This is a genomic window from Staphylococcus devriesei (genome assembly GCF_002902625.1).
Taxonomy (GTDB): Bacteria; Bacillota; Bacilli; order Staphylococcales; family Staphylococcaceae; genus Staphylococcus; species Staphylococcus devriesei.
This window is the reverse complement of the sequence record NZ_PPRG01000029.1, coordinates 1-57,671: the sequence shown is the minus strand read 5'-3', so window position 1 is coordinate 57,671 and position 57,671 is coordinate 1. Positions and strand designations below refer to the sequence as shown.

Annotated in this window: 46 protein-coding genes and 1 pseudogene (1 of these 47 running past the window's edge); 3 read left to right on the top strand and 44 right to left on the bottom strand. The window is 33.5% G+C overall.

Going from position 1 to position 57,671, the window contains the following annotated elements:
- Both CD147_RS04745 and CD147_RS04740 read right to left on the bottom strand, forming a co-directional pair.
- Positions 1–1,491 carry the 5' portion of a 2-oxoacid:acceptor oxidoreductase subunit alpha gene (locus tag CD147_RS04745; protein WP_103166295.1) on the bottom strand. The gene continues 270 nt to the left of window position 1, outside the view, so only the first 1,491 of its 1,761 coding nucleotides appear in the window; its start codon is at positions 1,489–1,491; the stop codon falls past the left edge of the window.
- 136 nt (positions 1,492–1,627) lie between these two features.
- Positions 1,628–2,422 carry a TIGR00282 family metallophosphoesterase gene (locus tag CD147_RS04740; RefSeq protein WP_103166294.1) on the bottom strand — a complete coding sequence of 265 codons (795 nt, stop codon included), beginning with the start codon at positions 2,420–2,422 and terminating at the stop codon, positions 1,628–1,630.
- Positions 2,423–2,581: 159 nt separating this feature from the next.
- Between CD147_RS04740 and CD147_RS04735 the strand changes: the two genes are divergently transcribed.
- The gene (locus CD147_RS04735; RefSeq protein ID WP_103166293.1) at positions 2,582–2,797 is read left to right on the top strand and encodes a hypothetical protein; all 216 of its coding nucleotides are present in this window, start codon (positions 2,582–2,584) and stop codon (positions 2,795–2,797) included.
- Positions 2,798–2,968: 171 nt separating this feature from the next.
- Here CD147_RS04735 and rny read toward each other — a convergent pair whose 3' ends face one another.
- The 42 genes and pseudogenes from rny to ylqF form a co-directional block, all read right to left on the bottom strand.
- Positions 2,969–4,528 (bottom strand): ribonuclease Y, encoded by a 1,560-nt coding sequence (gene rny / locus CD147_RS04730; RefSeq protein ID WP_103166292.1) that lies wholly within the window; start codon positions 4,526–4,528, stop codon positions 2,969–2,971.
- Between the two features lie 308 nt (positions 4,529–4,836).
- Positions 4,837–5,883: a recombinase RecA gene (recA, locus tag CD147_RS04725; RefSeq protein ID WP_103166291.1), complete on the bottom strand. Its 1,047-nt coding sequence runs from the start codon at positions 5,881–5,883 to the stop codon at positions 4,837–4,839.
- A gap of 168 nt (positions 5,884–6,051) precedes the next feature.
- Positions 6,052–7,194 (bottom strand): annotated as a pseudogene (locus tag CD147_RS04720) (CinA family nicotinamide mononucleotide deamidase-related protein).
- A gap of 137 nt (positions 7,195–7,331) precedes the next feature.
- Positions 7,332–7,907, bottom strand: a complete 576-nt coding sequence (gene pgsA / locus CD147_RS04715; RefSeq protein WP_103166290.1) for a CDP-diacylglycerol--glycerol-3-phosphate 3-phosphatidyltransferase — start codon at positions 7,905–7,907, stop codon at positions 7,332–7,334.
- Between the two features lie 34 nt (positions 7,908–7,941).
- Positions 7,942–8,334: a helix-turn-helix domain-containing protein gene (locus CD147_RS04710; protein WP_103166289.1), complete on the bottom strand. Its 393-nt coding sequence runs from the start codon at positions 8,332–8,334 to the stop codon at positions 7,942–7,944.
- A gap of 21 nt (positions 8,335–8,355) precedes the next feature.
- Positions 8,356–9,186, bottom strand: a complete 831-nt coding sequence (locus tag CD147_RS04705; protein WP_103166288.1) for a YmfK family protein — start codon at positions 9,184–9,186, stop codon at positions 8,356–8,358.
- A 126-nt stretch (positions 9,187–9,312) separates the two neighbouring features.
- Positions 9,313–10,017 carry an elongation factor P 5-aminopentanone reductase gene (gene ymfI, locus CD147_RS04700; protein ID WP_103166287.1) on the bottom strand — a complete coding sequence of 235 codons (705 nt, stop codon included), beginning with the start codon at positions 10,015–10,017 and terminating at the stop codon, positions 9,313–9,315.
- Positions 10,017–11,306 carry an EF-P 5-aminopentanol modification-associated protein YfmH gene (gene yfmH, locus CD147_RS04695; RefSeq protein WP_103166286.1) on the bottom strand — a complete coding sequence of 430 codons (1,290 nt, stop codon included), beginning with the start codon at positions 11,304–11,306 and terminating at the stop codon, positions 10,017–10,019. The genes ymfI and yfmH overlap by 1 nt, the downstream gene beginning before the upstream one ends.
- A complete protein-coding gene (gene yfmF, locus CD147_RS04690) occupies positions 11,303–12,571 on the bottom strand; it encodes an EF-P 5-aminopentanol modification-associated protein YfmF (protein ID WP_174694354.1) in 1,269 nt (422 codons plus the stop codon). Before yfmF ends, yfmH begins: the two co-directional genes overlap by 4 nt.
- 24 nt (positions 12,572–12,595) lie before the next feature.
- Positions 12,596–13,312 carry a GntR family transcriptional regulator gene (locus tag CD147_RS04685; protein ID WP_103166285.1) on the bottom strand — a complete coding sequence of 239 codons (717 nt, stop codon included), beginning with the start codon at positions 13,310–13,312 and terminating at the stop codon, positions 12,596–12,598.
- A gap of 2 nt (positions 13,313–13,314) precedes the next feature.
- Positions 13,315–15,750 (bottom strand): DNA translocase FtsK, encoded by a 2,436-nt coding sequence (locus tag CD147_RS04680; protein ID WP_103166284.1) that lies wholly within the window; start codon positions 15,748–15,750, stop codon positions 13,315–13,317.
- A gap of 210 nt (positions 15,751–15,960) precedes the next feature.
- Entirely contained in the window at positions 15,961–17,634 is a 1,674-nt protein-coding gene (gene rnjB, locus CD147_RS04675) for a ribonuclease J2 (protein WP_103166283.1), read from the bottom strand.
- 349 nt (positions 17,635–17,983) lie between these two features.
- A complete protein-coding gene (pnp, locus tag CD147_RS04670) occupies positions 17,984–20,080 on the bottom strand; it encodes a polyribonucleotide nucleotidyltransferase (RefSeq protein WP_103166282.1) in 2,097 nt (698 codons plus the stop codon).
- A gap of 134 nt (positions 20,081–20,214) precedes the next feature.
- The gene (gene rpsO / locus CD147_RS04665) at positions 20,215–20,484 is read right to left on the bottom strand and encodes a 30S ribosomal protein S15 (RefSeq protein ID WP_103166281.1); all 270 of its coding nucleotides are present in this window, start codon (positions 20,482–20,484) and stop codon (positions 20,215–20,217) included.
- Positions 20,485–20,597: 113 nt separating this feature from the next.
- Complete coding sequence (gene ribF / locus CD147_RS04660; protein ID WP_103166280.1) at positions 20,598–21,569, bottom strand: riboflavin biosynthesis protein RibF; 972 nt, start codon at positions 21,567–21,569, stop codon at positions 20,598–20,600.
- A gap of 14 nt (positions 21,570–21,583) precedes the next feature.
- A complete protein-coding gene (gene truB, locus CD147_RS04655) occupies positions 21,584–22,501 on the bottom strand; it encodes a tRNA pseudouridine(55) synthase TruB (RefSeq protein ID WP_103166279.1) in 918 nt (305 codons plus the stop codon).
- A 250-nt stretch (positions 22,502–22,751) separates the two neighbouring features.
- Positions 22,752–23,102 (bottom strand): 30S ribosome-binding factor RbfA, encoded by a 351-nt coding sequence (rbfA, locus tag CD147_RS04650; RefSeq protein WP_103166278.1) that lies wholly within the window; start codon positions 23,100–23,102, stop codon positions 22,752–22,754.
- A gap of 287 nt (positions 23,103–23,389) precedes the next feature.
- Positions 23,390–25,537: a translation initiation factor IF-2 gene (infB, locus tag CD147_RS04645; RefSeq protein ID WP_103166277.1), complete on the bottom strand. Its 2,148-nt coding sequence runs from the start codon at positions 25,535–25,537 to the stop codon at positions 23,390–23,392.
- A gap of 4 nt (positions 25,538–25,541) precedes the next feature.
- Positions 25,542–25,859, bottom strand: coding sequence for a YlxQ family RNA-binding protein (locus tag CD147_RS04640; protein ID WP_103166276.1), 318 nt, complete (start codon positions 25,857–25,859; stop codon positions 25,542–25,544).
- A complete protein-coding gene (gene rnpM, locus CD147_RS04635) occupies positions 25,856–26,140 on the bottom strand; it encodes an RNase P modulator RnpM (RefSeq protein ID WP_103166275.1) in 285 nt (94 codons plus the stop codon). Before rnpM ends, CD147_RS04640 begins: the two co-directional genes overlap by 4 nt.
- 23 nt (positions 26,141–26,163) lie before the next feature.
- Positions 26,164–27,402 (bottom strand): transcription termination factor NusA, encoded by a 1,239-nt coding sequence (gene nusA / locus CD147_RS04630; protein WP_103166274.1) that lies wholly within the window; start codon positions 27,400–27,402, stop codon positions 26,164–26,166.
- A 19-nt stretch (positions 27,403–27,421) separates the two neighbouring features.
- On the bottom strand, positions 27,422–27,889 hold the full coding sequence (gene rimP / locus CD147_RS04625) for a ribosome maturation factor RimP (RefSeq protein ID WP_103166273.1): 468 nt from the start codon (positions 27,887–27,889) through the stop codon (positions 27,422–27,424).
- Positions 27,890–28,052: 163 nt separating this feature from the next.
- Positions 28,053–32,363, bottom strand: a complete 4,311-nt coding sequence (locus tag CD147_RS04620; protein ID WP_103166318.1) for a PolC-type DNA polymerase III — start codon at positions 32,361–32,363, stop codon at positions 28,053–28,055.
- Between the two features lie 313 nt (positions 32,364–32,676).
- Positions 32,677–34,377, bottom strand: a complete 1,701-nt coding sequence (locus tag CD147_RS04615) for a proline--tRNA ligase (protein ID WP_103166272.1) — start codon at positions 34,375–34,377, stop codon at positions 32,677–32,679.
- A gap of 18 nt (positions 34,378–34,395) precedes the next feature.
- On the bottom strand, positions 34,396–35,682 hold the full coding sequence (gene rseP / locus CD147_RS04610; protein ID WP_103166271.1) for an RIP metalloprotease RseP: 1,287 nt from the start codon (positions 35,680–35,682) through the stop codon (positions 34,396–34,398).
- 217 nt (positions 35,683–35,899) lie between these two features.
- A complete protein-coding gene (locus tag CD147_RS04605; protein WP_103166270.1) occupies positions 35,900–36,682 on the bottom strand; it encodes a phosphatidate cytidylyltransferase in 783 nt (260 codons plus the stop codon).
- A 3-nt stretch (positions 36,683–36,685) separates the two neighbouring features.
- Positions 36,686–37,456 (bottom strand): isoprenyl transferase, encoded by a 771-nt coding sequence (locus tag CD147_RS04600; protein ID WP_103166269.1) that lies wholly within the window; start codon positions 37,454–37,456, stop codon positions 36,686–36,688.
- Between the two features lie 359 nt (positions 37,457–37,815).
- Positions 37,816–38,370: a ribosome recycling factor gene (frr, locus tag CD147_RS04595; protein WP_103166268.1), complete on the bottom strand. Its 555-nt coding sequence runs from the start codon at positions 38,368–38,370 to the stop codon at positions 37,816–37,818.
- 16 nt (positions 38,371–38,386) lie between these two features.
- Positions 38,387–39,109 carry a UMP kinase gene (gene pyrH / locus CD147_RS04590; protein WP_103166267.1) on the bottom strand — a complete coding sequence of 241 codons (723 nt, stop codon included), beginning with the start codon at positions 39,107–39,109 and terminating at the stop codon, positions 38,387–38,389.
- Between the two features lie 135 nt (positions 39,110–39,244).
- Complete coding sequence (gene tsf, locus CD147_RS04585) at positions 39,245–40,123, bottom strand: translation elongation factor Ts (protein WP_103166266.1); 879 nt, start codon at positions 40,121–40,123, stop codon at positions 39,245–39,247.
- A 263-nt stretch (positions 40,124–40,386) separates the two neighbouring features.
- Positions 40,387–41,175 (bottom strand): 30S ribosomal protein S2, encoded by a 789-nt coding sequence (gene rpsB, locus CD147_RS04580; protein WP_103166265.1) that lies wholly within the window; start codon positions 41,173–41,175, stop codon positions 40,387–40,389.
- 261 nt (positions 41,176–41,436) lie between these two features.
- A complete protein-coding gene (codY, locus tag CD147_RS04575) occupies positions 41,437–42,210 on the bottom strand; it encodes a GTP-sensing pleiotropic transcriptional regulator CodY (protein WP_103166264.1) in 774 nt (257 codons plus the stop codon).
- 21 nt (positions 42,211–42,231) lie between these two features.
- Complete coding sequence (gene hslU / locus CD147_RS04570; RefSeq protein WP_103166263.1) at positions 42,232–43,638, bottom strand: ATP-dependent protease ATPase subunit HslU; 1,407 nt, start codon at positions 43,636–43,638, stop codon at positions 42,232–42,234.
- A gap of 59 nt (positions 43,639–43,697) precedes the next feature.
- Positions 43,698–44,243, bottom strand: a complete 546-nt coding sequence (gene hslV, locus CD147_RS04565) for an ATP-dependent protease subunit HslV (RefSeq protein WP_103166262.1) — start codon at positions 44,241–44,243, stop codon at positions 43,698–43,700.
- Positions 44,244–45,137 (bottom strand): tyrosine recombinase XerC, encoded by an 894-nt coding sequence (gene xerC / locus CD147_RS04560; RefSeq protein WP_103166261.1) that lies wholly within the window; start codon positions 45,135–45,137, stop codon positions 44,244–44,246. It abuts the gene before it with no gap.
- A 142-nt stretch (positions 45,138–45,279) separates the two neighbouring features.
- Entirely contained in the window at positions 45,280–46,587 is a 1,308-nt protein-coding gene (trmFO, locus tag CD147_RS04555) for an FADH(2)-oxidizing methylenetetrahydrofolate--tRNA-(uracil(54)-C(5))-methyltransferase TrmFO (protein ID WP_103166260.1), read from the bottom strand.
- Positions 46,588–46,612: 25 nt separating this feature from the next.
- Complete coding sequence (topA, locus tag CD147_RS04550) at positions 46,613–48,682, bottom strand: type I DNA topoisomerase (RefSeq protein ID WP_103166259.1); 2,070 nt, start codon at positions 48,680–48,682, stop codon at positions 46,613–46,615.
- A 198-nt stretch (positions 48,683–48,880) separates the two neighbouring features.
- Positions 48,881–49,744 carry a DNA-processing protein DprA gene (gene dprA, locus CD147_RS04545; protein ID WP_103166258.1) on the bottom strand — a complete coding sequence of 288 codons (864 nt, stop codon included), beginning with the start codon at positions 49,742–49,744 and terminating at the stop codon, positions 48,881–48,883.
- A 288-nt stretch (positions 49,745–50,032) separates the two neighbouring features.
- On the bottom strand, positions 50,033–50,938 hold the full coding sequence (gene sucD / locus CD147_RS04540) for a succinate--CoA ligase subunit alpha (protein WP_103166257.1): 906 nt from the start codon (positions 50,936–50,938) through the stop codon (positions 50,033–50,035).
- 21 nt (positions 50,939–50,959) lie between these two features.
- Complete coding sequence (gene sucC / locus CD147_RS04535) at positions 50,960–52,126, bottom strand: ADP-forming succinate--CoA ligase subunit beta (RefSeq protein ID WP_103166256.1); 1,167 nt, start codon at positions 52,124–52,126, stop codon at positions 50,960–50,962.
- 111 nt (positions 52,127–52,237) lie between these two features.
- Positions 52,238–53,005 (bottom strand): ribonuclease HII, encoded by a 768-nt coding sequence (locus tag CD147_RS04530; protein ID WP_103166255.1) that lies wholly within the window; start codon positions 53,003–53,005, stop codon positions 52,238–52,240.
- Complete coding sequence (ylqF, locus tag CD147_RS04525) at positions 52,989–53,873, bottom strand: ribosome biogenesis GTPase YlqF (RefSeq protein ID WP_103166254.1); 885 nt, start codon at positions 53,871–53,873, stop codon at positions 52,989–52,991. Before ylqF ends, CD147_RS04530 begins: the two co-directional genes overlap by 17 nt.
- A 242-nt stretch (positions 53,874–54,115) precedes the next feature.
- Between ylqF and CD147_RS04520 the strand changes: the two genes are divergently transcribed.
- The gene (locus tag CD147_RS04520; RefSeq protein ID WP_103166253.1) at positions 54,116–56,716 is read left to right on the top strand and encodes a YfhO family protein; all 2,601 of its coding nucleotides are present in this window, start codon (positions 54,116–54,118) and stop codon (positions 56,714–56,716) included.
- Positions 56,709–57,671: YfhO family protein (locus CD147_RS04515; protein ID WP_169926897.1), on the top strand; the 963-nt coding region annotated here is incomplete at its 3' end. The genes CD147_RS04520 and CD147_RS04515, both read left to right, overlap by 8 nt.

The window sequence follows — 57,671 nt, the reverse complement described above, 5'->3', positions numbered from 1 at the left end:
TAACCTTGCAGTACCTTCTTGAATGGCACCTTTACTTGATATGAATCCGATAAACAAGATATCCGCTTCTTCATGTGGCTCATTAAGTTCTACAGGCTTTTCGATCAATAAGTTTGCTATTTTACGCATACGTTTTTCCATTTGTTGACGTCTGTTTTCTGCTGCTTCACTTGTTTTACCTTCTTCATTATGTTCTACACCAGTTACATGATGAATACCGCCTTTAACGCCTGGAATTGGTCTAGGTGATACTCCAGATCCAGTTAAAGCGTAACGTCTAAAGTATTGTTTATCGTCTTCTTCTCGTTCGATATCCGATTGTAGTAACTCTCCACGACTGATATTGATTTTACTGTAGTCTATACGTTTCACTGTTTGTTTACCTAACGAAAGTTGTAAATCGCTCAATACAATAACTGGACATTGATACTCTTCGGCTAAATTAAAGGCCTCCATAGTTAGATAAAATGCATCTTCTGCATCAGTAGGCGCCACGACAATTTTAGGAATATCTCCATGTGTACCATAAATCATCTGCATTAAATCAGATTGTTCTTGTTTAGTAGGTAATCCTGTAGACGGGCCTCCACGTTGCGTATTAATAATTACTAGAGGTGTTTCTGTCATACCAGAAAGGCCAATAGCTTCCATCATTAGTGATAAACCTGGGCCCGCACTTGCTGTAAATGCTCTGACACCTGCATAGTTCGCACCAATTGCCATATTAGCAGCCGCAATTTCATCTTCAGTTTGAACTACTGTACCTCCGACTTTAGGAACATTTGCAATCATATATTCCATAATTTCTGAAGCTGGAGTAATTGGATATGCTGCCATAAATCTTGATCCAGCTGAGATAGCGCCTAATCCAATAGCATCATTACCAATCATGTATAAATGGGGCTCTTCATCATTAGCTTCTAGTTCAAAATCGCCTTCTACAGTGTTCAACTGTTCTTTCATTAATTGATAACCTTGGTTTAATGCTTCTATATTCATTTCAACCACTTTTTCACCTTTTTTAGAGAACATATTAGTAATAAGTTCTTCAAACGTAGTTGTGTTTAAGTCCATAATTGCACATGTAGCTCCGACTGCCACCATGTTTTTCATTAATGCTGTTCCTAACTCTTTTGCAGTACTAGTAAACGGTAATTCAATTAACTGAGCTCGGCAATCTTCTGGTTTATTTGGTTTTGCTTTAGCATCGGCAATAATAATGCTATCTTCACGCATTTCATGATGATTGAGTTCTATTGTTTCTTGGTCGAAAGCGACTAAAATATCTAAATCATCACTAATTGCATGAACTGGTGAAGTAGATACTCTAATTTTATTGTTCGTATGTCCGCCTTTTATACGGCTAGAAAAGTGTCTATACCCGTATAGATAATAGCCTTTACGGTTCATTGCGGTCGCAAAAATTTCACCCGTTGACTCTATACCTTCACCTTGTTGGCCGCCCACTTTCCACGATATTTGTGATTTCATACCATATGCCTCCTATGGAAATAATTCATATTAAATAATAACAAAAATAACCACCGTCTTACTATGTCAACAGTGGCATTTAAATAAATTCATACTAATGGACTATGATGTACATAGCTTTTCAATATGTTAAAAGTTATTTATTAAATGGATGATCATCATTAATTAAAATTCTTTCGATATGCTTTGTCTTTCCTTCTTTATCTAAATCAATAATAACACCTGATAGCACACTTCTACCATCATTTGGTATTACATGTCGTTGAGGCAAGCTTGTAATGAACCTTTCAATAACCTCATCACGATTAATACCTAGTATCCCATCATAGTATCCTGTCATACCGACATCAGTTATATATCCAGTACCATTTGGCAAGACGCGTTCATCTGACGTTTGGATATGAGTATGTGTTCCTACCATAACACTAGCTCTTCCATCTAAATACCAACCCATAGCATTTTTTTCTGATGTTGTTTCAGCGTGAAAGTCTACAAAGATATAATCTGTTTCTTTTTGAGCTTCTTCAATCAATTGGTCCGCTTTTTTAAATGGATCATCAATGTCTTGCATAAATGAACGACCTTGCAAATTAATAATAGCTAACTTGATATCATTAATTTGTATAAAACGCATGCCTACTCCAGGTGCTTCACTTGGAAAATTAGCAGGACGTACCATTCTTTTAGCATCATCGATAAATTCATAAATTTCACGTTGACCATAAGTATGATTGCCCATCGTCATAAAGTCTACGCCATCTCTTAATAATTGTTTATATATTTTTTCAGTTAATCCTTTCCCATGAGCTGCATTTTCAGCATTTACTATGCTTACTGTTGGCTTATAAGCCTGTTTTATTTTAGGTAAATATTCAGCAATGGCTTCCCTGCCAATTTTGCCCACAATATCACCGATAAATAGTATTCTCATTTAATGTTCATCCTCTCATAAAATCAGTTTAATTCATAAGTCACTAGAATAAAAGAGACGATTTATACTCTTTTGAAAATTCTATTTCACTTTACTTTAGCATGTTCACAACATATGTTAAGATAAATTTATAAAAATAATAGGAGTTGTAAAAATCTAATGTCAATTAATATTGAACCAGAAAAATTTGCAGAATTAGTAGTAAAATCTAATCCTTCTAAGTCAGAAGACGCAGAAGATATTGCTAAAGAAAGCTTAGAATTATATATCAATGCTTATCGTTTAGCAGAAAGATATTCAAATATTGCTACAAGTTGTTATGACACGGCAGAAATTATTTCTGAATTAAGAAAAACTGATTTACAACTCAAATAATTTAACAACGATTAAAGAGATTGGAACGATGTACGTTCTAATCTCTTTTTTCATCTTTTCGTATTTAACATATTGAACAACCCAATTATATAGAACTGTAAGTTTTCATAATTGTAAACTACTAACAAATTAAAGAGCCTGGACACTTAGTTAAAATGTCCAGGCTAATAATTATTTCGCATACTCTACTGCTCTTGTCTCTCTAACAACTGTCACTTTAATGTGACCAGGATATTGTAATTCTTCTTCGATTTGATTCTTAATGTCTCTCGCCATTCTGTATGATTTCAAGTCATCTATTTCTTCTGGAGAAACAATGACTCTAATTTCTCTTCCCGCTTGAATAGCAAATGCTTTTTCAACACCTTCATAACTTTCAGAAAGTGTTTCAAGTCTTTCTAATCTGCGTATATAATTCTCAAGCGTTTCTTTACGAGCACCAGGTCTGGCTGCAGATAATGCATCTGCTGAAGCAACCAAAATAGAAATAATAGATGTTGGTTCAACGTCGCCGTGATGTGAATGAATAGCATTAATAACAGTATCATTTTCAGCATATTTTTTAGCTAATTCAACGCCAATTTCAACGTGACTTCCTTCTACTTCATGATCGATAGCTTTACCCACATCGTGAAGTAATCCTGCGCGTTTAGCTAAACTTACATCTTCACCTAATTCAGCTGCTAACATTCCAGATAAATGCGCAACTTCGATAGAATGTTTAAGAACGTTTTGGCCATAGCTAGTTCGATAATTAAGACGACCTAAGACTTTAACTAAATCTGGATGCATATTATGAACATTAATTTCAAATGTAGCTTGTTCACCAGCATCTCTAATAATATCGTCAACTTCTTTTCTAGCTTTATCTACCATTTCTTCAATACGACCGGGATGAATACGGCCATCAGAGACTAAATTAACCAAAGCAGTTCTTGCGATTTCACGTCTGATTGGATCAAAACCAGATAAAATAACCGCTTCTGGTGTATCATCAATGATTAAGTCGATACCTGTTAACGTTTCTAAAGTACGAATATTTCTACCTTCTCTACCAATAATTCGACCTTTCATCTCATCATTTGGTAAGTTAACTACTGAGACAGTAGATTCTGTTGTATGATCAGCAGCTAATCTTTGAACAGTGGTAGCTAATAATTCTTTTGCTGTTTTATCAACTTTCTCTTTTGCCTCTTTTTCTTTCTCTTTAACAAGTACTGCAATATCTTGTGACAGTTCTTCTTCAACCCTCTGAAGTTGTTCATTGACAGCTTCTTCTTGAGTGAGACCGGAGATGCGTTCTAATTCTTGTTCATGCTTCATTATTAATGATTGAACACTACTCTCTTTTGCATCTACTTGTTGTTGTCTTTCTTCAAGTTTAGATTCTTTTTGTTCTAAAATCTCATCTTTTTTATCTAAAAGATCAGATTTTCGATCTAAGTTTTCCTCTCTTTGAAGAAGTCGGGCTTCTTGTCTTTGAAGCTCGCCACGTCTTTCACGTAGCTCTGATTCAGCTTGTTCTCTTATTGTTTGGTTTTCTTCTTTTGCCTCTAATAATTTTTCTTTTTTGATATTTTCAGCTTCTTTTTGACCTTGCTTAATAATATCATCAGCAGTTTGTCTAGCTTGTAGTTGCTTTTGATGTAATATATTTCGGGCTACAATATACCCTACAACAACCCCTAGAATAATCCCCAGCAAAATGAGTAGGAGGTTTAATAAATTCACATAAACACCTCCTTTTTCTAGGTATTTGCTTTGTATATCAAAATCTATTTGATTTTATAAATTGTATAATAATTATACATATCAATTGTACGTTTATTATCTTGGTAGTGTCAAGATATGAAATTCCACTGCAAATTCGAATTACATATATTATGAAAGCTAGATTTCATAATAAAATAAAGTGGATGAAATAATACATACTTCACCCACTTCAATTTATTAAAATAGCAGTTCTTTCAATAAAATTTACTAAAAGTAAAAGCTATAAACCTAAGACTATAACTAATAGGCTATTATTCTCTTAAAAGTTATTTATCATCAAATAAAGTTTCAGATGGTTCTTCCTCTTTTTCTTCAATGTCACCATCAAAGATACCAAGTTTTTCACGTAATTTACGATCGATTTCATCTTTAATTTGTGGGTTTTCTTTAAGGTAAGTTTTAACATTTTCTTTACCTTGACCCATTCTTTCACCATTATATGAATACCAAGCGCCAGATTTATCTACAATTTCATTTTCAACACCTAAATCAATCAATTCGCCTTCTTTAGAAATGCCTTGACCATACATAATGTCAACTTCAGCTACTCTAAATGGCGGGGCAACTTTATTTTTAACGACTTTAATTTTAGTTCTATTACCTACAATTTCTTGTCCTTGTTTTAATTGTTCAGCACGACGAACTTCTAGACGAACGGAGCTATAGAATTTTAATGCTCTACCACCTGGAGTAGTTTCAGGGTTACCGAACATAACGCCGACTTTTTCACGAACTTGGTTAATAAAGATAGCAGTTGTGTTTGATTTTGAAATAGCACCTGAAAGTTTACGTAACGCCTGTGACATTAAACGAGCTTGTAAACCGACATGTGTATCGCCCATTTCCCCTTCTATCTCTGCTTTAGGAGTTAATGCGGCAACTGAGTCTACAACTACGATATCAACCGCACCACTTCTTACGAATGCTTCTGCAATTTCTAAACCTTGTTCACCGTGGTCAGGTTGAGATAAATATAGGTTATTAATATCTACACCTAACGCTTCAGCATAGACAGGGTCTAGTGCGTGTTCGGCATCAATAAATGCTGCTACGCCTCCGTTTTTTTGTACCTCTGCGATAGCATGTAATGCTACTGTTGTTTTACCAGAACTTTCTGGCCCATATATTTCAATGATTCTTCCTTTAGGGTAGCCACCTACTCCAAGTGCATTATCTAAAGTAACTGAACCACTTGATACACTTGATACACGGCGACCTTTATTATCACCGAGTTTCATTACGGCACCTTTACCGAAAGATTTTTCCATATTTTTTATTACTGTATCTAGAGCTTTTTGACGATCATTATCCAAAGCGAAACCTCCTAATGAGATAGTTATCATTATTATCTTAGTTAATACTATACATTTATTTTAACCTAATTACAAGTATTTTGCGAATATTTGTTCGCTTAAATAAGATTAAATTCTTCAAAATCGAACAAATGTACTAGAGAAATAACAATAAATTAAATTGGTAATTTATTTTACCCAATTAAGTAATTTAATAAGTGCATAATTTTGACTTCTGTTTTGTAACATATTTCTATTTAGGGACATTTTAAATGAATCTATTTTAAATTCATCGTGGCTTACTATTCCTAAATACACTTGTGCTTCATCGTGTATTAAAGCTATACCCATATCTGTTTTATATAAATCTTTTACATAGTTCGCTGCCTTTTTAACTTTTTCTTCATTATTAGACATGTCGCTAATAAAGATATCAGAGTCTGGTAGATGACCTTTGAGTAATTCGTCTTCATCATGTGTTTTCAGGCGTGTATATAAAGCCCCATTTGTCACACCATCATACACACTAAATGTCTTATTTATTGCATTCATTACAGATTGTTCAATAACTATGTCGTCAGAACCATAATAGTAAGTGCCAATTCTATTTAAAACCTTTTCCTTGATAGGTTGAATTAACGTTTTACATTCATCAACAGAATCTGCATTAGCTGTTAATCTAATATATACTTCGTGCGTACCTGCTAGAGGTGCGATTGTTGGATTAGTTTGATTATCAATTAAATCCATCAATTAAGTTTCAACTTTAGATTCTCCAATTCCAGCAAATCTTAACTGTTCTGAGAAGATAACTTTATCATCATCCATTAAATATGGTAGTAACTCATTTTTAGCCATTGGTTGCATTTCGCGCGGAGGTCCAGGCAATAAAATTATTTTTTTATCATTTTGTTCATACAACATACCTGGAGCCATGCCATAATTATTTTTTAAAACTTTAGCACCTTCAATTACTAAAGCTTGTTGTTTATTATTTGGTGTCATTTCTTGCCCTTGTTCTTTAAAATAATTTTTAATATATTGCAAAGCATCATCATCAGTAACAAGTTGTTTACCTAATACGTTAGCGACTGTGTGTTTTGTTAGATCATCCTTCGTTGGACCTAATCCTCCTGTTAGAACTAGTGTATCAAATCGCTTTAAACCTTCTTTAATAACATATTCTAATCTTTTGGGATTGTCTCCAATAACAGTATGTTCAACTACACTCTTCCCTATACTATTAAATAATTTAGATAAATATTGTCCGTTTGTATTAGCAATTTGGCCCAATAATAATTCTGAGCCTACCGCAATAATTGAAATATTCATGACCGTTTCTCTCCTAATTTTCTTTATATTTTATAAATTAAAGTTCAAAAAAACCAAGAATTGAAGAGACTGAGACATTAATAATTTATGCTCTAGGACATTGTCCACTCTCATTCATTCTTGGTTATTTCACTAAATTATTGTTTAAAAACATTTCTGCCTTTATAAAAATATTCGATACCAGATAAAATGGTAAAGAAGACACCAATATAAAGTAATACTTGTCCTAATGGGAAACCAATCCAATTAGCAAATAAGTCACCTAGTAAAATCCAAATAATTGCAACCATAGTTACAGCTGTTTTAATTTTACCAAGTTGGCCTGCAGCACTTACAAATCCCTGTTCAATTTGTAATAAACGTAAACCAGTAACTGCAAATTCGCGCGCTATAATTATAATAACTACTACTGAATTAGTTAGATCCATTTGAATCATAACTATTAATGCGCTTGAAACAAGTAGTTTATCAGCTAATGGGTCTAAAAATTTACCCATATTTGTAACTAATTGCCATTTTCTAGCTAAGTATCCATCTACAAAGTCGCTTAAAGATGCAACAATAAAGATGATTGCAGCGATAAGTTGTTCGATGCGTATTTCATAACCACCTAAAATCGATACACTGCCAAATCCAAAGTTTACTAGAGCAAATAAAATAAAAACTGGAATAAGAATTACTCTAAAAACTGTAATCTGATTTGGAATATTCATGTTAAAGCCTCATTTCTAAATTTATCTTTACAAATTATAATATTAACATAGCTAAGAGCCAAAGAATAAAAGTAATTACAATTATTCCCCCAATTAACACGACTAATTGTAGAGGTTCCTTATTCTTAGTACGGTATGTAGGGGCATCATCGTTTTGATAACGCATTAAAAGCGTGTCTAATTGATTTTGACTATTTGGAATTTCTTCGCCATGCACATTGATTAATTGTTCAGCGTTCATATTTACAACGCTCGCGTAACGTCTGATAAATCCCTCTGCATAATCAACCTTAGCTAATTCATTGAATCGATTTTCTTCAATTTTTTTTAGCGTTGCTCGTTTAATTTGAGTTCGTTCTTCCAACTCTGCTAACGTCATTCCAAGTCTCTCTCTTCTTCCTTTTAAAGTCTCACCAATAGTTCTCACTTTTAAAAGCCTCCACAATTACTATTCGAAAAATCCAAACCCTCCGCCAAATGTATCTTCACCGAAGTTTAAATTATTTTTACTTTTAACTGTCTGTTGTTTCATTTGATCATATTCAATTGTTTGATTTTCGTTTTCACGTAATTCAATTATATAATCAAAATCATCCATACTATAGTCTCCAGATTCAACAAATAAATCAGGATGTTCTACCACCTTAATTGAAGGTAACGTCATTACTTCTCTGACCAACTCTTGATGTTTATGATTTGCTTCTCTAGCTGTTACAGCACCATCAATAATATACACATGGTTCGAATCATATTCACCCTTAATAAGGGAGCTACGTACCGTTTGCTTAATTAAGGTTGAGCTAATAAAGAGCCATCGCTTATGAGCACAGACGCTTCCTGCTACTATGGATTCCGTCTTGCCTACACGTGGCATACCTCTGATTCCAATAAGTTTATGTCCCTCTTCTTTGAAAAGTTCTGCAAGAAAATCGACTAATAAACCTAAATCTTCACGTTCAAAACGGAATGTCTTTTTATCATCAGCATCTTGTTCTATATAACGCCCATGACGTACGGCTAGTCGATCACGTAATTCAGGCACTCTTAACTTAGTAATTTCAATTTCATTAAGTTCTTTTATAATATTCTCAAAACGATTTACTTTTTCAAGGCTATCAGTTTTAATTAATAAACCACGACGTCCTTGATCTACACCATTAATCGTTACAATGCTTATTCCTAACATACCAAGTAAACTTGAAATATCACCTAATAAACCTGCACGATTAACTGTTATTTCATATTCAAGATACCATTCTTTCTTTTCAGCAACAGTCATTTACATCCGCCCCTTGTTTAAATGCCAACTGTAACAACAGTATTTTAAAATAATAATCATATTATATCATTTATTTTTGAAATACTAATCATAAATTTAAGAATATAACTGTAACGTTTTTGAATTTTAAAGATACCAAGCTCCGTTGACTTTTTGGACCGTACCCGTGATACTCTTAGCTAGCGGATGCCATAAATATGCACAAGTATGAGCAACTTCATCAGGGGTAACCATTCGTTGCTGAGGCAATTCATTTAAAATTGCTTCTTGTTCTTCTTCGCTAAATTCGCAGGCCATTCTCCCTGAAACGAATCCAGGAGCCACCGCATTAACCGTCACACTTGTCATTGCTAATTCCTGACTAAGTGCTTTAACAAAGCCAATTTGGGCACTCTTCATCGTAGAGTAGATGGTTTCCATACTTGCTCCAGTTTCACCCCAAATCGATGAAATAACGATAATCCGGCCATCTACACTTTGTCTTAAAGTGTCAATGAAATAACGGCTACATCTAATCAATTGCTTCACATGTATATTATAACTTCTATCAATATCATTATCTGACATATCTTGTAACATACCGTATATAGCTGTCCCACTACTATAAACAAGGCAATCAAGATTTTTAATATGACCAAACGCTTCTTCTAAATTTATATTTTGTGTTAAATCGAGCTGGATAAAGTGAACCGCTTCATTTTTATACTTTTCTTTCAATATGTTTACGTCTGATTGGTAATATTGAATAATAACTTCAAAATCATCTTGTAAAAGTCGTTCTACAATAGCTGAACCAATACTCCCTGATCCACCTAATACTAATGCTTTCATTATTTTTTAATCTCCAAACGACTATCAACTATATTATCTAAATTTAAATATTGCTTTGTCGTTTCATTTATACTTTCTAAAGTAATATTTTCAATAATATCTAACATCTCGAAGACACTTACCCCTTCGAAGTATAATTTAGCGTATTGATTAGCAATATATTCTGGTGAATTTAAACTTGAGATAAATTCGCCGATAAATTGTTTTTTCAATAAATTAAAAGCTTCTTCGTCTTGTAGATTACCTCTATATTTTAGAAGTTCACTCAATAAGACGTCTTTTAATTTATCAGGTTGTTGTGTTGCACTTGTAATTATTGAAAAACTATATGTAGGTTCGAGCACAAATTGATAGCCAAACGATTCATCTATTAAATCTTCAGTTAGTAACATTTGATAAAAATCAGTTTCTTCTCCAAAGACTAATTCATAAAATAGTGTCATCTCTAAATCACGTTGTACATATCGTTGTGGTGTTTCGACATATGGCTTATTCTTAAACCCAAGCATTAATCTTGGTGACTGCAATTTCATTTCTTCTTTCACAAACGGTGTAACGACTTCAAGTGGTTCATCCACGCTACCTCTTTGGATATTTGGTTGATTTGTTTTATCACGTTGTGCTTCATGAGCTTCCACAAGACTACAAATATGTTCTGGATCAACATCTCCTACGACAAAAAGAACCATATTTGAAGGATGATAAAATGTTTCATAACATGTATATAAATCATCTTTAGTTATGTCATAAATACTTTCTACGCTTCCAGCTATATCCACTTTAATTGGATGATTATGATACATCGCGCGCAGTGTATTGAACATAATTTTATATCCTGGTTGTTCTTGATACATCTTGATTTCTTCAGCTATAATGCCTTTTTCTTTATCTACAGTTTCTTTTGAAAAGTAAGGTGTCTCAACCATATTTAATAAGCGAATAATATTACTATCAACATTGTCAGTGGCACTAAATAAATAACTTGTACGATCAAAGCTTGTAAACGCATTGACTTGAGCATTATCATTAGCAAATGCTGTAAATAAGTCTTCGTCTCCATCTTTTTCAAATAATTTATGTTCTAGAAAATGTGCTACCCCATCAGGCACTGTAATCATTTGGTCTTCATTATGAGGTTTGAATGTACTATCAAGTGAACCGAATTGAGTGGTATAAGTGACAAACGTTTTTTGGAATCCTTTCTTAGGGATAATGAATAGACGTAAGCCATTTTGGAGTTCGTGTTCGTATACTTTCTCATCAATTAATTCATAAACGTGCCTTTTCATTCAGATTGGCCTCCTTTCGTTAATACGTAAATTGTATCGAGTCGAGCTTTATTAGCCATTGTAATTACATCTTCTTTAGTAACATTGCGAATCTCATTAATATAGTCATCATCGGCTTGCGCTTGCTCTAAAAGTAATTGATTTTGCATCACTTCAATTATACTTTTCGGGCGGTCATCAATTTCTTGTCGTTGAGAGATAATTATCTTTTTCGCTAATTCCAACTTACTATCCTCAAATTCTCCCTGCTTAAACTTATCAAATTCTTGTAAAATAGTATCTTTTGCAACTTCATATTTATCCGATGACACTCCACTTAATACAAATAAATAGCCATTTTTACCATCTAATTGTGAATGGATAGAATAAGCTAAGCTTTGTTTTTCTCGTACTTCATTAAATAATACTGAAGATGGGTCGCCACCAAACATGGTATTAAGCACAACTAAAGCATAATAATCATCTGCCCCGAAACGTGTTGGAAAACGGTAACCTAAGTTTAATTTAGCTTGATCTACTTCATCTTCTTCAACAATAAATCGCGGTTCAGTTTGATCATCATCTAGTCTTGGTATATCAGTACGTTGAAGTTCAAACGGTTGAATATTAAACTTAGATTCAATTAACTGTTTAACTTCTTCTTTATCTACATTACCTACCACATATACTGAACAATTATCATTAGTTAACATTGATTTATATGTATCGTACAAGTTTTCAGCTGTAACTAGAGGTATATTTTCAATTTGGCCTGTTGCTAAATAGCGATAAGGTTCATCTTTAAACATATATTTAAGTAAATTTAAAAATGAATATTGCGCTTTATTATCTATCATTGCTTCAATTTTTTTAGTTAATAATGATTTTTCTTGATTCACAAATGTTGTATTGAACGCTCTATTGTCTACAAGTGGGTTAGTGATGACTTCATGGAGTAGATTTAAGCCTTTTTCAAATAAAGGTGAAGAGTCTTTGAGATAACGTTCGTTGACTATTTCAAGTGAAATCGTTATAACGTGTTGATCTTTGAATTTCGAAACAAAACTATTGATATAAGCACCATACAATTCAGAAAGTTGCTTACTCAACGCTTTATCTGTAGGCCACTGTTTCGTTCCACGGATTAATAATTTACTTAGTAATGAGCGTGCTGTAATAGTTTCATAATTTAAAGGTGCCATAAATTTAAATGTAATCATTGTTGTTTTAAATTTCTCAGTTGGTAGTATATCGATATGTATTTGTCTATTATTTTGTGTCACGATTCTTACTCACTCCTTATTAAGTTGTTAAATTTTAGTACGAGTTAATTTGAATTTAACCAGACTACTTTTTACATAATTTAAAGAATATAAAATAGGTTTACCCGTTTCATCAAAATGTACAACCTTTAGTAACATTAATCCTTCATGTGGTGAAGCATTCAAAATATCAGAAATATGTGGCTCATAGCTAATAGCCTCTACTTCAGTTTCTGCCGAAGTGACTTTGTGTCCCGTATTAAGTTCGATAGCATTAAGCATAGAGCCATCACTAGTTTGATAATCTGTACATGTTAAGTTTTCCTCAGCGATCTTATCTAAACAATACATAACTGGTTGATGATTCGCTGTACGCAATCTTTCGATAATCGTAATAGGTTGTTTATCTTTTATACCCAATCTCTTCGCATCTAAAATCGAGGCTGGTTGTTGTTCTAAACTTAAATATTCAGTTCCGGAGTGATAACCAGCTTGTTTTATCATATCGCTAATACTAAATAATTTATTTAATGGATAGAAGAAAGGGTGTAATTTCTTTACGCTTGGCCCTTCTTCAAAGTTATCAGTTAGCACTTGTTCAGTAATAAGCTGACCAATCGCATCATAGACGTCGTCTGTTTTCACATTAACCTCCCTAGCAATCGCTAAATTGCTAGGAAGTTTATCTCCAGGTTTTAAAGAATTATCTTTTATCTGATTGAAAATATACTCTTTCACTCTAAAAACTGAGTTTAATTCTGCCATTTTTACACCTCTTCTTCTATATCAATTAAAACTTGTCTTGGTTTACTTCCCTTTTGTGGACCAATCACTTGGTTACGTTCTAAATCATCCATTAATCTTGATGCTCTATTATAACCGATTCTAAATTGTCTTTGTAAAAGTGAGGTACTCGCTTTTTGTTGTTCTATGACAAATAAATATACTTCCTCATATAGGGAATCTTCACTTTTCATTTCAGACTTATCAGTAGGTGCATCAGATTCCATTTCTTTAATATAATTTGCTTTTTGTTGTTCTACGACAGAATTGACAATGTCTTGAACTTCTTGATCGCTTAAGAAAGCGCCTTGTACACGGATTTGAGATGAATCTCCGTTTCCAACATATAACATATCGCCTTTTCCTAACAGCTTCTCTGCTCCTGCAGAACCGATAATTGTTCTAGAGTCAGTTTGTGAACTCACTGCAAAGGCAATTCTTGATGGAATATTATTTTTAATTATACCTGTGATAACATCCACTGATGGTCTTTGCGTCGCTACGATTAAATGTATACCAGCTGCACGTGCCATTTGTGTAATACGTTGAATAGCATTTTCTACTTCTTTACCCGCTACCATCATTAAGTCCGCTAACTCGTCCACGATAACTACAATATAAGGTAGTTCGGCTTGTTTTTCATCAAGTTCTTCATTCTGACGACGTAAGAATTGATTATAGCCTTCAATATTTCTAGTAGATGAATGTTGGAATAGATCATAACGTCGTTCCATTTCTGCAACTATCTTCTCTAAAGCTTGAGAAGCCTTATGAGGATTTGTAACTACAGGAATTAATAAATGAGGCACGCCATTATAAACATTAAGTTCCACCATTTTAGGGTCAATTAACATAAGTTTAACTTCATGAGGCTTAGCATTTAGAAGTATACTTGTAATAATACCGTTGATACATACTGACTTACCACTACCTGTTGAACCCGCTACTAATAAATGTGGCATTTCATTTAATTGAATTGTCATAGGTTCACCAGAAATATCTCGTCCCAATCCCACTTCTAGCTTGTTTTTAGCTGGAAATTTGGTTTCTAAAACTTCTTTCAATGTTACTAAAGAAATCTTATCATTAGGAACCTCAATACCAACTGCAGAACGACCTGGTATAGGTGCTTCGATACGAACATCCTTTGCTGCTAATGCAAGGGCAATGTCGTTATGCAAGTTAACAATCTTACTTACTTTTACTCCTTGTGCCGGTTGAATCTCATATTGAGTTACAGCAGGACCTATTTTAATTTGGGTTACTTTAGCATTAACACCAAAGTTTTTCATCGTTGATTCTAAAATCTGTCCTTTACGTTGAACTTCTGTGCGAGAAGTTGTTTGTTGCTTGCTAGGTTGTTTTAGCAATGACAATGGTGGAATATGATAAGATACATTGGCTACTTCTCCAACCTCAGAAATTGAACCATTAGTTTGATTCTCATCTATTTCGTTTATTTCTACATCAGCATTTGTAGATTGGTTATTCTCTGTAGTCGACTCGGCTGATGACAGAGGTTGTTCTTTATCCTCAATCCCAAAGCGTCGTTTTTTACGTTTATTCGTTTTAGGCTGAGTTTGAGTTTCTTTTGTAGCTTCATCGTGTCCATATATAGGAATAGAGTCATCTTTCGTTTCAATCTCTGGAAAGTCACTTACATCTTTAACTTCATTTTCACGTGCTTCAAGACGTTCTGTTTCTTCACGTTCTTTCAAAAGTTGTCGTTCGCGTTCTTTTTCTTCTTTCTCGCGACGTCGTTCTTCTTTTTTCACTTTGTTTTGCGCTCTTTTTTCTTTAAAAGTTGTCGATGCACTTTGGCTAGAATTTTTCATTTTATCTAGAGATATTTTAGCCACGTCTCTATGACGTAATTTCAATAATAAAATCACACTTGAAACTAATAGAAGTAGTGTGATAATAATTACACCGGCGATTGAAATAAGTGGTACAAATATTTTTAAGGCATAAAAACCAATTACGCCCCCACCGAAATTTGGAAAGTGAGTACGGTCATATGATTTATACACATAGGATAAAACAGGTACTCTTTCTGCTATTACCCCTTTATTTAAATGATAAATAATTTGAGTGGCAATTAATAAAACTACCTGTAATAAGATTAAACCAATAGTACGTCTTGATTTAGGGAATTTACGTTGCATTGCTATATAAATAGTTATTAAGCTAACTAAAATATATGTTAGGTACCGGCTATTACCAAATAAATAATTGAAAAAGCTATCAATCATGCGACCAACAATACCTAATTGAAACATACCTAATATAGATATCACTACAACTACAACGGCTATTATGTATCTTAGTGAACTATCATTTTTTTGTGTTCTTTTCTTTTTAGAATTTCTAGCGGTCGTCCCTTTTTTTCTAGTAGTTGCTTTTTTCTTAGTTTGTGGCAAAATTGTACACCTTCTTTTATTTCTTACGTTATGTATGACATGCTTTAACTTATTTTATAATACATTAGATCTCTTTTTTTAAATAATTTAAAAAGTATGAAAGAGGTTGAGACAATACCATACACATTCAGACTACATAGTCTTTAATAAAGTGAAATATTCCATTTCACAATTGTGATGTTGTCTCGACCTCTTTTTATTGTTTATATCTTATATCTCAGAAATGACTGGTATAATCATTGGACGACGCTTAGTGCTTTCAAATAAAAGTTTACTAATTTGGTCACGCATATTTTGCTTGATTTCTGACCACTCAATACGCTTTTCTTGAAGACCCGCTTCAACGATTTCACGTACTTTTTCTTCAGCTTCGTTCATTAACTCTTCACTTTCACGAACGTATACAAAGCCTCGTGATTGAATTTCTGGCCCAGCAGCAATACGTCTATTTTTAGGATCTAACGTAACTACAGCGATAAAGATGCCGTCTTCTGCTAATAAATGACGATCTCTTAATACAATGTTACCTACATCTCCAACACCAATACCATCAATTAATATATTACCTGAATGTACCTTTTCATTTAATACCATATCTTTACCGTCATAGTGAATTACATCACCTTTTTCAACAAGGAAGATTTTTTCAGGAGCTACTCCAGCTTCATTTGCCAATTTAGCATGGGCAATTTGCATTTTAAATTCACCTTGTACAGGGATAAAGTATTCAGGTTTCATAATATTTATCATCATTTTTAATTCTTCCATGCAACCGTGACTTGATGCGTGAATTTTTTTATTATTAGGAATGACATAGGCGCCGGCACGTACTAACTCATTTAACGTATTAGCAATGATAACTTCCATATTTGCTGAAGCAGTGATGGCTAGATATACAGAATCGCCTTCTTCAATGTTCATAATTTTATGTTTGTTTTGTGCCATTTGCCCCAATGCTTCAATAGGCTCGCCTTCCATACCTGTAGCAATAATGACAACTTCATTTTTAGGATAATTTTCAACTTCATTAATTGGAATTAATAAGTCTTTAGGAATATCAAAATATCCCATCTTACGTGCGATATTAAATGAACTTTCTAGTGAACGTCCTAAGAATGAAACTTTACGATTTAATTTGCTCGCCGTATTTAAAACTTGTTGAATTCTAATAAAGTTTGAGGCGTAGCAAGATACAATTAAGCGTCCTTTAACTTTTGCAAATGCATCATAAATATGAGATTCGATGACGTTTTCTGGTGTATTGTATCCAGGTTTCTCAGCTTCAGTAGAATCACTAATTAAAGCAAATACGCCTTCTTCTCCAATTTCAGCCATGCGTTTCATATCTGGTGCATAATGACCTTGTAAACTTTGATCAAATTTAAATTCTCCAGTATACACAATTGCACCATAAGATGTATGAATGCAAATTCCTAAACTACCTGGAATACTATGTGTAGTACTGAAAAATGTAATATTTACATTTTTAAATCTCATAACTGATTCATTATTCACAGTGTAATAACGGACTTTTTTCTTCACATTACGTGCTTTCATATTTTCTTTAACAAGCGCTAATGTCAATTTTGAACCGTAAACAGGTGCGTCAATTTGTTCTAGAATATAGCTTACTGCACCAATAGCATGTTCGTGGCCATGGCTTAAAAAGATACCTTTTAATTTTTCTTTATTCTCGATTACATATTGGATATCAGGTATAACGATATCTACACCTAACATTTCATCTTCTGGAAACATTAATCCTGCATCCAACATAAACATTTCATCGTCTACTTCAACGATATACATATTTTTAGCGATTTCGCCCACGCCACCTAGTGGGATGATGCGAATATCGTCATTTTTTTTCTTTACTAAACTCAAAATGTTACCTCCTATATAAAAATCCCCGTCCATATAAACTCATAATTTATTATAGTTTAATTTATGTTGGATGTACACTATTAAAGTATTTCCTCTACCCCTTAAATAATATTACTAATATTGGTTTACTAGAGTGTAAACTATTAACACTTTGGCCTCATTTCAGATAGCTATTGTTAATAAAAATAGCGAGACTGAGTCATTTCTACATTAATGACTTAGTCTCGCTTTATTGTACTATTATAGGCAAGCAATATATTTGTGTTCAACCATCTCTAGTCAACTCTCCAAAAAGAACCTTCGGAAAATTTCACATCATATTAGATGTTCTGTCATTGCAAAAAATCAATTATTCATCCAATGCTTTATGAGAGGCATTCACGCGACCTTGTTTATCTATTTCAGTAATTTTAACTTCAATAGTATCTCCAATATTCAATACATCTTCTACTTTATTGATTCGTTCTTTTGAAATTTGAGAAATGTGTAATAAAGCATCTTTGCCTGCAAATAATTCTACGAAAGCACCGTATTTTTCGATACGTTTTACTTTTGCATTATAAACTTGGCCAACTTCTGCTTCACGAGTAATATCTTCAATAATTTCACGTGCACGGTTAATCATTTCTTGATCCACAGCACCGATAAAGATAGTACCATCTTGTTCTATGTCTAATTTCACGCCTGTTTCATCAATAATTTCATTGATTTTCTTACCACCAGGTCCAATAACATCTCTTATTTTTTCAGGTTTAATAGTCATAATCTCTACTTTAGGTGCATAGGCGCTTAATTCTTTACGTGGTCGATCAATTGTTTGTAACATATGATCCATAATTGCTAAACGACCTTGTCGAGCTTGTTCAAGTGCTTCTTCAATTACTTCACGAGTTAAGCCATCTATTTTGATATCCATTTGAATGGCTGTAATACCCTCTTTAGTACCAGCAACTTTAAAGTCCATATCTCCTAGCGCATCTTCCATACCTTGAATATCCGTTAAAATTGTATAACTATCTTCACGTGTAACAAGACCCATTGCGATACCAGCAACTGGCGCTTTAATTGGAACACCTGCATCCATAAGCGCTAAAGTTGACCCACAAATTGAAGCTTGAGATGATGAACCATTAGATTCTAATACTTCACTTACAATTCGTATAGTATAAGGAAATTCTGTTGTATCTGGAATAATATATCTTAACGCTCTTTCGCCTAAGGCACCGTGTCCGATTTCACGGCGTCCTGGCGCTCTTACTGGTCCAGTCTCACCAACTGAGAAATTCGGGAAATTATAATGATGCATAAAACGTTTTTCAACTTCAGGCCCTAAACCATCAATTAATTGATAGTCACCTAATGCACCTAATGTTAATACTGATAACGCTTGTGTTTGACCACGCGTAAATAAACCTGAACCATGAGCACGAGGTAATAATCCAACCTCTGAATCAAGCGGACGAATTTCATCTGGTTTACGTCCATCTGGTCTGATTTTTTCATCAGCAATTAATCGACGTACTTCTTCTTTAACTAAATCATTTAAAATTGCATAGACTTCATCGATTAATATGTCATTTTCAGGGTCTGCTTCATCTACAAACTCTGTTGCAATTTCTGCTTTTAAGGCATCTAAGTTTTCATCACGCTTTTGTTTATCAAAAGTAAGTACTGTTTCTTTTAGCCCTTTTTCTTCAGTAAGTGCTTTAACTCTATTTACTAGTTCTTCATCACGTTCAACTGGTACGAATTCTTTTTTCGTTGGTTGAATGTGTTCTACAACTTCTTCTTGAAAAGCTACTAAGCGTTTGATTTCTTCATGACCAAAGAAAATAGCTTCTAACATTTCTTGTTCTGTAATTTCGCTAGCTCCCGCTTCTACCATGTTTACTGCGTCTTTATGACCAGCTACTTCTAAATCTAAACGAGAAACTTCTTTCTCTTCAACTGTTGGGTTGATAACATATTTACCATCAATAAAGCCAACATTCACGCCAGCAATTGGGCCTTGGAATGGGATATCTGAAACGCTTAATGCCATTGAAGAACCAATCATTGCCGCCATTTCTGGTGAACAATCAGGATCAGCGCTTAATACGGTATTCATGATTTGTACATCATGACGGTAGCCTTTAGGGAATAAAGGTCTAATAGGTCTATCAATTAAACGAGCTGTTAATGTAGCTTCATCTGCCGGACGACCTTCTCTTTTTTTGAAACCGCCTGGAATTTTACCAGCCGCATACATTTTTTCTTCATAATTTACTGTTAATGGGAAAAAGTCGCCATCTCGTGGTTCTTTTGAAGCTACAGCAGTTGATAAAACTACCGTATCTCCATAACGTACTAAAACTGCACCATTAGCTTGTTTCGCTAATTGACCTGTCTCAATCGTTAACGATCTTCCAGCCCATTCAGTTTTAAAAACTTTCTTTTCTTGAGACATTATGAATCTCCTCTCTGAATTCTAATAACTACATCATATCATTTATTTTTAAAATTTTATATTAGTGAATTATCTAAAACTATAAAAAAAGGAAAGTACCAAACCAACTGGTGCTTTCCTTTAATATATTAATATTAACGACGGATACCTAATGATTTAATTAATTCACGGTAACGTTGAATATCTTTACCACGTAAGTGGTTTAATAAGTGTCTACGACGACCAACCATTTTTAATAATCCACGACGAGAATGGTGGTCTTTTTTGTGTTCACGTAAGTGTTCGTTTAATGCAGCGATTTCTGCAGTTAAAACAGCGATTTGTACTTCTGGTGAACCAGTGTCAGTTTCGTGTACACGATATTCTTTAATAATTTCATTTTTATGTTCTTGAGTAATTGCCATAATTAATTTCCTCCTAAATTTTATATACACCTAAATCTGAGCAAAGCGTCGGAGTCTCAACCCGCCAAGATAAAGGATTAATATTATGAATTCTATATTTTTAGAACTCAACTTTAAATATTATACGATACATCATCTCCAAAATCAACAGATAGTAAATACTTTGCCTTTTCTTTATCCTCATTCATCTGTTCAACTAATGGATCAATTCCATCAAATTTAACTTCTGGTCTTAAATAATGATGCCAATAAACGTTAACACGTTCACCATATATGTTATCTTCGAAATCAAAAATATTAACTTCTATAACAACTTCAGCTTTTGAGGGATCATGAAATGTAGGTTTAACCCCTACATTAGCTACGCCACGATAAATTTTATTTTCAGCGCCGATAGCAATACTCACGGCATATACACCTTTCTTAGGTAGTACATAGTCGTCACTAGGTTGTACATTGGCTGTTGGGAAACCAATTGTACGACCACGTTTTTCCCCTTGTACTACGGTGCCTTTAATGCGATATAAGTAACCTAATTGGTCGTTCGCCTTTTTTAAATTCCCTTCTTGTAGAGCATCTCTAATAGCAGTAGTTGAGATTTTTTCTGACTCCATCTCTTGTCTACCAACAATTGTCGTGTTGAATTCATCTATTTCATTTAACACTGACATATTACCTTTTCCGAATTTACCAAAAGTAAAATCAAATCCAGCAATGACTTCTTTAATATGGTTCTTAATAATATAATCTTGGATAAATTCTTCAGCAGTTACACTCGCAAAACGAGATGAAAAATTAATAACTATACAATAATCAATATTATGTTGTTCAATCATTTCAAGTTTATCAGAAAGTGGTGTCAAATAATCAGTACGCTTACGCTCTGGATTCAACACAACAGAAGGGTGAGGGTCAAAAGTTGTAACTGCTTTTTTTAAATTCTTTTCTTTAGCACGCTCATCCAATGCTTCAAATACTTTTTTATGACCACGATGCATACCATCAAAAAAACCAAATGCCATAGCAACATCTTCTTGGATTAATTGGTCTTGTTGAATGGGATGGGTTACTTCTATCACTTTCATAACTCTAAGCTCCTTTAATTAAATACTTTTTTAGGTTTAATTTCATATGCTTTTTCAGGATGTTGAACATAGATTGCCATTGCTTTATCAGTTGCAGAATCTATAAAGACTAATTGCTCTTCAATAGTATGGCCAAAAAGATTTTTATTAAATTTTTGACCATTTAGAATTTGTTGTTTTGTAGTTTCATCTGAAATGTAGACTTTTGGCAAACTTTTCAATACATATTCTATAGGAAATAAAAGTGATTGTAATGTGGCTTGCTCATGTAAGTCTGAAATTTGTTTTAACGATAAGCTATCACCAATGTCAAAACCACCTGATTGAGTACGAGTAAGTAATGACATATGTGCTGGATAGCCAAGACTTTTACCAATATCTGTAGCTAATGTTCTAATGTATGTTCCTTTTCCACATGTAACTTGAATATCAAATGTACATGAACCATTGTCGAAAGATAACTCGGACGTACGTTGAATGTGATTAATTTTAACTTTACGTGTTGGTCTTTCAACAGTTTCGCCTTTTCGAGCATATTCATATAATTTCTTACCATTTACTTTAACAGATGAATACATAGGTGGCGTCTGATCTATCACGCCATGGAATGTTTTCAATGTCTCATCTATAGCGTCTACAGTAACTTCTTTATTCGAAATATCCACTTTATCAATGACTTCTCCAGTTTGATCTTCAGTAGTTGTACTTTCTCCAAGGCTAACTGTAGCGCGATATGTTTTACCCATATCCATCACATAGTCGCTTACTCTAGTAGCAGACCCTAGGCATATTGGTAATACACCTGCAACTTCCGGATCTAAAGTGCCGGTGTGTCCAATTTTTTTCATTTTTAAAATTTTTCTTAATTTAAATACCACGTCATGACTTGTTAATCCTCGTTCTTTATATACGGGTAAGATGCCGTTATACATTAATTCACACCCTTGTATTGCAATATTTATGTATTAATTCAAGGACACATATATAGCCCTTGAATTTGAACTATTAAAAGGTCAAGATAATAAACGCTTGTATTATTCAATGCAATAGAATTTGTTAAAAGATAAACATTCAACGTTACTGTTTTAAAACATGAACCATCATTCCAACAATATCATCAATTTATTCTTTTATTTCATCCTACTTGAATGATAGGCGTGTTATCTTGACCTCATTAGTTTACTATTTATCTTGTTTGTGTAAGTCTTGAATCATTCTTTCGATTTTATTACCGTACTCAATTGATTCATCGTATTCAAAGAACAATTCTGGTACAATACGCAATCTCATTCTTGAACCTAATTCAGATTTAATAAATCCTTTAGCTTTATCTAATGCTTTAAACGTATCATTAACTTCTTTCTCGCTACCAAGTACTGTTAAAAATACTTTGGCTTGCGATAAGTCATTAGTAAGCTCCACATCCGTAATGGTAATAAAACCAATTCTTGGATCTTTCACTTTATTATTAACGATATCCATAATTTCTTTCTTCATTTGTTCTCCAACACGTTCTGCTCTCATGTTACTCATGGATATTTCACCTCTTAAAAATTTTTGCTTTATTATTTTACCCTAAAATACAGATTGATAAATATATCTATATCATGATAATTATCAATGATTTGGATATTAATTTTCATAATTTAAATATTAGTTACGATTATGAAATAGAAACTATCTATAAATTTAGACAAGAGTGCTGAAAAAAGTAAGTGCTATTTTAACATGTACAACATTTCACTTTAACCATGCCATATGAGAGGCTGGGACATTTTATATAAACATCCCAGCCTCTTATCTTTCATTCGTGTCTATGACTATCTTGCAACTTCTACCATTTCGAATGCTTCAATGATGTCGCCTTCTTTAATATCATTGAATTTTTCGATAGTGATACCACATTCGTAACCTTGTGCTACTTCTTTAGCATCATCTTTGAAACGTTTTAATGTGTCTAATTCACCTTCAAATAATACAATTCCGTCTCTAATAATACGTACGCCAGCGTTACGAGTGATTTTACCTTCAGTTACATAACTACCTGCGATTGTACCTACTTTAGAAACTTTAAATGTTTGACGAACTTCAGCTTGACCAATAACTTGTTCCTCAAATTCAGGGTCTAATAAGCCTTTCATTGCTGATTCGATTTCTTCGATAACATTGTAAATAACACGGTGAAGACGCATGTCTACATTTTCAGCTTCAGCAGCACGTTTAGCGCCAGCATCTGGGCGAACATTAAATCCGATAATAATACCGTTAGAAGCGTTAGCTAATGTTACGTCTGATTCATTAATTGCACCTACTGCAGTATGAATAATACGTACATTTACGCCTTCAACATCAATCTTCATTAATGATGCAGCTAATGCTTCAACTGAACCTTGAACATCACCTTTGATAATGACGTTAAGATCTTTCATTTCACCTTGTTTCATTTGTTCAAACAAGTTATCTAAAGTAACATTTTTGCTTTCTTGACGTTGTTGAATAACGCTAGCTTCATGACGTGCTTCACCTACACGACGTGCTTGTTTTTCATCTTTAAAGATGACGAAGCGATCACCTGCTAAAGGCACATCGTTAATACCTGTAATTTCTACTGGAGTAGAAGGGCCGGCTGATTTAATTCTTTGACCAAGGTCATTGACCATGGCACGAACACGACCATACGTGTTACCTACTACAATTGAATCTCCAACGTGTAGTGTACCATTTTGAACTAATAATGAAGCTGCTGGACCACGTGATTTATCTAATTCTGCTTCAATTACAGTACCTACAGCTTGTTTATCTGGATTTGCTTTTAATTCTTGAACTTCTGCTACCAATCCAATCATTTCAAGTAAATCATCAATACCGTCACCACTTAATGCTGAAAGTGGGACAAAGATAGTTTCGCCACCCCAGTCCTCTGGGATTAATCCATATTCTGTTAATTCTTGCATTACACGATCAGGATTAGCTGTCGGTTTATCGATTTTATTAACTGCTACTATTGTAGGAACGTTAGCTTCTTTAGCATGGTTAATAGCTTCAATTGTTTGTGGCATAACACCATCATCTGCAGCAACAACTAAAATAGTAATGTCAGTGACTTGTGCTCCACGTGCACGCATTGTTGTAAAGGCTGCGTGTCCTGGTGTATCTAAGAATGTAATTTTTTTACCGGCATTTTCAATTTGGTAAGCACCGATATGTTGTGTGATACCGCCAGCTTCTCCAGCCGTAACTTTAGTATGACGAATTGAATCAAGCAATGTTGTTTTACCATGGTCTACGTGTCCCATGATTGTTACAACTGCTGGTCTTTCAATTGCATCTGGATCATTCTCTTCATCGTCGAAGTAAATTGATAAGTCTTCTTCGTTAACCACAACTTCTTTTTCGATTTCTACACCGTAATCGTCTGCTATTAATTCTAACGTTTCTTCATCTAACGCTTGGTTAATATTAGCGACAATACCTAGTAGGAATAATTTTTTAATAACGCCTGAAGATTCAATGTTTAATTTATCAGCTAATTCGCCAACTGTGATGCCTTCTTCATAAGTAATTTTAGCTGGCATTTCTTTTGGTTCTGTAGCTTGTTTATTATTGTTCTTACCTTTTTTGTTATTTTTATTGTTTTTATTATTGCTATTGTTCTTATTGTTTTTATTGTTTTTATTACCGTTATTATTTTTAATATTAGGATTTCCTTTATTGTTTTGTTTATTGTTATTTTTATTATTGTTGTTATTACTTTGTTGTTTTTGGTGATTATTTTGAGTATTTTGCTTAGCGTTATTGTTACCACTTTGTTGTGGTTTGAATTTCTTATCAAGCACCTTTATTTGGTCGTCCTCTAGTGCTTGCATGTGATTGGAAACTTCTACGTCCATTTTCTTCAACTCATCGATAATCTCTTTACTTTTAACATTTAATTCTTTCGCATATTCGTAAATTCTTTTTTTACTCATATAATCACTCCTTACTATATTCATCAATCATAGACACAAGCTTGGACGCAAACCCAATATCTGTTACGCCAACATTTACACGCTCTGCCTTGCCTAAAGATTGTCCTAATTCTGCTCTCGTACCAAAAATTCTAAATGGGACGTTGTATGTTTCACATTTATTTTTTATATTTTTTAAAGAGTTCTCAGAAGCATCAGACGCTAAGATTACAAGTTTAGCTTGTTGTTTTTTTATTTCAGTTAATAACACTGCTTCTCCTGATTTTACTTTTCTAGCTCTCATTGCTAATCCTAAAAAATTAAATATTTGTTGCTTGGTCATTTTGGAATCTCTTCTCTGTAGATTAGTCTTATAACCTCTTTATATACAGGATCTAATTTTTCAGGACTTTCATTAAAGTATCTTTCAAGTACGCCTTTTTGTTGTGCTTCTTCCACGCTTTTTACATCTTTAGAAACATAAGCGCCTCTTCCTTGTTGTTTACCCGTTCCATCAGCAAATATTTCGCCTTCTTTATTGATAACAACGCGAATCATTTCCTTTTTTGGACGCATTTCATTGGTAATAATACATTTACGCATTGGAATTTTTTTCTTCTTCATTCATCACTCACCCCAATTTCTGCTTAAATGTCTTTATTTTGTTCATCATTTTCAGAAGTAGTTTCTTCACTGTCCTCAGATGGAGTGTCGATATCAGCTGCTAGTTCTGCAGTAGTTAAGTTTGATTCTTCTAAATTAACATCATCAAATTCAACATCTTCATCACCAGACATTACAATTTCATCAGCTTGTTCTTCTGATTCAATCACTGGGTAAATGCCAGCTTCGCGTGCATCCGTTTCTGATTTAATATCAATCTTCCAACCAGTAAGTTTAGCAGCTAAGCGTGCATTTTGTCCTCTTTTACCGATAGCAAGTGATAATTGATAGTCAGGTACTACAACAATAGTTGATTGATTTTCTTCGTCAACGATAACTTCAAGTACTTGTGATGGACTTAAAGCATTACGTACAAATACTTTTGGATCTTCATTCCATTGAACGATATCAATTTTTTCTCCACCTAGTTCTTCTACTACCGCTTCTACACGTGCGCCTTTAGCACCTACACAAGCGCCGACTGCATCTATATCTGGATTGTCAGAGTATACGCTAATTTTTGAACGATCACCAGCTTCGCGGGCTACTGATTTAACAATAACGGTACCATCATAAATTTCTGGAACTTCTTGTTCAAATAAACGTTTAAGTAAACCAGGATGGCTTCTTGAAACATAAATTTGAGGACCTTTAGTTGTTTGTTCAACTTTATTAACATAAACTCTGATTCGTTCATTCGGAATATAACTTTCATTAGGACTTCTTTCGGCTTCAGAAAGCACCGCTTCAATACGATCTAAGTTTACATATACATAGCGATGATCAACACGATCAATAACACCAGTTAGAATATCATCTTCTTTATCGATAAATTCAGTGTATAAAATTTCTCTTTCAGCATCTCTTAAACGTTGCATTACAGCTTGTTTAGCTGCTTGAGCGCCTACACGACCGAAGTCTTTAGGAGTAACATCTTCTTCATAAATGTCGCCTACTTCATAAGCTGGGTTTTTAACAAGTGCTGTACTTAAATCTACTTCATCACGGTCGTCAAATACTTCTTCCACAACCTCCTTACGTGCAATAACTTTAAACGTACCTTCATCCATATTTAATTCAACGCGTACATTTCTTGCGCTATCATAGTTCTTTTTATAAGCAGTGATTAATGCTGCTTCAATCGCATCAATTAATACTTCTCTTGGAATTTTCTTTTCTTTCTCTAAATATTCAGTTGCTAATAATAATTCATTACTTGCCACAATTATTCCTCCTCACACGTTAAATCATTACAGCGTGACGTGCTTTTGCTATTTTATTTCTTGGTATTTCAATTTGTTTAGTTTTAGCTTTTTCTTTAACTTCCATAGTTATTGTTTCATCATCAACAGCTTTTAAAATACCTAACCATTCTTTGTCACCTTCAATTGGCGCATACAATGATATAAACACTGGTTTCTCAATCGCATTTTGATAATCTTTTTCTTTTTTTATCGGACGTTCTGCGCCCGGTGATGCTACATCTAAGTAATACATTTCTGGGATTGGATCATTTTCATCCATTGCTTCGCTAATCTTTTCAGAAGCAAGCGTGCAATCATTTAAATCAATGCCGCCTTCTTTATCAATAGAAATTCTCAAAAAATGGTCTTTACCTTCTTTAGTATATTCAACGTCAACTAATTCGAAATGTAAGTCATCTAAAATAGGAGTAATGATAGTTTCTACTTCTTCAGTTATCTTACTCATACAGGCCTCCTTTTTTGGCAAATAGAAAAGAGCGGGTATATGCCCACTCTTTCTGCCTGAGTCTAATTTTTTACGCATCATAAGTATATCACACTTTAATTTGTTAAACAAATTAAGCCTTTTCACTTACATAAACTGATGCGCTAAATACAATAATGTTTTATTACATATCAAAAATTGAAAGTTGAGCTTTATCTGGTAAATCGGGTAAAGAACCTAAATCATCTAAATAGTCGATGATTTTCTGTGATAAGCCCGCTTTTTTATTTAAGTCTTCTTTAGATAAGAATGGACCATCTTCACGTGCTTCAACGATACGTTTTGCTACGTTTTCACCAAGGCCTGGCACTGCAATAAATGGTGGAATAAGCGTGTCGTCTTCAATAATGAAGTCGAAAGCTTGACTCTTCTCAAGGCTAATGGGTTGCATGCGATAACCCCTATGAGCCATTTCATTCATAATTTCTAATACAGTTAAGACATCTTTTTCCTTTTTACCCAATTCCATATAATGAGAATACATATCTTTAATTGTATTTTTAATACTTTCCTTATCTTTAATCATAGTTATCAAATCGAAATCTGATGCACGAACTGTGAAATAAGACGCATAATAATATAAAGGATAATGCACTTTAAAGTAAGCTATACGAACTGCCATTAAGACATATGCAGCCGCATGGGCTTTAGGGAACATGTATTTTATTTTAAGACATGAATCTAAATACCAATCAGGTACATTATTTTCCTTCATTGTTTCAATCATTTCGTCTGTTAAGCCTTTACCTTTACGTACTGATTCCATTATTTTGAAAGCCATTGAAGGTTCTAATCCAGCATACATTAGGTAAACCATAATATCATCACGACATCCGATTACTCCTGAGAGGTCACATATTCCAGAACGAACTAGTTCTTGAGCGTTACCTAACCATACATCTGTCCCGTGAGATAAACCTGAGATTTGAACAAGTTCAGAGAACGTAGTAGGTTTCGTATCTTCTAACATTTGGCGAACAAATCCTGTACCAAATTCAGGTACACCGAACGTTCCTGTTTTACATAGTATATCTTCTTCTGTTACACCTAGCGTTTCAGGACTACTAAAGATCTGCATTGTTTCTTTATCATCAACAGGTATCGTCTTCGGATCGATGCCAGATAAATCTTGCAACATACGTATCATCGTAGGGTCATCGTGCCCTAGTATATCAAGTTTTAATACATTATCATGAATAGAATGGAAATCAAAGTGTGTAGTCATCCATGAAGCACTTTGATCGTCCGCCGGGTATTGTATTGGTGTGAAATCATAAATATCCATATAATCCGGAACAACAATGATACCACCAGGGTGCTGACCTGTTGTACGTTTGACACCAGTACATCCTTTAACTAAACGATCAATTTCGGCACCACGTTTATGAATACCTTGATCATTTAGATAGCCTTTTACGTAACCAAATGCAGTCTTTTCAGCCACGGTGCCAATTGTACCAGCACGAAAGACTTTATCTTCCCCGAATAGTACTTTTGTATAGTTATGAGCATTAGGTTGATATTCCCCACTAAAGTTTAAATCAATATCGGGAACTTTATCCCCCTTAAATCCTAAGAATGTTTCGAATGGGATATCTTGCCCCTCTTTAATTAAATCAGCGCCACATGAACTACATTGTTTATCCGGTAAATCAAATCCTGAACCTACAGAACCATCATCAAAGAACTCACTCGTTTTACAATGAGGACAAATATAATGTGGCGGAAGCGGATTAACTTCGGTAATTTCTGTCATGGTCGCTACAAAACTTGAACCTACAGAACCACGTGAACCTACAAGGTATCCATCGTCTAATGATTTTTTAACAAGCCGTTGCGAAATTAAATAAATAACAGAAAATCCATTTCCAATAATACTTGCTAATTCTTTTTCTAAACGATCAATAACAATTTGTGGTAAATCTTCGCCATATAATTTCTTCGCATTAGAATAGCTTAATTCACGTATTTCTTCGTTTGCTCCATCCATACGTGGTGTATAGAGCCGATCTTTAATCGGTATCACTTTATCAATACGATCAGCTAACTCATTCGTATTTTTCACTACGATTTCATACGCCTTCTCTTCCCCAAGAAAATGGAATTCATCCAACATTTCATCAGTCGTTCTAAAATGTGCCTCTGGTAAAGTTGAACGGTTAAGTGGATTACCAGGTTGAGAGGCAATTAAGATTTTACGAGCTATTGCATCGTGTTCATATAAATAGTGCGCGTTTCCTGTAGCTAATACTGGAATACCCGTGCTCTCTCCAGCTTTTAAAATACGGTCATATATTTCATATAACGTTTGGGTATCGCGAATTAACTCACGGTCGATTAAATCTTGATAAAGTTTAGGCGGTTGAACTTCAATAAAATCATAGTATTGAGCAATTTTTTCAACTTCTGATTGGTCACGTTGCATAACCGCTGTAAAGAGCTCACCTTCATCACATGCTGTACCGACTAAAATCCCTTCACGATATTCATTTAATAATGAACGTGGAATTCTAGGTGTTCGATAATAATATTTGACTAATGATGCACTAACAATTTTAAATAGGTTTTTTAACCCTTCTTGTGTTTGTACAATCAAAGTTACGTGTGTAGGACGCGCACGTTTATACGCATCTTCATTAGTTAATTTTTGATTAATATCTTTATGGTTCGTTACACCAAGTTCTTTCATTTGTTGAACCATTTTGATGAATATATAAGCAGTAGCTTCAGTATCGTATATCGCTCTGTGGTGTTGAGTAAGTTCAACACCATACTTTTTAGCTAAGAAATTTAAACCGTGCTTACCATATTCAGTATTAATCGTACGTGATAGTTCAAGTGTATCAATAACCCCGTTAGTAGAAGGACCGAAGCCAAGGCGTTCATATCCTGTGTCGATGAAGCCCATATCGAATGAAGCGTTATGCGCTACGAATATAGCATCTCCTACCCATTCTTTAAATTCAGTAAGTACTTCATCAATTTCTGGAGCATCGGTTAACATGTCATCAGTGATGTGCGTTAGGTTAATAATTGTTTCTGATAACTTTTCGTGTGGATTACTAAAACGTTCGAATTTATCAATAATCTCACCATCGTGTACCTTAACTGCTGCTAATTCAATAATTTGGTCGTATTGATTTGATAAACCAGTAGTTTCGACGTCAAATACGACATAAGTAGCTTCTTTTAAATTACGGTCTGTAGGTTTGTAAGCGATTGGCACACCATCGTCTACTAACATACCTTCCATACCGTAAATCATTTTAATGCCATTCTTTTCAGCCGCACTATGAGCGTCAGGAAAGGCTTGAACCACGTTATGATCAGTTACAGCAATTGCTTTGTGCCCCCAATTAGCTGCTTGAGTAACATACGCTCCAATATTTGGAATACCGTCCATTTGGCTCATAGCAGTGTGCAAGTGAAATTCTACGCGCTTGTCTTTCGCTTTATCTTGTTTTGGACTTTTTTTAATTTCTTCAATATCAGACATCATCATTACTAAATCATGTACAAAGGTATCTTCTTCGATACGACCTTGCGCACGCACCCATTTACCTACACTTAAAGCTTTGAAGTGATCTAAATCGTCTTTATTTTTACGGGTAAACATTTTTAAAACTAGTGAATCTGTGTAGTCAGTAACTTTTAACTCTACTATATGACGACCACTTTTTAATTCTTTCAGGTTAATATCAAAGATAACCCCTTCAATAGCTACTTTAAATTCTTCTTCAATAATTGACTCAATTGGTTTAATATTTTCAACCTGAATTGGTTTACCGATTTGACATTTATCTACATTGCTTTCGTTATTATCTTGTTGTTTAGCTTTTTCAGCTTTCATTTTTTCTAATTTTTCAGTAGCTTCTCTCGCACTTTTCTCATCTTCTTCTTGAATATGTGCTTCTAGTGAGGCTAAGTCATCATCTGAACTTGAATCATCCGTTTCAAATACTACTTTATCTATATTAAAACCACATTTTTGAAAAGCTTTAACTAAACTACCGTTACATACTTTGTCAAAATGATTTCTTTCAATATCATTAGAGGTCATAATTTTTAATACATTACCTGACATAATTAAACGTTTTTGTTTAAGCTGGCCTTTGACTTTAGGAGATAATGCCGTATGTTCAATACAATGTCCAAAATATTTTAATGCATGCTCATCTTGGTTACTTGTATTTTGAATTGTAAAATGCCAGTCTACTTTTGCAATTTCTTTAAATTCTTCAGTAATTGCATTTGTGAAGATTAAATAATCTTCATTTGAAAGAAAGTGAGGCAATGTAAATTGAAATTCCCATGTTCTATTTTTATTTGATACATTTACTCGAGTTAACTCGCCTTGTTCAATTATCTCTTTATCTAATTGCTCAGACATTTTAATTTGTTCTGCGAGAACTCTAAATTTTTCCTGACTTGTCATTGCCACAATGGATAACCACCTTATTTCTTACTAATTACTTTGCTTGTTTCTTTCTTTTTGTGAGCTGCTGTTTGCAAACTTGCTTTATATTATACTACTGTAATCTAACTTTTTCATAGATGACGTTTAATCTTTTTATTTTTAAATAGAAAAGAGAGCGACAAAGAAATCTAACTTGATACTTAAGATTTCACGCTCTCTTATTATAATCATAACGAAATAAATTCATTTCGATTATACTTGCCTACTGCTAAAATTAAGCAGTCTAGAACATCTTACAATGAAATATTCCAGACTGCTCTTATTTATATATTTATAAGTTCTCATATAAAGAAGTTACATGTTTAGCAAGGTCATCAATATGCACTTCTTCACTTTCGCCAGTTTGACGTACTTTTACTTCGACGATACCTTCAGCAGCTCGTTTGCCTACGACAATACGAATTGGTAAACCAATTAAATCTGCATCGTTGAATTTAACGCCTGCTCGTTCTTGACGGTCATCATAAAGCACATCATATTGTTGTTGTAATTGTGAATATAATTGATTACTTAATTCTAATTGTTCTTCTTTTTTAGGGTTAATCGTAATTAAATGTAAGTCAAATGGCGTAACTGATTTAGGCCATATAATCCCATTTTCATCGTTGTTTTGTTCAACAATGGCACTTAATGTTCTAGATACACCTATACCATAGCAACCCATGATTAATGGTTGTGCTTTACCTTGATTATCTAAGAATGTTGCATTCATAGATTCTGAATACTTAGTACCTAATTTAAAGACTTGTCCGACTTCAATACCTTCAGCAAATTTAGCTTCGCCTGAACCGTCACTTAATTGTTCACCTTCAAGAATGAAGCGGAAGTCGCCGTATTCATCAACATTGAAATCGCGCTCTATATTAGCATTAACATAATGATAACCATCTTCATTTGCGCCTACGACTAAATTATTTAAATCTTTAACGTAGTTATCAGCATAGATTTTAATTTCATTATCATGAATTGGTCCAAGTGAACCTGGATGCGCACCTAATAAGTTCACGATTTCATCTTGAGTTGCCATGTCAATATTATCAGTACCAAAATGTGCTTTTACTTTCACTTCGTTTAATTCATGATGTCCACGTACTAAGAACATAATAAACTCGCCGTCAATTTTAAAAATCATTGTTTTTACAATTTCATCAAGAGGACGATTTAAAAAATCAGCCAATTCTTGAGCCGTCTTCACATTAGGTGTAGCAATTTTTTCAAGTTCTGCTATTTCAGTATGTTTTTCATTAGGATGATAAACTACTTCTGCTTTTTCAATATTAGCTGCATAATCACTAGACTCACTAAACACTATCGTATCTTCACCGATTTGGCTTAAAGCCATAAATTCGTGTGTGTGGTTACCGCCAATTGCTCCGGAATCAGCTACAACCGGACGAGCATTAATACCTACACGTTTAAAGATAAGGCTATAAGCGTTATACATATCTTGATATGTTTGATCTAATGATGCTTCATCAGCATGGAATGAATACGCATCTTTCATAATGAATTCTCGGCCACGTAATAACCCAAAACGCGGACGTTGTTCATCGCGGAATTTAGATTGAATTTGAAATAAAGTAAGTGGTAATCGTTTATATGATTTCAACTCATCACGCACAATTGATGTCACTACTTCTTCATGTGTAGGTCCTAAAGCAAATTCTCGCCCATTACGGTCTTTTAAACGCATTAATTCTGGGCCATAAGCTCCCCAACGACCTGATTCTTCCCATAATTCTGCTTGTTGTAGCGCAGGCATTAAGATTTCAACCGCATCAACACGTTCCATTTCTTCACGAATAATTCTAGAAATATTATTTAATACGCGCGTTGCGAGTGGTAAATAACTATAAATCCCGCTTGTACTTTGCTTAATCAACCCTGCTTTTAATAATAATTGATGACTTAGTGCCTCTGCTTCAGCAGGCACTTCCCTCATCGTTGGTATAAATACTTTCGATTGTTTCATATCTTTATCCTCCTAAATCTATAAGAAATAGCGTTGAATGTCGTTCCAAGTTACTAATATCATAATAATAACTACAAATAATGCACCAACAGCAATGATTGCTGTTTCAGCCTTTTTATTAACTGGACGTCTGAAAATCGCTTCATAAATTACAAATAGAATTCTACCACCGTCTAGTGCCGGAATAGGTAATAAATTCATAATACCTAAGTTTACACTTAGCAATGCCGTATAATATGTCAACGCTATAATGCCTTGTTTCACTACTGAATCCACATTATGATAAATGCCAACCGGCCCATTTAACATATCGAATGAGAAATTACCTGTGAAAATACTCGCTATCATACCGCCTACAGCTGAGAATATTAACGTGCTTGCATCAATAAATTGACTAAAACCGAGAGCAAGTGGTTTAACTATAGTATGTTCTCTTTGAGGTTGAAAGCCTAAAACGTAATTCGTTTCAGAATTTAATTTTGTTTTTTTAATGACTTGCTTTTTAGGCGTAATATCAAAAGATTTAGTTTGGTTATCTCTTTCAACCTTAATAGTCGTTTTATTATCTTTAATGTCTTTCATTGCTGATTGGATTGCTTCAAAATCATTAACTTTATGATTACCTACCTGAACAATTTTATCGCCTGATTTTAGTCCTGCCTTTTGAGCAGGGAAATTATCTGCTATTTGTCCTACTGTTGAAGTTGGCGTCCCTTGGTAATAAGCTAACCCTATAAATAACACTAATGCTAGTAGGAAATTAAATAATGGCCCCGCAAATAATGTTAAAAATTTCGGCAACGGTTTTTTATGTGTAAACTGGCGATTTGTTGGTGCAATTTGAATCAAGCTACCATTTTCAACAAAATAAGCTTTTTTAGCGATTGGATAATGATGACGTTCATTATCATAAGAGGTAATACCTTCAATATATAATTCATCTTTAAAATCACATTTTTTCACTTCAATTGCTTCAATTTGTTGGAATTTATGTTGATCATCTAAAATGATATGTGTAATTTCATCGTGATCGTTTAATTTAATTTTAACGCTCATGCCGGGTTCGACTGGAGGCTCTTCTAATCCATCTCCGGCCATTCTTACATATCCGCCTACAGGCAACAAACGAATAGTGTATAACGTTTCGTCTTTACGAAAACTAAATATTTTGGGTCCCATACCAATCGCAAACTCTGGACACATAATTCCTGCACGCTTTGCAAAAAACATATGACCATATTCGTGTACTGTCACAAGCACACCAAATACGATAATAAATGAGACAATCGTGATTAAATAACTCACATGCCACACCTCATTTAACTTTATTTTTTCTACAACTATTCTTCTTTTAGAATGATGTAGATTATGTATTATTTAGTTGAATTATTCAAGAATTTTATTTTTAAGAAAAGGAGTTAAGAATTACATTATCTAGTAAATCTACTGAAATGTGAACTCAATAACTCCTCAATTATATCATTATACTTTTTTCATATATAAACAGAACGTTAAATTCTTGCTACATTTGTATTAATAAGATGTTGAGTAATGGCAAGACGAACATAAAGCTATCGAATCGGTCGAGTATTCCACCGTGACCAGGTAAAATACGACCAGAATCTTTCACACCAAAATGACGTTTGAAACCTGACTCAACTAAATCTCCTAATTGTCCGAACATACTTAGGATAATTGTTACAACCAATAATAACCAAATGTTTAGATGAAAGTCTACGAAGAATAACATAACTAATGGCACTATTAAACTACAAATCAGCCCGCCAATAAAACCTTCTATTGTTTTATTGGGACTAATCACTGGCCAGAGTTTGTGTTTTCCCATTAAACGGCCAAAGAGATACGCTCCAGTATCCGTGAGCCATACAACTAAAAATGCATAAAGGATATAGTGTAAGCCATCAGAGCGTGTAGCATAGAAATACATAAATCCTATGCCTACATAAGCTACTGACATTAAACAAAATGCTGCATCCATAAAACTAAATCTGTTTTTAGAAAGTACAGTATAACTAAGCAATATAAAGCTCATTGCTATTAAGCTTTTTAATTGAATATCATTTACCCAATCGCCGGCAGCTTGTGGCAACATAATAATGATTAATGCCACTGCACTAAATATACCGGGTACAGAAAGAAATTTAATCATATTCATATTTAAAAGTTCTTTTAAGGCAATTAATGCTAATAGGTAAGCAAATAACATTAAAATAGTTCCACCTTTTAATAAAATAGGCAGAAAAATTATTAACGCAATAAGCGCGGTTAAAGTTCTTACTTTCATACGCTACTCCTTACTTAATCCTCCAAAGCGTCTTTGGCGAGATTGATATATTTTTAAACATTTTCTGAATTCTTCACCATCAAAGTCTGGCCATAACTTCTCATTAAAGATAAATTCACTATAAGAAGTTTGCCAAATAAGGAAATTACTAATACGTTGTTCTCCAGAAGTACGAATTAATAATTCAGGATCTGGGTATGGATGCGTCATTAAATGTTTCGTTATCATTGATTCCTCGATGTCGTCACTAGTTTGACCATTATTTTGAAGCTCATCATAAATTGATTTCATACTTTGAACAAGTTCAGCTCGTCCACCATAATTAATGGCAAATATTAATTTCAACCCTGTGTTATCTTTAGTTTTCGCTTTGGCATGTTCTATAGCTTCAATCGTTGATTGAGGTACTGCATCTAAAAATCCAATGGTTTCTATTTGAACATTTTTTTCTATTAGTTCTGGTAGAAAAGTTTTTAAAAAATTAACAGGTAAATTCATGATATAATTAACTTCATTTTCAGGTCTAGACCAATTTTCAGTTGAAAAAGCGTATAAAGTTAAATATTTAATACCTAAATCGCTAGCCTCTCGAGTTACTTTCTTGATTGTTTGCATACCTTCATAGTGACCTTTGATTCTTGGCATTTTACGCTTTTTAGCCCAACGTCCATTTCCGTCCATGATAATCGCTACATGTTCAGGTAAATTATGTACATCTAAATCATCGTTCTGACTGATTTTAGTCTTATTTCTTTTTATTAGCTTTTTAAACATGGTCTTTCCTCCGAGCCTGATCATCTCTGTTATTATATTAATTATTAATAAATCATCTATCATTTTATCATACTCGATAATGGCATTGAATAAGCAAATTAAAAAACTGTACCAAAGTCTGAATTGGTACAGTTTAGACTAAAATAATTTATTGAGCCGTGAAACCAATAGTTTATACTTTGAAAAACCAATTTAAGGCTTCTCATAAGTAGAATTTAAGCCAAATCTCACTCTTTGTTTTGACAAAACTTTAAGGCTAATTTTGTACTTTAACAAAGCTTTGGTCTTTGCTAAATTCTAAACATATTTGTTCAAAACTCTTACCCATTATTAAAAATTAAATGTTACTGGCGGTTTCATTAGACAGACATAATATCTTTTTCTTTATCTTCAACTAGTTGATCAATTTCTTTAATTGAATTGTCTGTCGCTTTTTGAACATCTTCTGTTTGACTTCTTAAATCATCTTCAGTAATGTCGCCATTTTTTTCATCTTTTTTCAATTGGTCATTGATGTCACGACGGATATTACGAATAGAAACTTTAGCATCTTCACCAATTTTTTTAACGTTTTTCACTAATTCTTTACGACGTTCTTCTGTTAATGCAGGTACTGTTATGCGAATAACTTCACCATCACTAGTTGGATTAACGCCTAAGTTAGCAGCATTGATTGCTTTTTCAATATCTGAAACAGATGATTTATCATATGGAGAAATGACTAATAAACGTGCTTCGGGAACATTGATACTTGCTAATTGTTGAACAGGTGTTGGCGCACCATAGTAGTCAACTGTAACGCCGCTCAATAAATTTGAATTGGCTCTACCCGCGCTAATATTAGCTAATTCACGAGATAAGTTATCAATAGATTTACTCATTCTAGCCTTAGTATCTTGAATAATGTCACTCATAATTTTACACCTCTAGTTATTTAGTTATTAATGTACCTATTTTTTCGCCCATTACTGCACGCTTAATATTTCCTTCTTCCATAATTGAGAAGACATTTAAAGGAATATTATTATCCATGCAGAATGATGACGCAGTTGAATCCATAACTTGTAGACCTTCTTGTAACATTTGGATATGTGTTAAATGCTCATATTTAACTGCGTTACTATCTACTTTAGGGTCTGCTGAATAAACGCCATCAACATTATTTTTACCCATCAATATAACATCAGCTTCTACTTCTGCTGCACGTAAAGCTGCAGTTGTGTCTGTAGAGAAATATGGATTACCGATACCTGCTGCAAAAATAACTACACGTTTCTTTTCTAAGTGTCGGATAGCACGACGACGAATATATGGTTCAGCAACTTGTTTCATTTCAATTGAAGTTAATACGCGTGTATCACATTCTAATTGTTCTAAACTATCTTGTAATGCTAGAGCATTCATAACAGTAGCAAGCATGCCCATGTAATCAGCTGTTCCACGGTCCATGCCTAAATCACTACCAGTTTTACCTCTCCAAATATTACCGCCACCGACGATTACAGCAATTTCACAGTCCATTTTAGCTACTTCAGCAACTTGTTCCGCTACACTTTTAATGATAATTGGATTAATACCGAAGCCTTTATCACCAGCAAGTGCTTCACCACTAAGTTTTAATACTACACGTTTATATTTAGAAGTTTGCGCCATTGTTTTTTCCTCTCTATTGTAAAAATATGTAATTATACAAGTAAAGAAGACACAGACGCGTCTCCTAACATAAAGTAAACTTTATAGTAGAAAACCTCAAAGGTGCCTTCTTTCTTGTTTAATAATGTTGACAGATTATTTCATTTGTCCTTTAACTTCATCAGCGAAGTTTTCTTCACGTTTTTCCATTCCTTCGCCTACTTCATAACGTACGAAGTCAACAAGTTTTCCACCTTTAGATTTTAAGAAAGCTTCAACTGTTTGATCTGGATCTTTAACAAAGTTTTGGTCAACTGCACAAATTTCTTGAAGATATTTACGTAAACGACCTTCTACCATTTTTTCAACGATATTTTCAGGTTTACCTTCATTTAATGCTTGTTGTTTTAATACTTCTCTTTCGTGGTTGATTTCATCTTCACTTACTTGATCTGAAGAAACATATTTAGGGCTAATTGCCGCGATGTGCATAGCAACATCTTTAGCTGCTTCTTCATCAGAAGAACCTTCAACAACAGTTAATACGCCAATACGTCCACCCATGTGTAAGTAAGCGCCGAATGCATCGTTATCTGATTTAGTTCTAATTTCGAAACGACGAATGCTTAATTTTTCACCGATAGTTGAGATAGCTTCTTTCATTCTTTCGTCAACTGTTTTACCGTTTGATAATTTAGTTTCTAATAAAGCTTCAACTGTTTCAGCTTTACTTTCAAGAATTTGGTTAGCAATTTCTTTAACTAATTCTTGGAACCCTTCATTACGAGCAACGAAGTCTGTTTCAGAGTTAATTTCAACGATAGCAGCTTCATTACCTTTTACTTCTACATGTACTAAACCTTCAGCTGCGATACGGTCAGCTTTTTTAGCTGCTTTAGCGATACCTTTTTCACGTAAGTAATCAATCGCTTTATCGATGTCACCATCAGTTTCAGTTAGCGCTTTTTTACAATCCATCATACCAGCGCCAGTTCTTTCACGTAATTCTTTAACAAGTTTTGCTGAAATTGCCATTAATTATTCCTCCAATATTTATAATTGTAATAATAGATGATACCTAAATATTACCATTAAAGGCACTATAATTTCCAATACTCTATTATTATTTTTTAGTTGTTTTTATCCTTAGAGATGATTTTACTCTTTTAGTTAAAATGACGCTTTATAAAGCGGTAGCATTTAAAGTATTAAGTCAATTATCTAAATTTAATCATTTAATTAATTGTTAGAAAAAAGGGCGATAAGCATTACATCTTATCACCCATTTAAACTATATCTTAGTTTGATTCAACAGTAGTATTGTCTTCAGTTGATTCTGCTTTTTGAGTATCTTCTTTTTCATCTAAATCGATGTTTTGTTCTGCAGCTACTTCATCGTTAGAAATACCTTGTTGACCTTCTAAGACAGCATCAGCCATTTTACCAGTTAATAATTTAACGGCACGAATAGCATCATCGTTTGCTGGGATAACGTAATCAATTTCATCTGGATCACAGTTAGTGTCAACAATACCAACGATTGGAATATTTAATTTATGTGCTTCAGCAATTGCGTTACGCTCTTTACGAGGGTCAACAACAAAGATTGCTTGAGGCATAGATTTCATATCACGAATACCGCCTAAGAATTTGATTAAACGGTCATATTCTTTTTTAAGTTCAACAACTTCTTTTTTAGGTAAAACGTCGAATAAACCGTCTTCTTCCATCTTTTCGATTTCAGAAATACGTTTAATACGTTTAGAAATTGTTTTATAGTTAGTTAAAATTCCGCCTAACCATCTTTGGTTAACGTAGAATTGTCCAGCACGTTCTGCTTCAGCTTTAACTGATTCTTGTGCTTGTTTTTTAGTACCAACGAATAAGACTTTACCGCCATCTTCTGATACTTGTTTAATGAAGTTATAAGCTTCTTCAACTTTTTTCACTGTTTTTTGTAAGTCAATGATATAGATACCATTTCTTTCAGTGAAGATGTATTTTTTCATTTTTGGGTTCCAACGGCGTGTTTGGTGACCGAAGTGAACACCGGCTTCTAGTAATTGTTTCATTGAAATTACTGCCATAATAAAATTCCTCCTATTGGTTATTTACCTCCACAATAAACTAATATAAAGACAATATTTTATTGCACCCTTTATATATACATTTATTATGTGTGTATTGGCTTTATAGCCGTCAATAATATTATCATATAACTGCTTATAGTGCAATCATTTATTTTATTACTAATTTCAACTTAATCAGAATAAAAACTGCTGATGAGAATTTTATCTTCAGCAGTTCACTATATATGTTGAAATAATATCATTCACTGACTCTTAACATTATTTATTGCGTTCTAGTTCATCTAAGAATTTTTCTTTTTTAACTTTAATGAAAGTACCTTTCATACCTAAGGATCGTGATTCAATCACACCTGCACTTTCTAATTTACGTAATGCATTTACAATTACTGAACGTGTGATGCCGACTCTATCTGCTACTTTAGAAGCGATAAGTAAACCTTCGTTACCACCTAATTCTTCGAAGATGTGCTCAATAGCTTCTTTTTCTGAATATGAAAGTGAGTTGATTGCCATTGTAATAGCCGCTTTATCGCGTGCTTCTTTTTCTACTTCGTTATGTTTTTCACGTAAAATTTCCATACCGATAACTGTTGCCGCATACTCACCAAGAACTAAATCATTTTCGTTGAAGTCGTCTTTAACACGGCCAAGTACTAATGTACCTAATCTTTCTCCTCCACCAAGAATCGGAAAGACTGTAGTACGGCTGCTAGTAAATGTATCTCTGTCTTCAGGTGGAAATACAGTTAATTCGTTATCAATATTAATGTTAGATTCTGTTTGTTTAACGTCCATTAATAATTCAGTATATTCACTTGGAATGTGCTTACTTTCTAACATTTCATTAATTCTTTCACTTTTTAAAAGTTCATTTAAACTTGAACCTAAGATTTTGCCTCTACGCGAAACAATAAATACATTTGTTACTGTAACATTACTGATAGTTTGAGCAACGTCTTTAAAATCTACCGCAATGCCCTTATGTTTTTGTAATAATGTGTTAAGTTCTCTAGTTTTAGATAATAAGCTCATAAAATTTCTCCTTTATATATATTATAAGATAAATGCACTTAAATCTTTATTAGTTGAAATAGATTTCAACTTATCATCAACATACTGTGGCGTTATATCTACAACCGCATTCGGCATACTTGGTGCTTCATACGATAAATCTTCAAGCATTTTTTCTAAAATAGTGTGTAAACGACGTGCACCAATATTATCAGTGTCCTGATTTACTTGATAGGCTATTTCAGCTAATCTTGTAATCGCTTCCTCTGAGAAGTTCACAGTTACATTTTCAGTATTAAGTAGAGCCTCGTATTGTTTGATAAGTGATAACTTAGGCTCTGTCAGTATTCTATAAAAATCATTAACTGTTAAGCTTTCAAGCTCAACTCTAATTGGAAAACGTCCTTGTAACTCTGGAATCAAATCACTTGGTTTGGAAACATGGAAAGCCCCCGCACCGATAAATAGCATGTGTTCAGTATTTACAGTACCATATTTAGTTTGAATCACGCTACCTTCGAGAATCGGCAAGATATCTCTTTGAACACCTTGTCTAGAAACATCTTGTCCACTATTAGAATTATTTGTTGCTACTTTATCAATTTCATCGATAAAGATGATACCCATTTGTTCAGCTAATTCTAAAGCTTCTTGATTTGCTGTTTCTTGATCTATCAATTCGTCAGCAAAGTCATCAGCTAAAACTTTACGCGCAGTTTTCACTGGCACTTCACGTTCAACCTTACGTTTAGGCATTAATTGGTTCATCATATCTTGCATTTGTTGGTTTTGGTTAGTACCAAGCATACCTAGAGCGCCTGGATCTTGCTCTACTTTAATTTTAACTTTCTCTTCTTCAAGTTTACCCTCTAAAAGTTGTTGTTTAATTTCAGAGCGTTTCGTTTTGATTTCTTCAGTAGGTGCTTCTTCTTCCTCTTCTTCATTATTATTATTAAAGTTAGGAATAGCACCTCCTAATAAAGACTCAAGTGGATTATTATTTTGTGATGCCTTTTTCTTCATGCTAGGAACTAATAATTTTACTAATTTTTCATTAGCTTTATTAATTGCCTCATCTTTAACTAGTGCTTTCTTTTGGTCTTTCACTAATCTTACTGCAACATCAACTAAATCTCTTACCATGCTTTCAACATCACGTCCAACATAACCTACTTCAGTAAATTTAGTTGCTTCCACTTTAATGAAAGGAGCTCCTACAATTTTAGCCATGCGTCGTGCTATTTCAGTCTTACCTACACCTGTTGGGCCAATCATTAAAATATTTTTAGGTGCGATTTCTTGTTTAGTTTCTTCGTCAAGAAGGCTTCTTCTATATCTATTTCTTAATGCGATAGCTACTTTACGTTTAGCGTCGTCTTGACCAACAATGTATTCATTCAATTTAGATACGATATCTTTAGGTGTTAATTTTATACCGATTGCATCCATCAATGTTTACCTCCAACTAAATGTATGTCCATTTCTATTCATTTCTCTTTTGCAGAAAATTATAGCGTTTCCACGATAATATTATCATTTGTGAAGACGCAAATATCTGATGCTACCTTTAAACTTTCATATGCCATTTCTTTAGCTGACATTTGAGAGGCATGGCGTTTTAATGCTCTACCAGCACTTAAGGCATAGTTACCTCCTGAACCAATAGCAATAAGATCATCGTCAGGTGCTATCACTTCGCCAGTACCGCTTACAACTAATATCGCGTCTTTATCCATAACAATTAACATAGCTTCAAGTTGACGTAATTGCTTATCTCCACGCCATTCTTGAGCAAGTTCAACTGCGGCGCGTTCTAGGTTACCGCTAAATTGTTGTAACTTAGTTTCAAACTTCTCAAATAAAGTAAACGCATCAGCTACACTTCCAGCAAAGCCAGCTAAAACCTTACCTTCATATAGCCTTCTCACTTTACGGGCAGTTTGTTTCATAATGACTTGTTCACCAAGTGTAACTTGGCCATCGCCAGCCATTGCTGCTTCACCATTGTGTCTAACGGCATAAATTGTTGTAGCATGTAGTGATGTATTACTCATTTATTTACTCTCCTTTTTTGCTCGAGGATGTGCATTTAAATACACTTTTCGTAATTGTTGATTAGATACATGTGTATACTTTCCTGTTGTAGAAAGATTCACATGTCCTAATAGAGACTGAACGGTTCTTAAGTCTGCACCTTGATTAAGTAAATGCGTAGCGAATGTGTGTCTTAGCTTATGAGGATGGATATCTGTGACACCAGCTGTACGTTTCACTATATCATTAAGTACATGTCTAACTCCTCTTTCAGTTATCGCTTCACCTTTCATATTTACAATCAAAAAAGAATGTCGCGCGTGTTGAACAGGTTTAAACTCATTTAAATATTGTTCAATACTTTGGCGACAAAACTCTCCGAAAGGAACAAAACGCTCTTTATTACCCTTTCCCAATACCTTCACACCAGGTAAGGACATATCGATATCACTTAATTTTATATTTACTAGCTCTGAAACACGTATCCCTGTAGCATAAAGTAATTCTAAGATAACTCTATCACGTAAACCTTTTTTAGAGTCCTTTGCTACAGTTTTAAATAACTCTTCCATCTCTTCTTCATAGAAAAATTGAGGTAAGTATTGTTCTTTTTTAGGATGTACTAACTGCACAAAAGGATTAATTATTGATTCATCTTGTGTCATCCAAAATTCATAGAACGTTCTTAATGTCGAAATTTTTCTAGATACAGTGGTACGTTTCAAATTTTGTGAATATAAAAAGCTTAAGTAATTTCTTGCATCTTTATACTCGAATGTTTTTAAATTTAATAATTCTTGATCTAAAAAATGATTAAATTGTATTAAGTCGTCATGATATGACTTAAGCGTATGGGCAGAGAAATTTCTTTCAACTTTGAGCATATTTAAAAATATCTCTTGGATTTCTTTCACTTAAAAATCCCCTCCATCATATGCATTGTAGCATATAACATAAAGGGGACTAAAATAATTAGCTATAGAATTCAAAATCTTTTGAGAATTATTCAAAATATCGAAATAATTTTTACAAAATTGATTTAATTATTTTATAAAGTTATAGAGTTTTTTTATAGTTTTCTAAATATTCTAAGGCTTTATTAGCCTGTGTTTCATAGCGTTCTTTTTTATCTTTAATGCGTTTTTCAAGCGAAGGCAATAAGCCAAAGTTAGCATTCATAGGTTGGAAGTTCTTTTCATTTTTAGCATGAGAAATGTAATAAGCCATACTTCCTATCATTGTTTCTCTTGGAAAAATCACTTCGCCTTTGCCTTGAATTTTATGAGCTAAGTTAATACCTGCAACAAGTCCACTTGCTGCACTTTCGACGTATCCTTCGACTCCAGTCATTTGCCCTGCAAATTGAATTCTTTTGTCATTGATTAATTCATATTTTTCATTTAATACGTCCGGAGAATTAATAAATGTATTTCTATGCATAACACCATATCTGACGATGTCTACATTTTCCAAACCTGGAATTAATTGAATAACTTCTTTTTGTGCTCCCCATTTTAAATGAGTTTGGAAACCAACGATATTATATAAAGTACCAGCAGCGTCATCTTGTCTTAATTGAACTACTGCAAATGGTCGTTTTCCTGTTTTAGGATCTTCAAGACCTACAGGTTTCATGGGACCAAATAATAGTGTTTTACGACCGCGTTCCGCCATCACTTCAAACGGCATGCAACCTTCAAAGTATTTTTCTTTTTCAAATTCATTAACTGGTGCTACTTCAGCAGCTAATACTGCGTCATAAAAACGGTTGAATTCCTCTTCTGTCATAGGACAGTTTAAGTAAGCTGCTTCGCCTTTGTCATAGCGTGATTTCAAATACACTTTATCCATATCAATTGAGTCTTTTTCAATAATTGGTGCTGCCGCATCATAAAAGTACAATTGATCTTTACCAGTAATATCTACAATTTCTTTGGCTAAATTTTCAGTTGTTAGTGGCCCAGTGGCGATAATTGTATAACCATCTGGAATACTGGGAATTTCTTCATTTAATACAGTAACGTTAGGGTGATTTCTTAACGTTTCAGTAATATAGCCAGAAAAATCATGTCTATCTACTGCAAGTGCTCCGCCCGCTGGTACTCTTGCTTTATCAGCAGCAGCAATAATTAATGAATCTAAACGGCGCATTTCTTCTTTTAGTACGCCTACTCCATTTGTAAGTGCATTACCACGTAATGAATTCGAACATACAAGTTCAGCAAATTTATCAGTATGGTGAGCTGGTGTTTGTTTAACAGGTCGCATTTCAATTAAATTAACTTTTATACCACGCTGAGCTAATTGATATGCTGCTTCCGATCCGGCTAGCCCTGCACCTACTACATTAACAGGTTGATTCATAATCCCCCTCCTTAAAATAATTTATCTATTTTTGAGTTTCTTCCTTATAATCACAATTTGAACAAATAACTTGGGAGCTTCGTCCTTTTTTATGTTCCATAAGATAATGATTACATTTTGGACAATCACGACCAACTGGTTTATCCCATGAAATAAAGTCGCATTCTGGATAGTTTGAACAACCATAGAACAATCTATTTTTCTTAGACTTTCTTTCTACTACATCTCCATCTTTACATTTTGGACATGTCACGCCTATTGTTTTCACAATTGCTTTAGTATTTCTACAGTCTGGGAAGTTAGAACATGCCATGAATTTACCATAGCGTCCCATTTTAATAACCATTGGCGAACCACATACTTCGCAATCTTCTCCGGCAGGTTCATCTTTAATTTCTACTTTTTCCATTTCTTCCTCAGCACGTTCAACATCTAATTTAAAACTACCGTAGAAATTATCGATTACTTTTCTCCAACCAATATCTCCTTCTGCAATCTTATCTAATAATGTTTCCATATTAACTGTGAATTCCACATCAATGATTTCAGGGAAATAATCTTTAACTTGTTCATACACGATTTCACCTAATTCAGTAGGTACAAAACGTTTGCTTTCTAGTTTAACGTAATTTCGTTTTTGAATAGTATCAATAGTAGGCGCGTACGTTGAAGGTCGACCAATCTTCAACTCTTCTAACGTTTTAACTAGACGAGCCTCAGTGTAACGTGGAGGCGGTTGTGTGAAATGTTGTGCAGGTTCAATCTGAGTTGCTGTAACTTTATCGCCCTCACTTAAATTTGGTAATTTATTCTCTTTATCATTTTCTTTATCGTCTTTTGTTTCTACGTATAAAGTCATAAAGCCTTTAAATTTAATAGTCTGACCGTTTGCTCTGAATTTAATGTCGTTTTGTGTGACATCTAAAGCAACGGTGTCTAAAATTGCTGGAGCCATTTGACTAGCTACAAATCGTTCCCAAATTAATTTATATAAACGATGTTGATCTCTAGTTAAGAATGCTTTCATTTCTTCTGGTGTACGTAACGTACTTGATGGCCGAATCGCTTCGTGAGCGTCTTGATCCCCTTGTTTACCTTTAGTTGTTCTATTAGAAACATAATCATTACCATATTTATCTTGAATATAGTTTTTAGCTTCATCTTTAGCTGTTTGAGAGATACGTGTTGAATCAGTACGCATATAAGTAATTAAACCTACTGTACCTTGTCTTTTAAGGTCGATACCCTCGTATAGTTGTTGAGCAAGCATCATTGTTTTACGGGCCTTAAAATTTAATTTACGAGCCGCTTCTTGTTGTAATGTAGAAGTAGTAAAAGGATTCGCCGGTTGTCTAGTTTTTTCTTTCTTATTAACATTAGTGATTTCAAATTCATCACCATTAAGTTCGGCCATAATCTTTTCTACGTCTTTTTTATTTTTTAATTTATGAGGCTTATTTTTATAATGTAAAAATTTAGCACTAAATTTTGATTTTTTATATCTAAATTCGCCTTCTATTGACCAATATTCTTCTGGTTTAAAGTTGCGAATCTCGTTTTCTCTATCAATAACTAATCTTAATGCGACTGATTGAACACGTCCTGCTGACAAGCCTTTTTTAACTTTTTTCCATAATACTGGAGAAATGTTATAACCAACTAATCTATCTAAAATACGACGCGCTTGTTGTGCATCTACTAAATCCATTTCAATATCTCTTGGATGTTTAAAGCTTTCTTTAACTGCTTCTTTTGTTATTTCATTAAAAACAACTCTGTTTTCTTTTGAATCATCAAGTTCTAATATTTTTGATAAATGCCAAGCAATCGCTTCACCCTCACGGTCGGGGTCACTTGCAAGAAATACTTTTTTAGCTTTCTTTGCATATTTTTTTAAGTCTTTAACGACCGGCCCTTTACCGCGTATTGTTATATATTTTGGTTCGTAATTATCTTCTACATCGACACCCATTTGACTTCTTGGTAAGTCACGTACATGCCCCATAGAAGCTATAACTTTATATTTTTTACCTAAATACTTTTCGATGGTTTTAGCTTTTGCAGGCGACTCAACTATGACTAAATTATCTGCCAAAGTGAATTCCCCCTTGCTTTTTCAGTTACTAAAGATAAATGATAAACGGTCAATTTTGTTTTTGTCAATAATTAAATTCTATTGCCTTCCTTTTCTAATTGAAAAATAAATTAATTTCTCAAATATAAAATAACTATATACTTCTTATAGAGAAATACCAATTTTATTAGGATAAAGGTGTTGTAGAAATAACTAATATTAATAGTCGCATAAAATATCTTCAGCTTCTGAAACAATCATAGCACCCTCTTGTGCTCTCAACAAATTTCCTTTAGTGAGAGGGTTAAACATTGAGCCTGGTAACACATAAACGTTTCTATTTTGTTCGATTGCACAATCAATGGTAATTTGACTACCACTCTTAATTCTTGCTTCTGTAATCAGTACACCTCGTGAAAGGCCACTAATCAAACGATTACGTTGTGGAAAGTGATATCTTGCTATATTTTTAAAAGGAGGATATTCACTGATAACTAACCCTTTTTCTTCAATTATATTGCGTAATTTCCAAGTTTCTTTAGGGTAATGTTTTAAGTGGCCATAACCTAGAACTGCTATCGTAGGAAGACTATATTTTAACGCATAGTAATGAGCCAGACTATCGGCTCCAATAGCAAGTCCAGAAATAATAGTTAGTGGGGGATCTATAGGAAAGTGCGAAAACAAATATCGGAGTGCATCAGCAGAGTAAGTGGTGGCGTTACGTGAACCAACTACGCCTAAAGTATATGTCGTGTTAAATAATCGGGGGTTGCCTCTGTAAAATAGTATCAAAGGATAATCATAAATTTCTTTGAGTAAGGAAGGATATAAGGAATTAAATGAAGTTAGGTAATTAATATTGTGGCTTTTTAAATAAGTTAAGATTTTATTAACTTCAAGGTTACTAACATAATCTATTAATTTCTTATGACTGTATAGCTGCTCCCAGGTCTTTAAAGTATCTAACTGATCTCTATAGGAATAAGTTAAAAGTTCTGGATTTAATTTCAAAAGATGATGCACTTGTTGGGTTGAATAACCAGCCCATATCATCTTTAATAATAAATGGTCATTATTCATTATATTGTCTTCTCCTTTTAGATAATTATATCGTTAAATATCTGGAGTGACATTTCAGTTTTTCTACAAAACCTCTTAAAATTAAATCTAATTTTAATAAGTATTTTACTTACTATACTTATGTTAACCTTTTTATTTACTTATCTTTAAATTATCTACTCAACTCAAAAGTATTTTAAAAAGCTAGAAGAACGTTTTAACACATATTTAATTGTATTAGTTTTTGACACATTAAAAGCTGGGACATTTTCAAATCAATGCCCCAGCCTAATACTAGCTAATTTTATATTATTTAACTGTTAATAGTTGTTCGTATATTCCAGCTTCTTTAGCTGCTTCAATTAAAGTAGTACCAATCTCCGAAGGTGTATCTGCAGTTTTAACGCCACATTCATTTAATGTTTTAATTTTTTCAGGTGCAGTACCTTTACCACCAGAAATAATTGCACCTGCGTGGCCCATACGTTTACCTGGAGGGGCAGTTTGACCTCCAACGAATCCTACTACAGGTTTAGTCATATTTGCTTTAATCCATTCAGCCGCTTCTTCTTCAGCAGTACCACCGATTTCGCCGATCATTACTACTGCTTTAGTATCTTCATCTTCATTAAATTCTTTAAGAACATCAATAAAGTTTGTACCATTTACTGGGTCTCCACCAATACCTACTGCAGTCGTTTGACCGATACCTTCTTCAGTTAATTGGTGTACAGCTTCATAAGTTAATGTACCTGAACGAGATACAACACCTACATGGCCTTTTTTATGAATATATCCTGGCATAATACCAATTTTACATTCATCTGCAGTAATTACGCCTGGACAGTTTGGTCCAACTAGACGTGTTTTTTTACCTTCTAAATAACGTTTAACTTTAACCATGTCTACTACTGGAATATGTTCAGTAATACAAATGACCATATCTAATTCTGCATCAGCAGCTTCTAAAATAGAATCTGCTGCAAATGGAGCTGGCACATAAACAACCGATACGTTAGCACCAGTTTCTTCCTTAGCTTCTGCTACAGTGTTATATACTGGTACACCTTCTACAACTTGTCCACCTTTACCTGGTGTTACCCCTGCGACAATTTGTGTACCATAATCAAGCATTTGTTTTGTATGGAAAAGGGCAGTAGACCCTGTGATACCTTGTACTATTACTTTAGTATTCTTATCTATAAATACACTCATCTTAGTGTTCCCATCCTTTCCTTACGCTTCTTTAACAAGTTTAACAATTTTTTGTGCACCTTCAGCCATTGTTGCTGCTGGTTCAATTGCTAATCCTGAATCGTTTAAGATTTCTTTACCGCGTTCAACGTTTGTACCTTCTAAACGTACAACTAATGGTAAAGTTAATTCAACTTCTTTAACTGCTGCTACAATACCTTCGGCAATAACGTCGCATTTCATAATTCCACCAAAAATATTTACAAAGATACCTTTAACATTGTCATCGCCTAAGATGATTTTAAATGCTTCGGTAACTTTTTCTTTAGTAGCACCGCCACCTACGTCTAAGAAGTTCGCTGGATTTCCACCAAAATGATTGATTGTATCCATAGTTGCCATTGCTAAACCGGCACCATTAACCATGCAACCAATGTCACCATCTAATGCGATGTATGACAAGTCGTATTTAGAAGCTTCGATTTCTTTTGGATCTTCTTCTTCTAAATCACGTAATTCTTGAATATCTTTATGTCTAAATAAAGCATTGTCATCGAAATTAATCTTAGCATCTAATGCTAATACTTCCCCTTCACCAGTAGTCACTAGTGGATTAATTTCAACAATTGAGCAATCTTTTTCAATGAATACGTTATACAATGAAATTAAAAATTTAGCTGCTTTATTAATTGATTCTTTAGGAATATTAATGTTAAAAGCAATTCGACGTGCTTGATAAGGTGATAAACCTACCACTGGATCGATTGTTTCTTTAAATATTTTCTCTGGTGTTTTAGCTGCTACTTCTTCAATTTCAGTACCACCTTCTTCAGAGGCCATTAAAGTAATTCGATCTGTAGCACGGTCGATGACAAAGCCTACATAATATTCTTTTTGAATATCGCAACCTTCTTCGATATAAAGACGTTTAATTTCTTTGCCTTCTGGACCAGTTTGATGTGTTACTAATTGTTTCCCTAATAATTCGTTCGCGTAAGTTTCAACTTCAGATAGTGACTTAGCAATTTTAACTCCACCTGCTTTACCTCTACCCCCAGCGTGGATTTGTGCTTTTACCACATAAACCTCTGAATTCAATTCTTTCGCTTTGTCCACCGCTTCTTCAGCAGTAAATGCAACTCGTCCTTCTGGAACAGCTACGCCCATTGAACGAAATATTTCTTTACCTTGATACTCGTGGATATTCATCTTCCATCCTCCTGTTTCTTAGGTTAAGTTCATCTACAATTATAGAAAATGAAAGCGCTATTGTAAACTGAAAGTGTTCCACTTTTGCCAATAAATTTAAAATTCAAATAATTACAACATAGACTTTATAGGCTCGAAACTTTTGCGATGAGAAGGGGTGATTCCTAAATTTCTTAATCCTTCCAAATGCGTTTTGGTACCATAGCCTACATTTTTTTCAAAATCATAACCAGGATATTCCTTAGCTAAGTCTTTCATTAGCTTATCCCTATACTCTTTTGCCATAACACTAGCTGCTGCAATCGACACACTCTTTGCATCGCCTTTAATAATTGATATTTGGGGAATGTCGTTATCTAATTTCATAGCATCAATAAGTAAATAGTTAGGTTGTTGTTTAAGCTGTTTTATAGCACGTTCCATAGCTAATTTCGTTGCATTATAAATATTTAATTCATCTATCTCTTTAGGACTTGCGATTCCATAAGCATAATCTAGTACATTTTCTTTAAGTTGCATGTTTAACTTTTCACGTTTGGTAGCTGATAACTTTTTTGAATCATCTAAACCTAAGAAACTATGACCTGTATTTAATATTACTGCGCAGGCTACCACCGGCCCTGCCAAAGGCCCTCGCCCAACTTCATCTATACCACAAATTAAAGCTTCTGGGTTTTCTTTAAGTAACATATTTTCATATTTACTCATATAATTGTAATGCTCAATCATTTCTTGCTCTTTTAATAATTGTTTACGACGGCGACTAATACTCTGTTGAATACCTTTACGTTCATCATTATTTAATTCGTGTTGGTTCAACTCATCAACAGACTGAATGGTTTCTAAGAAGTCTTTCGCTTCCTTAATGGTTAGTGTCATAATCTATTTCACTCTTCATTTCCGTATATAAATCAAAGCAGTATGTTCCAATTTTAGCGTTACGCATATCATTAATAATTAATTCAATTACCGCTTCATAATCTACTTCATTACCTTTTTGTAGAAGGCCTCGACGACGTCCAATAGCATCAAACCATTCTAAGATTTCAGCATCTTCTGCTACATCTATTTTGTAATGTTGTTTAAACGCATCAATATCGTGCTCTATTAGGAAATTCATCCCATAAATTGCTACTTCATCTAGATGCACAATACTATCTTTGATTGCCCCCGTTAAGCTTAGCTTCTTACCTACTGTTTCATCTTCAAATTTAGGCCATAAAATTCCCGGCGTATCTAATAGTTGTAAAGATTGTCCTACTTTAATCCACTGTTGTTGTTTAGTTACGCCTGGTTTATTTCCAGTTTGTGCGATATTCTTCTTAGCTAATTTATTGATTAAGGTAGATTTACCAACGTTAGGGATACCTACAATCATAGCTCTAATTGCACGGGGTTTAAGACCTTTGGCTTTCTCTTTTTCAAATTTCTCTTTAGTAGCTTCAATCGCTGCTGCTTCTACACCTTTTAAATTTTTACCATGTTTTGCATCCACCGCTACGGGATAATAACCCTTATCTATGAAGAAACTTTCCCATTTCTGCATTTCTTTCAAATTTGACATATCTTTTTTATTTAAAATAACAACGCGGGGTTTTTGTTTAATTACATCGTCAATCATCGGATTTCTAGAACTATAAGGAATGCGCGCATCAACTAATTCAAACACAACATCTACTTTTTTTAGTTGTTCAGTTACTTCTCTTTTAGCTTTCGCCATATGTCCTGGATACCATTGTATTGCCATAATTTGTCACCTTACTTTCATTTAATTCGATTTCAACCTTTTGATTATACTTGAAAATTAGAAACCTAACCACTATAACTAAATCAATTGTTTCTATTTTATCATTCATTAATTAGGTGATTAAATAGTTATAAATAAATCATCTAAAAAGTATAATTACTTTTAATCGCCCCACCTATCCCCTACAATTTAAATGTGTTGTATCGTTTTAAATTAATAAACTTTGTTTTAGAGGTATAAATATGAGAAAAACATTTATATTTATCGGCTTATTCCTAGCGTTATCTTTGTTAGGTCATAGCTATATTATTTACCGATTTATTCATGACGGGATACTATTTACAGGCCCAAATGATGGTATGGAACAAATGGTTCCTATTCAAATGTATTTATTTGATAAATGGAGTCAAGGCAATCTATTTTATGCTACTGACTTCGGTTTAGGTGGAGACTTCTTTACAGATTTAAGTTATTATTTTTCCACAAATTTACTATTTATCATTAACGTAATTATTATAATAATTTTAAAATCATTTATTTCTTTACATACTCAAAGCTTAATGTTTTGGATGGTCAATGCCCTTATAGTATCAATATTAAAAGCTAGTATTGCTATGTATTGTACGTATTTGTATAGTAAATTTATTACTAAAAATCATTGGCTAAGTTTAATTATGTCTTTCTTATTTGTTATGTCGCCCTTATATTATCGCTTCACTGTATATTGGCCATTCTTTAGTGATGTGTTTATTTGGATGCCATTATTACTTTTATCTATTGAAAGAGTCTTACAAAAACAGAAATTCGGATTATTCATTTTTACCATCACGTTATCTTTTATCAATAATTTTTATTTCGCATATTATTTAACACTTATAGGTGCAGGTTACATATTAATCAGAGTTATCTTTAGACATCGAAAAGATACTATCTCACGTGGAAAAGCACTATTATTCTTAGGCGTTAGCGCAGTACTAGGTTTAGGCAATAGTTTATTTATCTTCTTTCATGGAGCTCAAAGCTTTTTAAATAATCGACGTGCTCCTTTTAATGGTGAAGTTCAACCTTTTGAAAAGCTTAATATTAATACGAATATCTTCTTCGATAATTACTTAATTGTCTTGTTGTTTATTACGCTACAAGCATTATTATGTTTTAAACTTTACAAACATTTTTATTATCGCTTTTTTGCTTTATTATCAATTGTATTTATACTATTTAATTTTATTCCTTTTATCGACCAACTATTTAATGGTTTTTCTGCACCTCAGAAACGTTGGCATTTTATCCTAGCATTTAATTCTGTAATGCTTGTTGGTTTGTTTCTTAAATATTTTAGGACTTTAAGCATAAAATCATATGTATTAAGTAATATTGTAGCCGAAATTATTATTTTCGCGAGTGCAATCACATATCATCAATTTGTGGCTTGGTTAGTACTTGTACCTATTGTTTCATTGATTGGCTTATTTATCTTAATTTTAAAAGATAGAAAGTATCGACTTAAATTGAGCTATATTTATGGTATATCAATTATTCTATTAAGTATCATGGTCTCGACAGTATTTATTAAAAATCAAATTTACTTTAATGATCATCAAGAGCGTGCAAATACGTTTTATATTAATTCAAGTCTCTATAGTTCTGACTTACAACGTTCACTCGTAAATGAAATGGATCATGCTAAACGGGAAGATGAGCGTATTGACTGGCGTGTAAACGAGCAAGATAATACACCGATGTATCAACATTTCAAAGGACTTAGCTTATATTCAAGTATCTTTCATCATAATATCCTCGATTTTTATTATGATGCTTTGAAAATAAATTTAGCTGAAGAATCATTAAGCCGTTATCAATCTATCAACGGTCGCCAAAATATCGCTAGTCTATTTTCGGTTCGCTATATGATGTTAAAAGACTATCAAGGTAACTTACCTGCTCATTTTCAAAAAATTAAAACTAGTGGGCAATACACAATATATGAAAATAAACTTAATTTACCATCTGTAAAAGTCACAAATAATATATATAATAGTCAGAACTTAACGACTGCACTTGATCGAGAACACGCAATGTTAGATGGTCTAATTATGGAGGGTAAAGGCGCTAAATATAAGAATAGAACTAAAAATTTATTATCTAAAACTACAATTAAATATAAAAATATAAAACATTTGAGCGGTAATAAATATAAAGTCGTTGGTGGCAAAGGGGGAACAATTACATTACAACTTCCTAAGAGACTAAGAGAAAAATACCAAGACTTCTATGTCACAATGAAGATTAAACGTGGTCAGCCTGACAGTAACTATACTATTGCTATCAACAATTATGCTAATCACCGTTTATTTAATAATTCGACCTATCGTACTGGAGTTGACACACAGCTCTATCGTACTCAACCAGATAGAAATGGTAATATTAACATTACCTTATCTCCAGATGGTGAATTTAATTTAAATTTACAGCAATTAAATGGTGAAAATTATGCTACCCTTAAACAGGCACATCGTAATGCCGATTTTAATTCATTCTATAAAGATATTAAAAATGGTATAGAAGCTCATTTAGCACATCATGAAAAAGGAATTGCTTCTATTAATATTCCATATCGACATGGAATGCGCGCTTATGTAGATGGCAAACGTGTACAACCTATTAAGGTTAACTACATGATGACTGGCGTGCCCGTCAACCAAGACGCGAAAAAGATTGTCATTAAATACCAACCACCTTATTGGAATACTATGATAATCATTTCATTAATAAGTATCATTATAAGTATTATATTTGTTAGATTTAGCAATTCAAAAAGAAAGATGAGGAAGCACATTGATTAAGAAAGTTTGGACGAGACCGTTATGGACCTTTGGATTTATATTTATCGTTGCCAATTTATTAACCTTAACTATCTATTATCCGTTTATTCGGGATTTCATCAAAGATGGCATAGTATTTAGTGGTTCCGGAGATGGCTTTAGACAAATGATGCCATTTCAACTCTATTTATATGAACATATAACTCATTTAAAAGGTTTTTACGACCATTCGTTTGGTTTAGGGGGAGACTATGTTAAAGGCTTAGCTTACTATTACTCATTATCGCCAATTATGTGGCTTAATTTTTTAATTATTTGGTTAGGTGAACATTTACTAAATTGGAATCCTCACAATATAAGTTTTTGGCCTACAAACCAACTCATAGTAGCCTATGTACGTAGTGTAATTTCATTTATTTGCGCGTTTTACTACTTTAGATATTTAAAATTAAAACCCGCTCCACTTATGATTGCGACTATTCTCTACGGCTTATCGACCGTTGTACTTTATTATAACTTCACATGGTCATTTTATGGTAATTTATTAATATTTTTACCTTTATCACTATGGGGCATGGAACGATTTTTCCAAAAACGTAAAATTGGATTATTTATTTTCTCAGTAGCAATAACACTGTTTTCTAATTTTTACTTTAGCTACTATCAAGCGATTGTGCTAGGCATTTATTTTATATTACGTATTATTTTCCACTATCGCTATGATGTAGTTACACGTTGGCAAAAATTCTATTTACTCGCAATTGGAGTACTATTGGCTGTGCTATCAAGTATTTGGGGATTTTATACAGGTGTCTCATCATTTTTAAATAATGATAGACAGCAAAATAGTGATTTTAAAATTTCATTATTTACTGATTTAACAAATAATAACTATTATATATTCTCAAATGGTTTTTATATTACAATTACACTTGTTGCGCTTGTTGCGTTATTAACTTTCAAATTATATAAATAC

Excerpts from the sequence above, each read along its gene's own strand:
- CD147_RS04740 (WP_103166294.1), bottom strand. The coding sequence starts at position 2,422 with ATGAGAATACTATTTATCGGTGATATTGTGGGCAAAATTGGCAGGGAA.
- CD147_RS04735 (WP_103166293.1), top strand. The coding sequence starts at position 2,582 with ATGTCAATTAATATTGAACCAGAAAAATTTGCAGAATTAGTAGTAAAA.
- pgsA (WP_103166290.1), bottom strand. The coding sequence starts at position 7,907 with ATGAATATTCCAAATCAGATTACAGTTTTTAGAGTAATTCTTATTCCA.
- CD147_RS04705 (WP_103166288.1), bottom strand. The coding sequence starts at position 9,186 with ATGACTGTTGCTGAAAAGAAAGAATGGTATCTTGAATATGAAATAACA.
- ymfI (WP_103166287.1), bottom strand. The coding sequence starts at position 10,017 with ATGAAAGCATTAGTATTAGGTGGATCAGGGAGTATTGGTTCAGCTATT.
- yfmH (WP_103166286.1), bottom strand. The coding sequence starts at position 11,306 with ATGAAAAGGCACGTTTATGAATTAATTGATGAGAAAGTATACGAACAC.
- CD147_RS04685 (WP_103166285.1), bottom strand. The coding sequence starts at position 13,312 with ATGGCAGAATTAAACTCAGTTTTTAGAGTGAAAGAGTATATTTTCAAT.
- pnp (WP_103166282.1), bottom strand. The coding sequence starts at position 20,080 with ATGTCTCAAGAAAAGAAAGTTTTTAAAACTGAATGGGCTGGAAGATCG.
- rpsO (WP_103166281.1), bottom strand. The coding sequence starts at position 20,484 with ATGGCAATTACTCAAGAACATAAAAATGAAATTATTAAAGAATATCGT.
- ribF (WP_103166280.1), bottom strand. The coding sequence starts at position 21,569 with ATGAAAGTGATAGAAGTAACCCATCCCATTCAACAAGACCAATTAATC.
- truB (WP_103166279.1), bottom strand. The coding sequence starts at position 22,501 with ATGTATAACGGCATCTTACCCGTATATAAAGAACGAGGATTAACAAGT.
- rbfA (WP_103166278.1), bottom strand. The coding sequence starts at position 23,102 with ATGAGTAACATGAGAGCAGAACGTGTTGGAGAACAAATGAAGAAAGAA.
- infB (WP_103166277.1), bottom strand. The coding sequence starts at position 25,537 with ATGAGTAAAAAAAGAATTTACGAATATGCGAAAGAATTAAATGTTAAA.
- CD147_RS04640 (WP_103166276.1), bottom strand. The coding sequence starts at position 25,859 with ATGACCAAGCAACAAATATTTAATTTTTTAGGATTAGCAATGAGAGCT.
- rnpM (WP_103166275.1), bottom strand. The coding sequence starts at position 26,140 with ATGAAGAAGAAAAAAATTCCAATGCGTAAATGTATTATTACCAATGAA.
- rimP (WP_103166273.1), bottom strand. The coding sequence starts at position 27,889 with ATGAGTAAGATAACTGAAGAAGTAGAAACTATCATTACTCCTATTTTA.
- CD147_RS04620 (WP_103166318.1), bottom strand. The coding sequence starts at position 32,363 with ATGACAAGTCAGGAAAAATTTAGAGTTCTCGCAGAACAAATTAAAATG.
- CD147_RS04615 (WP_103166272.1), bottom strand. The coding sequence starts at position 34,377 with ATGAAACAATCGAAAGTATTTATACCAACGATGAGGGAAGTGCCTGCT.
- CD147_RS04605 (WP_103166270.1), bottom strand. The coding sequence starts at position 36,682 with ATGAAAGTAAGAACTTTAACCGCGCTTATTGCGTTAATAATTTTTCTG.
- CD147_RS04600 (WP_103166269.1), bottom strand. The coding sequence starts at position 37,456 with ATGTTTAAAAAGCTAATAAAAAGAAATAAGACTAAAATCAGTCAGAAC.
- frr (WP_103166268.1), bottom strand. The coding sequence starts at position 38,370 with ATGAGTGACATTATTCAAGATACTAAGGCTAGAATGAGTAAATCTATT.
- pyrH (WP_103166267.1), bottom strand. The coding sequence starts at position 39,109 with ATGGCGCAAACTTCTAAATATAAACGTGTAGTATTAAAACTTAGTGGT.
- tsf (WP_103166266.1), bottom strand. The coding sequence starts at position 40,123 with ATGGCAATTTCAGCAAAACTTGTTAAAGAATTACGTGAAAGAACTGGC.
- rpsB (WP_103166265.1), bottom strand. The coding sequence starts at position 41,175 with ATGGCAGTAATTTCAATGAAACAATTACTAGAAGCCGGTGTTCACTTC.
- codY (WP_103166264.1), bottom strand. The coding sequence starts at position 42,210 with ATGAGCTTATTATCTAAAACTAGAGAACTTAACACATTATTACAAAAA.
- hslU (WP_103166263.1), bottom strand. The coding sequence starts at position 43,638 with ATGGATGCAATCGGTATAAAATTAACACCTAAAGATATCGTATCTAAA.
- hslV (WP_103166262.1), bottom strand. The coding sequence starts at position 44,243 with ATGAGTAATACATCACTACATGCTACAACAATTTATGCCGTTAGACAC.
- trmFO (WP_103166260.1), bottom strand. The coding sequence starts at position 46,587 with ATGAATCAACCTGTTAATGTAGTAGGTGCAGGGCTAGCCGGATCGGAA.
- dprA (WP_103166258.1), bottom strand. The coding sequence starts at position 49,744 with ATGAATAATGACCATTTATTATTAAAGATGATATGGGCTGGTTATTCA.
- sucD (WP_103166257.1), bottom strand. The coding sequence starts at position 50,938 with ATGAGTGTATTTATAGATAAGAATACTAAAGTAATAGTACAAGGTATC.
- sucC (WP_103166256.1), bottom strand. The coding sequence starts at position 52,126 with ATGAATATCCACGAGTATCAAGGTAAAGAAATATTTCGTTCAATGGGC.
- CD147_RS04530 (WP_103166255.1), bottom strand. The coding sequence starts at position 53,005 with ATGACACTAACCATTAAGGAAGCGAAAGACTTCTTAGAAACCATTCAG.
- ylqF (WP_103166254.1), bottom strand. The coding sequence starts at position 53,873 with ATGGCAATACAATGGTATCCAGGACATATGGCGAAAGCTAAAAGAGAA.
- CD147_RS04520 (WP_103166253.1), top strand. The coding sequence starts at position 54,116 with ATGAGAAAAACATTTATATTTATCGGCTTATTCCTAGCGTTATCTTTG.